The sequence below is a fragment of the Sphingomonas sp. CFBP 13706 genome, from assembly GCF_014842355.1.
GTDB classification, from domain to species: domain Bacteria; phylum Pseudomonadota; class Alphaproteobacteria; order Sphingomonadales; family Sphingomonadaceae; genus Sphingomonas; species Sphingomonas aerolata.
On record NZ_JACYVM010000006.1, the window covers coordinates 57,065 to 113,121 of the forward strand.

Annotated in this window: 54 protein-coding genes and 1 riboswitch (2 of these 55 running past the window's edge); of the genes, 41 read left to right on the top strand and 13 right to left on the bottom strand. The window is 67.6% G+C overall.

Annotated features, from left to right (window positions below; all coding sequences use genetic code 11):
- A protein-coding gene (locus tag IFS44_RS12740) for a carbon starvation CstA family protein (RefSeq protein ID WP_042466965.1) crosses the window boundary here: on the bottom strand, positions 1-892 show its 5' end (the start). 1,163 nt of this gene lie to the left of the window's left edge; only the first 892 of its 2,055 coding nucleotides appear in the window; the start codon lies at positions 890-892; the stop codon falls past the left edge of the window.
- A gap of 85 nt (positions 893-977) precedes the next feature.
- A complete protein-coding gene (gene pyk / locus IFS44_RS12745) occupies positions 978-2,441 on the bottom strand; it encodes a pyruvate kinase (RefSeq protein WP_056408891.1) in 1,464 nt (487 codons plus the stop codon).
- An 80-nt stretch (positions 2,442-2,521) separates the two neighbouring features.
- Between pyk and IFS44_RS12750 the strand changes: the two genes are divergently transcribed.
- The 3 genes from IFS44_RS12750 (at position 2,522) to IFS44_RS12760 (ending at position 3,607) form a co-directional block, all read left to right on the top strand.
- Positions 2,522-2,830 (top strand): DUF1244 domain-containing protein, encoded by a 309-nt coding sequence (locus IFS44_RS12750; protein ID WP_031395221.1) that lies wholly within the window; start codon positions 2,522-2,524, stop codon positions 2,828-2,830.
- Positions 2,831-2,990: 160 nt separating this feature from the next.
- On the top strand, positions 2,991-3,233 hold the full coding sequence (locus IFS44_RS12755; protein WP_197975315.1) for a DUF2312 domain-containing protein: 243 nt from the start codon (positions 2,991-2,993) through the stop codon (positions 3,231-3,233).
- A gap of 89 nt (positions 3,234-3,322) precedes the next feature.
- Positions 3,323-3,607 (top strand): DUF1294 domain-containing protein, encoded by a 285-nt coding sequence (locus IFS44_RS12760; RefSeq protein WP_192098708.1) that lies wholly within the window; start codon positions 3,323-3,325, stop codon positions 3,605-3,607.
- Here the strand turns inward: IFS44_RS12760 and IFS44_RS12765 are convergent, their stop codons facing one another.
- A complete protein-coding gene (locus IFS44_RS12765; protein ID WP_107045068.1) occupies positions 3,608-5,071 on the bottom strand; it encodes an ATP-binding protein in 1,464 nt (487 codons plus the stop codon).
- A 113-nt stretch (positions 5,072-5,184) separates the two neighbouring features.
- Here IFS44_RS12765 and IFS44_RS12770 point away from each other — a divergent pair, with 113 nt between their 5' ends.
- From IFS44_RS12770 to ruvA, 4 genes are all read left to right on the top strand, one after another.
- Positions 5,185-5,727, top strand: a complete 543-nt coding sequence (locus tag IFS44_RS12770; RefSeq protein ID WP_056679038.1) for a DUF1003 domain-containing protein — start codon at positions 5,185-5,187, stop codon at positions 5,725-5,727.
- A 28-nt stretch (positions 5,728-5,755) separates the two neighbouring features.
- Entirely contained in the window at positions 5,756-6,499 is a 744-nt protein-coding gene (locus tag IFS44_RS12775; protein ID WP_031395214.1) for a YebC/PmpR family DNA-binding transcriptional regulator, read from the top strand.
- A gap of 201 nt (positions 6,500-6,700) precedes the next feature.
- Entirely contained in the window at positions 6,701-7,207 is a 507-nt protein-coding gene (gene ruvC / locus IFS44_RS12780) for a crossover junction endodeoxyribonuclease RuvC (protein ID WP_031395213.1), read from the top strand.
- Positions 7,204-7,803, top strand: coding sequence for a Holliday junction branch migration protein RuvA (ruvA, locus tag IFS44_RS12785; RefSeq protein WP_031440320.1), 600 nt, complete (start codon positions 7,204-7,206; stop codon positions 7,801-7,803). The genes ruvC and ruvA overlap by 4 nt, the downstream gene beginning before the upstream one ends.
- A gap of 2 nt (positions 7,804-7,805) precedes the next feature.
- Here the strand turns inward: ruvA and IFS44_RS12790 are convergent, their stop codons facing one another.
- Entirely contained in the window at positions 7,806-8,225 is a 420-nt protein-coding gene (locus tag IFS44_RS12790; protein WP_192098709.1) for a winged helix-turn-helix transcriptional regulator, read from the bottom strand.
- A 117-nt stretch (positions 8,226-8,342) separates the two neighbouring features.
- Here IFS44_RS12790 and IFS44_RS12795 point away from each other — a divergent pair, with 117 nt between their 5' ends.
- From IFS44_RS12795 to IFS44_RS12830, 8 genes are all read left to right on the top strand, one after another.
- Positions 8,343-9,404: an SDR family oxidoreductase gene (locus IFS44_RS12795; RefSeq protein WP_192098710.1), complete on the top strand. Its 1,062-nt coding sequence runs from the start codon at positions 8,343-8,345 to the stop codon at positions 9,402-9,404.
- 76 nt (positions 9,405-9,480) lie between these two features.
- Positions 9,481-10,506, top strand: a complete 1,026-nt coding sequence (gene ruvB / locus IFS44_RS12800) for a Holliday junction branch migration DNA helicase RuvB (protein WP_031440317.1) — start codon at positions 9,481-9,483, stop codon at positions 10,504-10,506.
- Between the two features lie 94 nt (positions 10,507-10,600).
- Positions 10,601-12,874, top strand: a complete 2,274-nt coding sequence (gene ptsP / locus IFS44_RS12805) for a phosphoenolpyruvate--protein phosphotransferase (RefSeq protein WP_031396191.1) — start codon at positions 10,601-10,603, stop codon at positions 12,872-12,874.
- 102 nt (positions 12,875-12,976) lie between these two features.
- Positions 12,977-13,846, top strand: a complete 870-nt coding sequence (locus IFS44_RS12810) for a helix-turn-helix domain-containing protein (RefSeq protein ID WP_192098711.1) — start codon at positions 12,977-12,979, stop codon at positions 13,844-13,846.
- 68 nt (positions 13,847-13,914) lie between these two features.
- Positions 13,915-14,832, top strand: coding sequence for a YbgF trimerization domain-containing protein (locus tag IFS44_RS12815; protein WP_192098712.1), 918 nt, complete (start codon positions 13,915-13,917; stop codon positions 14,830-14,832).
- A 31-nt stretch (positions 14,833-14,863) separates the two neighbouring features.
- Positions 14,864-15,883 carry a tRNA lysidine(34) synthetase TilS gene (gene tilS, locus IFS44_RS12820; protein WP_192098713.1) on the top strand — a complete coding sequence of 340 codons (1,020 nt, stop codon included), beginning with the start codon at positions 14,864-14,866 and terminating at the stop codon, positions 15,881-15,883.
- Positions 15,884-15,987: 104 nt separating this feature from the next.
- Positions 15,988-17,967: an ATP-dependent zinc metalloprotease FtsH gene (gene ftsH, locus IFS44_RS12825; protein WP_031396187.1), complete on the top strand. Its 1,980-nt coding sequence runs from the start codon at positions 15,988-15,990 to the stop codon at positions 17,965-17,967.
- A 64-nt stretch (positions 17,968-18,031) separates the two neighbouring features.
- Entirely contained in the window at positions 18,032-18,409 is a 378-nt protein-coding gene (locus IFS44_RS12830) for a hypothetical protein (RefSeq protein WP_236559115.1), read from the top strand.
- Between the two features lie 73 nt (positions 18,410-18,482).
- Here IFS44_RS12830 and IFS44_RS12835 read toward each other — a convergent pair whose 3' ends face one another.
- On the bottom strand, positions 18,483-19,568 hold the full coding sequence (locus tag IFS44_RS12835; RefSeq protein WP_192098714.1) for a DUF3667 domain-containing protein: 1,086 nt from the start codon (positions 19,566-19,568) through the stop codon (positions 18,483-18,485).
- A gap of 62 nt (positions 19,569-19,630) precedes the next feature.
- On the opposite strand from IFS44_RS12835, the gene IFS44_RS12840 reads away from it, so the two are divergent.
- The 10 genes from IFS44_RS12840 (at position 19,631) to IFS44_RS12885 (ending at position 27,563) form a co-directional block, all read left to right on the top strand.
- Positions 19,631-20,905: a glutamate-5-semialdehyde dehydrogenase gene (locus IFS44_RS12840; protein WP_192098715.1), complete on the top strand. Its 1,275-nt coding sequence runs from the start codon at positions 19,631-19,633 to the stop codon at positions 20,903-20,905.
- Positions 20,906-20,938: 33 nt separating this feature from the next.
- On the top strand, positions 20,939-21,541 hold the full coding sequence (locus IFS44_RS12845) for a nicotinate-nucleotide adenylyltransferase (RefSeq protein WP_192098716.1): 603 nt from the start codon (positions 20,939-20,941) through the stop codon (positions 21,539-21,541).
- 13 nt (positions 21,542-21,554) lie between these two features.
- Entirely contained in the window at positions 21,555-21,968 is a 414-nt protein-coding gene (rsfS, locus tag IFS44_RS12850) for a ribosome silencing factor (RefSeq protein WP_192098717.1), read from the top strand.
- A 16-nt stretch (positions 21,969-21,984) separates the two neighbouring features.
- Positions 21,985-22,407, top strand: coding sequence for a 23S rRNA (pseudouridine(1915)-N(3))-methyltransferase RlmH (locus tag IFS44_RS12855; RefSeq protein WP_192098835.1), 423 nt, complete (start codon positions 21,985-21,987; stop codon positions 22,405-22,407).
- Between the two features lie 2 nt (positions 22,408-22,409).
- Positions 22,410-23,597 carry a murein hydrolase activator EnvC family protein gene (locus IFS44_RS12860; protein ID WP_320481991.1) on the top strand — a complete coding sequence of 396 codons (1,188 nt, stop codon included), beginning with the start codon at positions 22,410-22,412 and terminating at the stop codon, positions 23,595-23,597.
- A 112-nt stretch (positions 23,598-23,709) separates the two neighbouring features.
- Positions 23,710-25,044, top strand: a complete 1,335-nt coding sequence (locus IFS44_RS12865) for a S41 family peptidase (RefSeq protein ID WP_031439957.1) — start codon at positions 23,710-23,712, stop codon at positions 25,042-25,044.
- Positions 25,045-25,064: 20 nt separating this feature from the next.
- Positions 25,065-25,547 (top strand): disulfide bond formation protein B, encoded by a 483-nt coding sequence (locus IFS44_RS12870; protein WP_031395676.1) that lies wholly within the window; start codon positions 25,065-25,067, stop codon positions 25,545-25,547.
- The gene (locus IFS44_RS12875; protein ID WP_051916568.1) at positions 25,544-26,116 is read left to right on the top strand and encodes a demethoxyubiquinone hydroxylase family protein; all 573 of its coding nucleotides are present in this window, start codon (positions 25,544-25,546) and stop codon (positions 26,114-26,116) included. Before IFS44_RS12870 ends, IFS44_RS12875 begins: the two co-directional genes overlap by 4 nt.
- 113 nt (positions 26,117-26,229) lie before the next feature.
- Positions 26,230-26,697, top strand: coding sequence for a hypothetical protein (locus tag IFS44_RS12880; RefSeq protein ID WP_192098718.1), 468 nt, complete (start codon positions 26,230-26,232; stop codon positions 26,695-26,697).
- A gap of 77 nt (positions 26,698-26,774) precedes the next feature.
- A riboswitch (ZMP/ZTP riboswitch) is annotated at positions 26,775-26,852 on the top strand.
- 18 nt (positions 26,853-26,870) lie between these two features.
- Positions 26,871-27,563: a DJ-1/PfpI family protein gene (locus IFS44_RS12885; RefSeq protein ID WP_192098719.1), complete on the top strand. Its 693-nt coding sequence runs from the start codon at positions 26,871-26,873 to the stop codon at positions 27,561-27,563.
- Here IFS44_RS12885 and IFS44_RS12890 read toward each other — a convergent pair.
- Both IFS44_RS12890 and IFS44_RS12895 read right to left on the bottom strand, forming a co-directional pair.
- On the bottom strand, positions 27,554-28,186 hold the full coding sequence (locus IFS44_RS12890) for a DedA family protein (RefSeq protein ID WP_192098720.1): 633 nt from the start codon (positions 28,184-28,186) through the stop codon (positions 27,554-27,556). The genes IFS44_RS12885 and IFS44_RS12890 overlap by 10 nt on opposite strands.
- Positions 28,187-28,239: 53 nt before the next feature.
- Positions 28,240-29,640, bottom strand: a complete 1,401-nt coding sequence (locus IFS44_RS12895; RefSeq protein ID WP_192098721.1) for a UdgX family uracil-DNA binding protein — start codon at positions 29,638-29,640, stop codon at positions 28,240-28,242.
- A gap of 83 nt (positions 29,641-29,723) precedes the next feature.
- Here IFS44_RS12895 and IFS44_RS12900 point away from each other — a divergent pair, with 83 nt between their 5' ends.
- The 6 genes from IFS44_RS12900 (at position 29,724) to IFS44_RS12925 (ending at position 38,202) form a co-directional block, all read left to right on the top strand.
- On the top strand, positions 29,724-30,572 hold the full coding sequence (locus IFS44_RS12900) for a shikimate 5-dehydrogenase (protein WP_192098722.1): 849 nt from the start codon (positions 29,724-29,726) through the stop codon (positions 30,570-30,572).
- 113 nt (positions 30,573-30,685) lie between these two features.
- On the top strand, positions 30,686-31,801 hold the full coding sequence (locus IFS44_RS12905) for an extracellular catalytic domain type 1 short-chain-length polyhydroxyalkanoate depolymerase (RefSeq protein ID WP_192098723.1): 1,116 nt from the start codon (positions 30,686-30,688) through the stop codon (positions 31,799-31,801).
- A 152-nt stretch (positions 31,802-31,953) separates the two neighbouring features.
- Complete coding sequence (locus tag IFS44_RS12910; protein ID WP_192098724.1) at positions 31,954-34,803, top strand: M16 family metallopeptidase; 2,850 nt, start codon at positions 31,954-31,956, stop codon at positions 34,801-34,803.
- Between the two features lie 17 nt (positions 34,804-34,820).
- On the top strand, positions 34,821-35,120 hold the full coding sequence (locus IFS44_RS12915; RefSeq protein ID WP_031439525.1) for a hypothetical protein: 300 nt from the start codon (positions 34,821-34,823) through the stop codon (positions 35,118-35,120).
- Positions 35,121-35,200: 80 nt separating this feature from the next.
- Positions 35,201-37,021, top strand: a complete 1,821-nt coding sequence (locus tag IFS44_RS12920) for a DUF885 domain-containing protein (RefSeq protein ID WP_244650281.1) — start codon at positions 35,201-35,203, stop codon at positions 37,019-37,021.
- A gap of 98 nt (positions 37,022-37,119) precedes the next feature.
- Positions 37,120-38,202, top strand: a complete 1,083-nt coding sequence (locus IFS44_RS12925) for a glycosyltransferase family 2 protein (protein WP_192098725.1) — start codon at positions 37,120-37,122, stop codon at positions 38,200-38,202.
- Here IFS44_RS12925 and IFS44_RS12930 read toward each other — a convergent pair.
- The 3 genes from IFS44_RS12930 to ykgO all read right to left on the bottom strand — a co-directional run bounded on the left by IFS44_RS12930 (position 38,199) and on the right by ykgO (position 39,947).
- Positions 38,199-38,894 (bottom strand): murein L,D-transpeptidase catalytic domain family protein, encoded by a 696-nt coding sequence (locus tag IFS44_RS12930; protein WP_031439528.1) that lies wholly within the window; start codon positions 38,892-38,894, stop codon positions 38,199-38,201. The two genes, IFS44_RS12925 and IFS44_RS12930, sit on opposite strands and share 4 nt — an antisense overlap.
- 287 nt (positions 38,895-39,181) lie before the next feature.
- On the bottom strand, positions 39,182-39,817 hold the full coding sequence (locus IFS44_RS12935; protein WP_192098838.1) for an HAD-IA family hydrolase: 636 nt from the start codon (positions 39,815-39,817) through the stop codon (positions 39,182-39,184).
- 4 nt (positions 39,818-39,821) lie between these two features.
- Entirely contained in the window at positions 39,822-39,947 is a 126-nt protein-coding gene (gene ykgO, locus IFS44_RS12940; RefSeq protein WP_003046794.1) for a type B 50S ribosomal protein L36, read from the bottom strand.
- A gap of 157 nt (positions 39,948-40,104) precedes the next feature.
- On the opposite strand from ykgO, the gene IFS44_RS12945 reads away from it, so the two are divergent.
- The 5 genes from IFS44_RS12945 to IFS44_RS12965 all read left to right on the top strand — a co-directional run bounded on the left by IFS44_RS12945 (position 40,105) and on the right by IFS44_RS12965 (position 44,458).
- Positions 40,105-40,719, top strand: a complete 615-nt coding sequence (locus tag IFS44_RS12945) for a hypothetical protein (RefSeq protein ID WP_031395071.1) — start codon at positions 40,105-40,107, stop codon at positions 40,717-40,719.
- Positions 40,716-41,867: a M14 family metallopeptidase gene (locus IFS44_RS12950; RefSeq protein WP_244650283.1), complete on the top strand. Its 1,152-nt coding sequence runs from the start codon at positions 40,716-40,718 to the stop codon at positions 41,865-41,867. Before IFS44_RS12945 ends, IFS44_RS12950 begins: the two co-directional genes overlap by 4 nt.
- 91 nt (positions 41,868-41,958) lie before the next feature.
- Complete coding sequence (gene gpmA, locus IFS44_RS12955; RefSeq protein ID WP_192098727.1) at positions 41,959-42,645, top strand: 2,3-diphosphoglycerate-dependent phosphoglycerate mutase; 687 nt, start codon at positions 41,959-41,961, stop codon at positions 42,643-42,645.
- A 278-nt stretch (positions 42,646-42,923) separates the two neighbouring features.
- A complete protein-coding gene (gene purE, locus IFS44_RS12960; protein WP_192098728.1) occupies positions 42,924-43,379 on the top strand; it encodes a 5-(carboxyamino)imidazole ribonucleotide mutase in 456 nt (151 codons plus the stop codon).
- Positions 43,380-43,390: 11 nt separating this feature from the next.
- The gene (locus tag IFS44_RS12965) at positions 43,391-44,458 is read left to right on the top strand and encodes a 5-(carboxyamino)imidazole ribonucleotide synthase (RefSeq protein WP_183936780.1); all 1,068 of its coding nucleotides are present in this window, start codon (positions 43,391-43,393) and stop codon (positions 44,456-44,458) included.
- A gap of 19 nt (positions 44,459-44,477) precedes the next feature.
- Here IFS44_RS12965 and IFS44_RS12970 read toward each other — a convergent pair whose 3' ends face one another.
- A complete protein-coding gene (locus tag IFS44_RS12970; protein WP_192098729.1) occupies positions 44,478-47,084 on the bottom strand; it encodes a glycoside hydrolase family 9 protein in 2,607 nt (868 codons plus the stop codon).
- A gap of 226 nt (positions 47,085-47,310) precedes the next feature.
- Here IFS44_RS12970 and IFS44_RS12975 point away from each other — a divergent pair, with 226 nt between their 5' ends.
- From IFS44_RS12975 to IFS44_RS12995, 5 genes are all read left to right on the top strand, one after another.
- The gene (locus tag IFS44_RS12975; RefSeq protein WP_244650285.1) at positions 47,311-48,090 is read left to right on the top strand and encodes an acetylxylan esterase; all 780 of its coding nucleotides are present in this window, start codon (positions 47,311-47,313) and stop codon (positions 48,088-48,090) included.
- Positions 48,080-49,573, top strand: coding sequence for a family 43 glycosylhydrolase (locus IFS44_RS12980; protein WP_244650287.1), 1,494 nt, complete (start codon positions 48,080-48,082; stop codon positions 49,571-49,573). The genes IFS44_RS12975 and IFS44_RS12980 overlap by 11 nt, the downstream gene beginning before the upstream one ends.
- A gap of 158 nt (positions 49,574-49,731) precedes the next feature.
- Positions 49,732-51,309, top strand: coding sequence for an alpha-N-arabinofuranosidase (locus IFS44_RS12985; protein ID WP_192098731.1), 1,578 nt, complete (start codon positions 49,732-49,734; stop codon positions 51,307-51,309).
- 51 nt (positions 51,310-51,360) lie between these two features.
- Positions 51,361-52,428 carry an alpha/beta hydrolase gene (locus IFS44_RS12990; protein ID WP_192098732.1) on the top strand — a complete coding sequence of 356 codons (1,068 nt, stop codon included), beginning with the start codon at positions 51,361-51,363 and terminating at the stop codon, positions 52,426-52,428.
- On the top strand, positions 52,425-53,990 hold the full coding sequence (locus IFS44_RS12995) for a family 43 glycosylhydrolase (RefSeq protein ID WP_192098733.1): 1,566 nt from the start codon (positions 52,425-52,427) through the stop codon (positions 53,988-53,990). Before IFS44_RS12990 ends, IFS44_RS12995 begins: the two co-directional genes overlap by 4 nt.
- An 18-nt stretch (positions 53,991-54,008) precedes the next feature.
- Here IFS44_RS12995 and IFS44_RS13000 read toward each other — a convergent pair whose 3' ends face one another.
- Together IFS44_RS13000 and IFS44_RS13005 are read right to left on the bottom strand one after the other, a co-directional pair.
- Entirely contained in the window at positions 54,009-55,913 is a 1,905-nt protein-coding gene (locus IFS44_RS13000; protein ID WP_192098734.1) for an NPCBM/NEW2 domain-containing protein, read from the bottom strand.
- Positions 55,910-56,057, bottom strand: partial view of a glycoside hydrolase family 3 C-terminal domain-containing protein gene (locus tag IFS44_RS13005; RefSeq protein ID WP_244650289.1) — the 3' portion only. 2,525 nt of this gene lie beyond the right edge of the window; 148 of the gene's 2,673 nt are visible here — the last part of the coding sequence; its start codon lies beyond the right edge, outside the window; the stop codon is at positions 55,910-55,912. Before IFS44_RS13005 ends, IFS44_RS13000 begins: the two co-directional genes overlap by 4 nt.

Sequence of the window (56,057 nt, forward strand, 5' to 3'; positions counted from 1 at the left end):
CAATGCCGATAGCCAGCGCGACGATCGCGCCGATCTTGAGGAAGGTCGACAGATAGTCGCGCGGCGCGAGCAGCAGCCAGACCGGCAGAACCGACGCGACCGCGCCATAGCCGACCATCAGGATGCACAGCTGAACCGGGGTCAGCGTGAAGACCGGGCCCCAGAAGGCGGACTCGGCGACCTGGCCGCCATAGACGATCGCGAGCAGCAGGCCGATGACGCCGAGGATCGAGACCTCGCCGATGCGGCCCGGGCGGATCCAGCGCGTGTAGATCCCCATCGCGAAGGCGAGCGGGATCGTCGCCGCGACGGTGAACAGCCCCCACGGGCTGCCCGCGAGCGCGCGGACGACGATCAGCGCGAGCACCGCGAGGATGATGACCATGATCGCAAAGGCGCCGATCAGCGCGATCGTGCCTGCCACCGCACCCATTTCCATGCGGATCAGCTCGCCGAGCGAGCGGCCGTCGCGGCGCATCGAGATGAACAGGATCATGAAGTCCTGCACCGCGCCCGCCAGCACGACGCCGGCGAGGATCCAGAGCGTGCCGGGGAGATAGCCCATCTGCGCCGCGAGCACCGGCCCGACCAGAGGTCCGGCGCCGGCGATCGCGGCGAAATGGTGGCCAAACAGGACGTTGCGGTCGGTCGCGACATAATCGAGCCCGTCGGCGCGGCGGATGGCCGGGGTCGGGCGCGTCGCATCGAGCTGCATGACGTTGCGCGCGATATAGCGGGCGTAGAAGCGATAGGCGATCAGGTTGACCGAGACCGACGCGGCGACGATCCACAGCGCGTTGACATGCTCGCCGCGCTGGAACGCGACCACCGCGAGCGCGCACGCCCCGAGCAGGCTCATCGCACCCCAGCCGATCTTTTCGCGTAACGTCATGCGGTTGCTCCCCCGTCCGGTCCTTGTACCAGCCATCGCGGATTTGGCCGAGGAGCGCTAGGGGGGAGCGCTAGGGGGAGCCGCCTCAGACCTGTGAGTGGTGGCCCTTCAGCTCGTCGCCGACGATCCGGACGACATGCAGCACGTTGGTCGAGCCCGGCGTACGGAACGGCACGCCCGCGAGCACGATCACGCGGTCGCCCGCCTTCGCCATGCCGTGGCGCAGCGCCATGCGCTTCGACTTGGCGACCATGTCCTCGAACGATTCGACGTCGCGGGTGTGGACCGCATGCGTGCCCCACAACAGGCCGAGGCGGCGCGCGGTGTCCTGGCTCGGCGTCAGCACCAGCAGCGGCACCGAGGGCCGCTCGCGCGCGATCCGCCGTGCGGTCGAGCCCGAGGTGGTGAAGCAGATGATCGCGACCGCGGATACCGTCGCGGCGATGTTCTTCGCCGCCTCGGCCAGCGCGTCGGCGGTCGTCGGATCGGGCTTCATCACGGTGAAGTGCATGCGGTCGCCATGCTCGGGATCGGCCTCGACCGACACGCCGATCGCGTCCATCATCGCGACCGATTCGACCGGCCATGCGCCCGCGGCGCTTTCCGCCGAGAGCATGATCGCATCGGCACCGTCATAGACCGCGGTCGCGACGTCCGAGACCTCGGCGCGCGTCGGCGAGGGTGAGGTGATCATCGATTCGAGCATCTGAGTCGCGACCACCACCGGGCGGCCCATGCGGCGCGACACCTCGACGATGCGCTTCTGCAGCGGCGGCACCGCCTGCGGGGGCATTTCAACACCGAGATCGCCGCGCGCGACCATCACGCCGTCGCACGCCTCGACGATCTCCTCGAGCCGCTCGATCGCGGCGGGCTTCTCGATCTTTGCGAGCAGCGCGGCCTTGCCGCCGATCAGCTTGCGCGCTTCCCACAGATCCTCGGGGCGCTGGACGAACGACAGCGCGATCCAGTCCACGCCCTGGTCGACCGCGAAGTCGAGATCGCTGCGATCCTTCTCGGTCAGCGCGGCCATCGGCAGCACGACGTCGGGGACGTTCAGCCCCTTGTTGTTCGACAGCGCACCGCCGACCTCGACGCGCGTCGTGATTTCGCGCGGGCTGTGCGAGACGACGCGCAGCACCAGCTTGCCGTCGTCGAGCAGCAGGCGCGCGCCCGGCTCGATCGCGGCGAAGATCTCGTCATGCGGCAGCTCGACGCGGGTCGCATCGCCCGGCGTCGTGTCGCGGTCGAGCACGAAGGTCGAGCCGGTTTCGAGCACGGTGCGGCCGCCGTCGAACTTGCCGACGCGCAGCTTGGGACCCTGAAGATCGGCGAGGATCGTCGAGGGACGACGATATTGCTTCTCCAGCGCACGAATCGCCTGGATCACCGCTATCTTCGACTGCTGGTCGCCGTGGCTCATGTTGATGCGGAACGCGTCGGCGCCGGTGCGGAACAGCGTCGCGATCATCTCGGGCGTGCTGCTGGCAGGGCCTAGCGTCGCGAGGATGCGGACTTTGCGCGAGCGGGGTGCGATGGCCATGGTCATGCGTTGCGTTTCCTGGGGGAGGTCTTTGCCGCCACGGGCCTTAAACCCTATCTCGGTGGGATCAACTACGGAGCATACGAATGAACCACGATAGCGACACGCTGGACACACTCGACGATGCCGTAGCGGCGCAGGCCTTTCGCCGGCTGATCCGCCACCTGCGCCACCGCGACGATGCGCAGAATATCGACCTGATGGGTCTGGCGGGATTCTGCCGCAACTGTCTGTCCGACTGGGTCGAGGAGGCTGGTGGTCTCGACAAGGATGCGGCGCGCGAGGCGGTGTACGGCATGCCCTATTCGCAGTGGAAGGCGCAGCATCAGGGCGACGCCACGCCGGAGCAGCTCGAACGGATGAAGCAGAGCGTCGCCAAGAATGCGGTCGTCTGACCCGGGGTCGCTTGAGCCGCGAACGGTTACCGCCTAGACGCGGCGCCGCACTTGCAGCGGCGCGATTCATCGGCGGTCCTTGGGACCCCGGTCGCCGCATGCGGGTCTGTGTTTCGAGCGAATGGGGACGAGTATCATGACGGACGAACGCCAACACGGAATGGGCGGCGGCGCGGTCGCAGCGGACGAACTGCGCCTGCTGATCGAGCGCGCCGAGCGTCTTGAAGAAGAGAAGAAGGGTATCGCGGACGACATCAAGGACGTGATGGCCGAGGCCAAGGGCCGTGGCTACGACCCCAAGGCGATCCGCAAGATCCTGTCGATCCGCAAGAAGAAGAAGGAAGAATATCAGGAGGAGGAGGCGATCCTCGAGGTGTATCTCCAGGCACTGGGGATGATCTGACGATCGGTCTCTGCGCGGTGTCTCCCTCGCGATGCGTCATCGACGCCGGGGTGGACGCCGCGTCAACGTCGACGCGGTAGCGGTGAGCCATGCTCGTATCGATCGCTGCGGCGTCATTTCTGTTTCTGGTGATCAACGCGGTCACGGTCGCCGCGTTCGCGCTGGACAAGCGCCGATCGCTGGGCGGCGCATGGCGCATCCCCGAATCCCGTTTGCTCTGGTTCGTCGCGCTCGGTGGCAGCCCCGGCGCCTTCTGGGCGCGCCGTCGTTTTCGCCACAAGACTCGCAAGCAGCCGTTCGTCGGCCGGCTGCAGATGATCGCGATCGTGCAGATCGGCGTGGTCGCCGGACTGGTCTTCGCTTTCGCGTTCTAATTAAGCCGCCTCTGCCGGCAGCGTCGTCCAGCCGAGTCCCGGGATCGTGATCGAGCGCTTGCCCGCCAGGTCTGTGCGGCAGACGATCAGGTTGCGGCTCTCGATATAGCCGATCAGGCGCTTCACCCGGCCAAGCGAGCTGGTGCCATAGGTCGCGGCGATGCGCGCGTCTGAGGGGCAGGGTTCGCCCTCGCGTGCGGCGCGTGCGACCAGCAGGAACGCGCCGAGCATGTCGTCGGGCAGCCCGCTGGCGACATCGAGCGCCGCGGTCCACGCCTCGTCGGTCATGTCGAAGATCCCGGCGCGTGCGCAGCTCAGCCGGCGGACGAAGCCCGGCAGATCGAGCGGGGGCTTGGCGAGGCCGCCCATCCGGCATCGCACCTGGAAGTCCTGGAACAGCACCGAGGGCGGGCGCAGCGTCGATTCGGGATCCTCGACGATTGCGCGGAACACGTCGGCATAAACCGCCTCGACCTCGTCATCGGTCTTCTCGGGCGGCGGGGGCGCGGCGGTGCGTGGCTCGGGCGGGCGGGCGATACCGTCGAGCAGTTCTTCCGCCGGAACACGCCGCGGCCGCGAATCGAAGAGCAGGCCAAGTTCGGGCGCGTCGACCACCGGCTCGGACAGCAGGTCCTGCAGGTCCATCGGCGCGGCACTCGGCAGCGGGGTGAGCTTGGGGCTGCCGCTGCGCGCCGAGGTGGCGACGTCGCCGATCTTCACGGTGATGGGGCGGCGCGAGACCGCGGGGCCGAGTGCCATGAACGTGCCGCGCTGGAGGTCGCGGATCGCCTCCGCCTGACGCCGCTCCATGCCGAGCAGATCGGCGGCGCGTGCCATGTCGATGTCGAGGAAGGTGCGGCCCATGAGGAAGTTCGACGCCTCCGCCGCGACGTTCTTCGCGAGCTTCGCCAGACGCTGAGTCGCGATCACGCCGGCAAGACCACGCTTGCGGCCGCGGCACATCAGGTTGGTCATCGCCGCGAGCGAGGCACGGCGGACCTCTTCGGACACCTCGCCGCCGGTGACGGGCGCGAACATCTGCGCCTCGTCGACGACCACCAGCACCGGATACCAATGCTCGCGCGGCGCATCGAACAGCGCAGAGAGGAACGACGCGGCACAGCGCATCTGCCCCTCGACTTCGAGTCCCTCGAGGCTGAGCACAGCGGACGTCCGGTGTTCGCGCAGTCGGGTGGCGATGCGCGCGATCTCGCGTTCGCTATAATCGCCCGCCTCGATCACGACATGGCCATGCGGGCCCGCGAGCGTCACGAAATCGCCCTCCGGGTCGATCACGATCTGCTGGACATGCCCCGCCGACCGTTCGAGCAGGCGGCGCAGCAGATGCGATTTTCCTGATCCCGAATTGCCCTGCACCAGCAGGCGCGTGGCGAGAAGTTCCTCCAGGTCGACGCCGACGGCCGTACCATTGCCGTCGGTGCCCATATTCACGCTAACCGTCATGCCGCGCGTTTGGCAGGTGCGGGCGCATCGGGGCAAGGAGTCTTTCGCGGGTCTCGTCGCAAGCGCGGTTTTGCGCGCTGGCTTAATCCGCAATCGCGGTTACGCCTTTCGCCATGGCTACATCCTCTCCGCTTGACGATCTCTCGCACCGCCTGCTCGGCAAGCCCCCCGGCGAGCTCAACGACGAGCAGCGCCGCGTGCTCGCGGGGATCGAGGCGGGGACCACGGTCAGTCGCGACGCCGCCGACGTGGCCGACGAACGCGCGACGTTCGGCGAGCGGCTCTCGGACCGGGTTGCGGCGGTCGGTGGGTCGTGGGGGTTCATCATCGCGTTCACTGCGGTGCTGCTCGGCTGGATGATCCTCAATTCGGACATCCTCACCCATTTCAACGCGGCGTTCGATCCCTATCCCTACATCTTCCTCAACCTGCTGCTGTCGACGGTCGCGGCGATCCAGGCGCCGATCATCATGATGAGCCAGAATCGGCAATCGGCGAAGGACAGGCTCGCCGCGAGCCTCGATTACGAGACCAATCTGCGCGCCGAGCTCGACATTTTGCGCGTGCATCACAAGATCGACCATCTGGTGCTCGCGCGGCTCGACGCGATTGAGGCGAAAATCGATGCTCTGGCGAAATCGGGTGCCGGAGCCTAAGAGCGGCGCATCAGCTATAGAGGCACAGATGGCAGGCCATTCCAAATATAAGAACATCATGCATCGCAAGGGTGCGCAGGATAAGAAGCGCTCGTCGGCGTTCAGCAAGCTCAGCCGGGAAATCACGGTTGCGGCCAAGATGGGCCTGCCCGATGTCGACATGAACCCGCGCCTGCGCGCGGCGGTGAATGCGGCCAAGGCGGCGTCGCTGCCCAAGGAGAACATCCAGCGCTCGATCGACAAGGCGAGCCGCGGCGATGCCGAAAATTACGAAGAGATCCGCTATGAGGGCTTCGGGCCGGGCGGCGTGTCGCTGATCATCGAGGCACTGACCGACAACCGCAACCGTACCGCAACCAACGTGCGCGTCGCGGTCGGCAAGAATGGTGGTAACCTAGGTGCCGGCGGGTCGGTCAGCCATGCGTTCGACCGCGTCGGGCTCATTTCCTATCCGGCGAGCGCGGGCGATGCCGACACGGTGTTCGAGGCTGCGCTTGAGGCGGGGGCCGAGGACGTGACGTCGAGCGAGGACGGGCACGAGGTCTGGACCGCGCAGGGCGATCTGCACGAAGTCGCCAAGGCGCTCGAGGCGAAGCTCGGCGAGGCCGAGGGCGCGAAGCTCGCTTGGCGGCCGCAGACGATGGTCGCGGTCGATGCGGACGATGCGGCGACGTTGTTCAAGCTGATCGACGCGCTCGACGATGACGACGACGTGCAGACGGTGTGGGGCAATTACGAGATCTCGGACGAGATCATGGAGACGCTGGGTTGAGCCAGTGAGAAGAAGGATTGGTTCGCGCGGAGACGCGGAGGCGCGGAGAGAGACGCTTCGCGCACGCGTCTTCCGCGCCAGCGGCGTTTCGGCGGTAGTCCAGCCCAGTGGAATGAAGGTCGCGCTAACGCCCGACGATGGTCAAGAGCGCACCCCCTCCGCGCCTCCGCGCCTCCGCGCGAACCAGTCTTCTTTCTTCTCATGATCATTCTAGGACTAGACCCCGGCCTCGGCACCACGGGATGGGGCGTCATCCGTGCGGACGGTAACCGGCTGAGCCATATCGCCAATGGCCAGATCCGGACCGATCCGTCGATGGCGCTGCCGCGGCGGTTGACGGCGTTGTATTCGGCGTTGCTCGACGTCATCCGTGCGGAGCGGCCGGATGGCGCTGCGGTCGAAGAAGTGCTCGGCAACACCAATGCGCAGTCGACGCTGAAGCTGGGGCAGGCGCGCGGCGTGGTGTTGCTCGCGGCGGCGGGGGCGGGGCTGCATATCGGCGAATATCACCCCTCGACCGTCAAGAAGGGCGTCGTCGGCACCGGCGGCGCGGACAAGAAACAGATTCAGGCGATGATGGCGGTGTTGCTGCCCGGCGCGAAACTCGCCGGCCCCGATGCCGCCGACGCGCTGGCGGTGGCGATCACGCATGCGCATCATGTCGCGAGCGCGGCGGCGCTGTCGCGACGCACGGGAGTAGGCGCATGATCGTCCATCTGAAGGGCCGGCTCGATTCGACCGGGATCGACCATGCGGTGATCGATGTCGGCGGGGTCGGCTATCTGGTCGGCGCGTCGGCACGCACGCTGTCGGCACTCGGGCCGATCGGCGAGGCCTGCACCGTCTTCACCGAACTGCTGGTCGGCGAGGATTTCCAGCGGCTCGTCGGATTTTCGAGCGCGGACGAGCGCGACTGGTTCCGGTTGCTGACCGCGGTGCAGGGCGTCGGCGCGCGGGTTGCGCTCGCGATCCTGTCCGCGCTTGAACCCGTCGACCTGTCACGGGCGATCGCCAGCGGCGACAAGGCGATGGTCGCGCGCGCGAACGGCGTCGGGCCGAAGCTCGCCCAGCGCATCGTCATGGAATTGAAGGACAAGGTCGGCGGGATCGCGCTCGGGCTCGGGCCCGCGGTGGTCAATGCGGCGCCAGGGGCGTCGGCGGATGCGGTGTCGGCGATGCTCAACCTGGGGTTCCGGCCTGCCGAGGCGAGCGTCGCGGTGGCGGCGGCGGACGAGGAACTGGGGCCGGGCGCGACGCTCGACGCGCTCGTCCGGCTGGCGCTGCGCAAGGCGTCGAAGCCCTAGTCTCAGTCGGTCTTCGGCCGTTTCGCGGACCGGCGGGGCGCGGGGCCGGGGCCGAACGCGTCGAGCGCATCGGCATTGGTGCGGCCCCAGTCGTAGAGCAGATTGACCGGCTCGACGAACCGCCTGCCGAGCGGCGTCAGGCGATATTCGACCGCGGGGGGCATCGTCGCGAGTACGTCGCGCAAGATCAGCCCGCTGGTCTCCATGTCGCGCAGCGTCTGCGTCAGCATCTTCTTCGAAATGCCGGGCAGGCTGCGGTGGAGGACGCCGGTGCGCGCGCCGCCCTCGTGCCGCGCGTCGAGCGTGTGGAGCACCATGCTCGTCCATTTGGTCGCGAACAGGTCGAGCACCCGGCGCGGTGCGCAATCCTCGCGCCAGTCGTCGGCCACGGGGGCGGGATCGTGACCGGGGGGCGTTGTCATGTTGGGTCCCTGAACGTCGCTGGGTCCCGAAAGGTGCCCGGGGCCCCGAATGGTGCCGTCTAGAACGCGTCGCTGGCGATGCCTAGCTACTGCGTTCAAGTGAAACGGAGAATGACGATGGCCCGGACGGCATTGGTGGTTGGGACGAGCGGTATTGTCGGCAGCGCGACGGCGGCGCTGCTGATCGAACAGGGATGGACGGTCCATGGCCTCGCGCGGCGTCCGTCCGACCAGCCCGGCGTACACCCGGTCGCCGCCGACCTGACCGACGCGGCAGGCACCGCCGCCGCGCTGAAGGATCTGGCGCCCGACGCGGTGTTCATCTCGACCTGGTCGCGCCAGGCGACCGAGGCGGAGAATATCCGCGTCAACGGCGCGATGGTCCGCAATCTGCTCGATGGCCTGCGTCCTGCAAAGTCGGTGCGGCATGTCGCGCTGGTGACGGGCCTCAAGCATTATCTCGGGCCGTTCGAGGCATATGGGAAGGGCGTGCTGCCGCAGACGCCGTTCCGTGAGGAGCAGGGCCGGCTCGAGGTCGAGAATTTCTATTACGCGCAGGAGGACGAGGTGTTCGCGGCGGCCGAGCGCGACGGCTTCAGCTGGAGCGTGCATCGTCCGCATACGGTGATCGGCAAGGCGGTCGGCAATGCGATGAACATGGGGACGACGCTGGCGGCCTATGCGACGCTGTGCCGCGAGACCGGGCGGCCGTTCCGCTTTCCGGGATCGGCGGCGCAGTGGAACGGGCTGACCGACATGACCGACGCGCGTCAGCTCGCGGCGCAGCTCGTCTGGGCGACGACGACGCCCGAGGCGGCGAACCAGGACTTCAACATCGTCAATGGCGACGTATTCCGCTGGAGCTGGATGTGGTCGCGGATCGCCGACTGGTTCGGGATCGAGGCGGCGCCGTTCGACGGCACGGTCGTGCCGCTCGAGGAGCAGATGGCCGATGACGCGGTGGTGTGGCAGCGGATTGCAGAGCGCGAGGGGCTGGTCGAGGCCGATCTCACGCGCCTCGCATCGCCGTGGCACACCGACGCCGATCTCGGCCGGCCGATCGAGGTCGTCACCGACATGGGCAAGAGCCGGCGGATGGGCTTTACGCGCTATCAGCCGACCGACGACGCGTTCTTCGACCTGTTCGCACAGCTGCGCGCGGACCGGCTGATCCCATGAATCTGGTAGGCCGGTCGGGCGGGACGCGCGCGACGGGGTGACAGGGGCGGGCGTGAACGGGTAGGGAACGGGCTTGATGACCGATGCCGAACGCCTGCTCACGCCAGCCCGCCGCCCCGAGGACGTGGATGCGGCGCTGCGCCCCAAGAATCTCGACGAATTCGTCGGGCAGAAGGCCGCGCGCGAGAATTTGCGGATCTTCATCCAGGCGGCCAAGGCGCGCGGCGATGCGCTCGACCATGTGCTTTTCTTCGGGCCGCCGGGGCTCGGCAAGACCACGCTCGCGCAGATCGTCGCGCGCGAGATGGGGGTGGGGTTCCGCGCCACCTCGGGGCCGGTGATCGCCAAGTCGGGCGACCTTGCCGCGCTGCTGACCAATCTCGAGGATGGCGACGTGCTGTTCATCGACGAGATCCATCGGTTGCAGCCCGCGGTCGAGGAGGTGCTGTACCCGGCAATGGAGGACCGCGCGCTCGACCTGATGATCGGCGAGGGGCCCTCGGCACGCAGCGTGCGGATCGACCTGCCACGCTTTACTTTGGTCGGCGCGACGACGCGGCAGGGGCTGCTGACGACGCCGCTGCGCGATCGCTTCGGCATTCCGGTGCGGCTGCAATTCTATACCGTCGATGAGCTCGAACGCGTGGTGACGCGTGCGGCTGGGTTGCTCGGGCTCGCGATTTCGAAGGACGGGGCGATGGAGGTGGCGCGGCGCGCACGCGGCACGCCGCGCATCGCCGGGCGGCTGCTCCGCCGGGTTCGCGATTTCGCCGACGTCGCGGGCGCCGAGATCGTCGATGCGCGCACCGCCGACGCCGCGCTCAACCGGCTCGAGGTCGATGCGCTGGGGCTCGACGCGATGGACCGGCGCTATCTGATGATGATCGCCGACATCTATCGCGGCGGTCCGGTCGGGGTCGAAACGCTGGCGGCAGGCCTCAGCGAACCGCGCGATACGATCGAGGAGGTGATCGAGCCCTATCTGATCCAGCTCGGCCTCGTCGCACGGACCGCGCGCGGGCGGTGCATGAACGCGGGCGGCTGGAAGCATCTGGGCCTCAATCCGCCGGTCGGGAGCCAGGACGGGTTGTTCGACGTTTGAGGCGGGGCATGCAGCAATGACGATAGACCGGGCTTGCGCAGAAGAATACTTTTGTTGCGTGGCACCCAAGCGCTTGATCTGGTAGCTCCTCCCCATGCCCGTTTCGGCCGCCGCCTCCGCCCGCGAGATCCTCACCAGCCTTCACGACGTGATGGCCGCGCGCACGACCGCGCAAGCCAAGCTCAATTCGGTCGTCGGCATCATCGCCGCGGCGATCGATAGCGAGGTCTGTTCGATCTACCTGCTGCGCGAAGGCGTGCTCGAGCTATTCGCGACGCGCGGCCTTGCGCAGGAGGCGGTGCACGTCACCAAGCTGGCGCTGGGCGAGGGGCTGGTCGGCACGATCGCGCAGCAGGTCGAGGTGCTCAATCTCGACGAGGCGGCGAGCCATCCCGATTTCGCCTACAAGCCCGAGACCGGCGAGGAGCGCTATCACAGCTTTGCCGGGGTTCCGATCATCCGGCGCGAACGCGCGGTCGGCGTTCTTGCGGTGCAGCATGCCGAAACGCGCAAATATCAGGACGTCGAGATCGAGGCGCTGCAGACCGTCGCGATGGTGCTGAGCGAGCTGATCGCCAATGCCGGGCTAATCGACACCGCGGGCGGCGGGTCGGATCGCCCGCAATCGACCGCGGCGATGCGGATCCCGGGGCAGAAGCTGGTCGACGGGATGGGCGCGGGCTTTGCCGTGTTTCACCAGCCGCGCATCCATATCGAGCATACCGTCGCCGAGGATACCGATGCCGAGCGGCACCGCGTCTATGCCGCGTTCGACAAGATGCGCGAAGGCATCGAGCGGATGACGCGCGAGGCCGAGTTCGGCGTCGGCGGCGAGCATGAGGAGGTTCTCGAAACCTACAAGATGTTCGCCTATGACGAGGGCTGGGCGCGGCGGATCAACGAGGCGATCGATTCCGGCCTGACTGCGGAGGCGGCGATCGAGCGCGTCCAGCAGCGCACCCGCCAGCGGATGCGGCAGATCGACGATCCGCTGCTCGCCGACAGGATGCACGATCTAGAGGATCTGGCGAACCGTCTGCTGCGGATCGTGTCGGGCCAGATGGGTACCGCCGCGCAGATGGGGCTGCGACAGGACACGATCCTGATCGCGCGTAATCTGGGGCCGGCCGAACTGCTCGAATATGACAAGCGCCGGTTGAAGGGCGTGATCCTCGAGGAAGGATCGCTCACCGCGCACGTGACGATCGTCGCGCGGGCGATGGGCGTGCCGGTGCTCGGCCGTGTCCGCGACGTCCGGCGGTTGATCGCCGAGGGCGACCTGCTGCTGCTCGACAGCGCCGACGCCAATGTGTTCGCGCGGCCCTCCGCGGCGATGGAGGAGGCGTTCGAGGCGCGGCTTGCGCTGCGACAGAAGCGCAGGGCCGCATTCGCTGCGCTGCGCGACGTGCCGCCGATCACGAAGGATGGCCACCGGCTGACGCTGATGGTCAATGCCGGGTTGCGCGACGATGCGGCCGCGCTCGACATCACCGGTGCGGACGGGATCGGCCTGTTCAGGACCGAATTCCAGTTTCTCGTATCCGCGACGCTGCCGCAGCGCGAGCGCCAGCAGCGGCTGTACCGCGAGGTGCTGGAGGTGGCGGGCGATCGGCCGGTGATCTTCCGGACCGTCGATATCGGCGGCGACAAGGCGCTGCCCTATCTCAACAAGGCCGCCGCGGATGAGGAAAATCCGGCAATGGGCTGGCGCGCGCTACGGCTGGGGCTCGAGCGCGACGGGCTGATGAAGGTGCAGGCGCGCGCGCTGCTGGAAGCGGCCGCCGGTCGGACGCTCAACGTCATGTTCCCGATGGTCAGCGAGCCCTGGGAGTTCGACGAGGCCAAGGCGCTGTTCGAGGCGCAGCGGAGCTGGCTGGCGGGGCGCGGGCGCAAGCTGCCGACGACGATCCGCTACGGCGCGATGCTCGAGGTGCCAGCACTTGCCGAGATGCTCGACATCCTGCTGCCCAAGATCCAGTTCCTCTCGGTCGGCACCAACGACCTGACGCAGTTCCTGTTTGCCGCCGACCGCGCCAATCCCAAGCTCGCCGAGCGCTATGACTGGCTGAGCCCGTCGATCCTCCGGTTCCTCGCCCGGCTCGTCGAGCCTGCGCGCGCCGCCGGTGTCGATCTCGGCGTGTGCGGCGAGATGGGCGGGCGGCCGCTCGAGGCGATGGCGCTGGCGGGGATCGGGATCGACCGGCTGTCGATCACCCCGGCGGCGGTCGGGCCGATCAAGGCGATGGCGCGCTCGCTCGATCTGGCGGCGATTACCGCGAAGATGACGGCCTTGCTCGCCGATCCACCGCGCGACATGCGCGCCGTGCTGACCGACTGGGCAACGGAAAACGGTGTCGAGCTGGCCTGACGCGCGGGTTTCGCTAGGGCCTTCGCGTTGACATGGGTTATTGGCTCTGGAACATGACCCGCCTTGATGGGCGCGCGCTACAGCCCATAATCGGAGACAAGAATGGACGACGTCGCAACCGGGCAGATCCCTCCGCCCGCCTCGCCCGAACGGGCCGGCGATATCCTGCGTGCAACGCGCGAGGCACAGGGGCTGACGATCGCCGATGTCGGGAGCCGGACGCGCGTGCCGCTGCGGCATCTCGAGGCGATCGAGGCGTCTGATTACGCGACTTTGCCGTCGTCGACCTATGCGGTCGGGTTCGCCAAGGCCTATGCGCGCGCGGTTGGCGCGGATGAGGTGCGGGTGGCCAATCTCGTGCGCGCCGAGCTTGGCAAGATCGTGCGCCGCACGCCCGAATACGAACCCTATGAAATGTCCGATCCGTCGCGCGTACCCTCGCGCGGCGTGGCGGTGATCGCGCTCGGCATCGCGCTGGCCGTGCTGATCCTCGTCGGCATCTGGTACGGGACCGACCTGTTCCGTGGCGGCGCGACCACGTCCGGGTCTGCGGCGGGATCGGTGGCGACGGTCGCCGAAGTGCCCAGCCCGACGCCGGCCTCCCCCGCAGCGGCGCCCGCGGCGCCGGCGCTGGAGACCGGGCAGGTCACGCTTGCCGCGACCGACGAAGTGTGGATGCGCGTCTATGATGCCGACAACAAGACGCTGTATCTGGGGACGATGAAGGCCGGCGATCGGTTCGACGTGCCGCGTGACGCGAAGGATCCGATGATCAACGTCGGTCGCCCGGACAAGCTGACGGTTACGCTCAACGGCTCGAACGTGCCGCCGCTGGGAACCGGCGAACGCGCGATCAAGGACGTCCGCGTCGGCGCCCCGGCGATCGCCGCACGGCTCAACGGCGCGCCTGCCGCGAGCGGTGGCGATGCCGCTGCCGAGGGGGCACCGGGCAATGCATCGGGAACGCCTTAAGGCTGGCGACAGGAATGATGTTGCAGCTATATCGCTCGTCTTATCCAGTGCCCCGGGGGGTATAGCCCATGCATAAGTCCATCATCGTCGGCATCCTGCTTGCCGGTGCATCGCTGCCCGTTGCTGCATCCGCACAGTCGAACGTCGAAGGTCGTGTCGGCAAGCTCGAGAGCGAGATGCGCGCGGTCCAGCGCAAGGTGTTTCCGGGCGGGGCCGGGCAGTTGTTGCAGCCCGAGGTGACGGGGCCGCAGACGACCGCGGGCCCCGGTCCCGGCACGCCCGCCACCAGCGCGGTCGCCGATCTCGCGCAGCGCGTGACCTCGCTCGAACAGCAGATCGCGTCGATGACCGGGCAGGTCGAGCAGACTGAGTACAAGATCCGCCAGCTGCAGGAGCAGTTCGACGCGTATCGGCGCGCGACCGACGACCGGATGAAGCTGATCGAGACGGCCCGGACGAACAGCGCGCCCGGTGCAGCCGGATCGGCCGTCGAGGGTACGGGTGGTCCGGACGAGGACGCCGGGCCGCCGGCGCGGCCCTTGGGGGCCACCGCCGCCGCGCGGCCAGCAAACGCGGTCGAGAAGCCGTCGACCGGCAATCCGGCCGAGGACGAGTATCTCTACGGCTATCGGCTGTGGGCGGCCAAGAGCTATGCCGAGGCGCAGACGCAGCTGAAGAAGGTGGTCGCGACCTATCCGAAGGATCGGCGCGCGAGCTATGCACAGAATCTGCTTGGCCGCGCCTATCTGGACGAAGGCAAGCCGAGCCTCGCGTCGATGGCCTTCTACGACAATTACAAGAAGATGCCCGATGGTGAACGGGCGTCCGAAAGTCTTTATTATCTCGGCCAGTCGCTGACCAAGCTGAACAAGTCCGCCGATGCGTGCAAGGTGTATGACGAGCTCAACGACGTCTATGGGGCCAAGCTCTCACGCGACATGACCGCCAAGGTCGCTGCCGGACGAGCCACCGCCAAGTGCAAGTGAGCGCAGATTGCGGCGTGTGGTGGCCGGCAGGATGAGCGATCCTGTCCTCACCGAGGAGGCCCAGCGTTTTGCAGCGGAGGTCGCGAGGCTTGGCGCGGGGCTGACATCGCCCGTGCTGGCGGTGTCGGGCGGACCCGACAGCATGGCGATGCTGACGCTCGCGCAGGAATCGCTCGGGACCGGTTTCACCGTGGCCAGCGTCGATCATCGTCTGCGCCCCGAAGCCGCGGGCGAATCGGCGATGGTGGCGGCACATTGCGCGACGTTCGGAATCCGCCACGCGACGCTGGCGCCGACCGAGCCGATCACCGGGGCCAGCATCCAGGCGCAGGCGCGCGGCGTCCGCTATGCGCTGCTCGCGGACCATGCGCGCGCGATCGGTGCGGGATGCGTGCTCACCGCGCACCACGCCGACGACCAGGCCGAGACGTTCCTGATGCGCGCCGCGCGCGGGTCGGGACTGGCGGGGCTGGCAGGCGTGCGCGCCCGGACCGAGGTCGCGGGCATCCCCGTCATCCGGCCGTTGCTCGACTGGCGCCGGGCGGAGCTTCGCGCGATCGTCCGCCGCGCCGAGGTGCCGTTTTTCGACGATCCATCCAACCACGACGATCGGCATGACCGCACGCGGTTTCGTCGGCTGCTCGTCGCGAACGAATGGCTCGGCACGCCCAATCTGGCGCGCGCGGCTGCGGCACTGGCGGAGGCGGATGCCGATGTCCGCGCTGCGGTCGAATGGCTCTGGGACGACCGTGCGAAAGTCGCGGCGGGCGAGGTCCGGCTGACCGTCGGCGACGTGCCGCGCGAGTTGTTGCGCCGGATGGTCCGGCGCGCGATCGGCGTGGTGCGTGATGCGGTGACGGAGGCCGCACGCAACGATGCCGGGCAGGACACGGACGCCACGATCGAGGGCGACTGGAGCGCGGCGGTCAATATCGAACGGCTGCTCGATGCGCTGATCGCGGGCAAACGCGCGACTCAGGCGGGGGTGATCGCATCGCCCCGCGCGGGTGTCTGGCGCTTCCGTCCCGCGCCACCGCGTCGCTCGGTGTAGATTCGTCCCGCGCGGACACATTGATTGCTGCCAAGTCGCGGCTTGTTCCATTGCCATTAACCTGCGCGCGCTTATCTTGTAGGTTCGAAAGGTATCCGGCACCCATGAACGACAATGACAATCGAGGGGACAACCGCGGCAACAAGCCACAGGGCCCCGAAAATGGCAGCCCGTGGATGAAGAGCCTGCTCATATGGGTCGGCATTCTCGTCGCACTGGCGCTGTTCGTGACCATGTTCGACGGCCGCACCGCGACCTCGAGCGGCAACACGATCGCCTATTCGGCGTTCCTCGACAAGGTCGACGAGGGCACCGTCAAGGACGTGAACATCTCGCGCGACATCATTTCGGGTACGTTGTCGAGCGGCGAGAAGTTCAAGGCCTATCCGATCCAGGACGCGACGCTGGTTCCCAAGTTGCGCGAAAAGGGCGTGGCGATCAGCGCGAAGCCTGAGGAAGGGCCGTCGATGCTGGCGCTACTCCTCTATCAGTCGCTGCCGTTCCTGCTGTTCCTCGGCATCGCCTTCTTTGTCCTGAAGCAGATGCAGAAGAATTCCGGGTCTGGCGCGATGGGCTTCGGCAAGAGCCGCGCGAAGATGCTGACGCAGAAGGAAGGCAAGGTCACCTTTGCCGACGTCGCGGGCATCGACGAGGCGCGTGAGGAACTGGAGGAGATTGTCGAGTTCCTGAAGGACCCGACCAAGTTCGCCCGTCTCGGCGGCAAGATTCCCAAGGGCGCGTTGCTGGTCGGCTCGCCCGGTACCGGCAAGACGCTGCTCGCCCGCGCGATCGCCGGCGAGGCTGGTGTGCCGTTCTTCACGATCTCGGGTTCCGATTTCGTCGAGATGTTCGTCGGCGTCGGCGCGAGCCGCGTGCGCGACATGTTCGAGCAGGCCAAGAAGTCCGCGCCGTGCATCGTCTTTATCGACGAAATCGATGCGGTCGGTCGTCATCGTGGCGCCGGTCTCGGCAACGGCAATGACGAGCGCGAGCAGACGCTGAACCAGTTGCTGGTCGAGATGGACGGCTTCGAGGCGAACGAAGGCATCATCATCATCGCCGCGACCAACCGTCCTGACGTGCTCGATCCTGCGCTGCTGCGTCCTGGTCGCTTCGATCGCCAGGTCGTCGTGCCGCGGCCGGATATCGAGGGCCGGATCAAGATCCTCGAAGTGCACATGAAGAAGGTGCCGCTGGCACCCGACGTCGATGCCCGCGTCATCGCACGCGGTACGCCGGGCTTTTCGGGCGCGGATCTCGCCAACCTCGTCAACGAGGCGGCGCTGCACGCGGCGCGCAAGGGCAAGCGTCTGGTGGCGATGGCTGAATTCGAAGAGGCTAAGGACAAGGTCATGATGGGCGCCGAGCGTCGCTCCATGGTCATGACCGATGACGAGAAGCGGATGACCGCGTATCACGAGGCCGGCCATGCCGTTGTTGCGATGCACGAGGCTGCCTCGGATCCGATCCACAAGGCGACGATCATCCCGCGCGGTCGTGCGCTGGGCATGGTCATGCGTCTGCCCGAGCGTGACAGCTACAGCTATCACCGCGACAAGATGTACGCGAACCTCGCGGTGTCGATGGGTGGTCGTGTCGCCGAGGAGGTCATCTTCGGCTACGACAAGGTCTCGTCGGGCGCGAGCGGCGACATCCAGTACGCCACGGGTCTGGCACGCGACATGGTCACGCGCTGGGGCATGTCGGACAAGGTCGGGCCGCTAGAATATGGCGAGCCCGAGGGTGAATCGTTCCTCGGTTACTCGTCGAGCCGTCCGTCGCGCATGTCGAATCAGACGGCGCAGCTGATCGACGACGAGATCAAGCGGATCGTCGAAGGCGGTCTCGACCGCGCCAAGCAGGTGCTGAGCGATCATGTCGACCAGCTCCATACGGTCGCGGGCGCGCTGCTCGAATATGAGACGCTGACGGGTGATGAGATCAAGCAGCTGATCGCTGGCGAAGATCTCGACCGGCCAGATCCGGGTGCGAAGGCGAGCCTCGTACCAAAGGCGGGGACGTCGATCCCCAAGACCCGGCGACCCAATGGGCCGTTCGGAACGCCGACCCCGCTAGGCGCCTGATCCGGTTCAGCGGCTAGTCAGCTAAATGCCTCCATGGGCGGTCTTTTCTTCGGAAAGGCCGCCCATGTCGTATGTGCTTCCCAAGGCCGTGATTGCCGCGATGCTCGTGGGCGGGATGGCGATGCCCGCGTCCGCGGCGATGACCGTGGGGACGTTTCTCGCCCGCGCCAATGCATTGCGGGATCAGGGGCCGATGGCGCTGATGTCGCCCGACTTCCCGGCATTGAAGGCGGAGGCGAAGGCCGCGACGACGCAGCTGAAGGCCGAGCGTGCGGCACGCGCCGCGGCCGGCAAGCCGCCGATCGCCTGCGTCCCCGAGGGGGAGTCGGTGGGGATCATGGACATGCTCGACGGCCTGTCGGACTTGCCGGCGAGTTATCAGAAGCGGCCGTTGAAGGACGGCTATGCGCGCGTTCTGGCGAATTTATACCCGTGTCGGTGAGCGGGTGAGCAAGTGAGCCGGACGCGGGGAGGGGCTCGTCGAGGCGAAGCCGAGCAACCGCTGGCGGCTAGGTCTACTCCGTCAGGCCGTGCAGCAGGATCAGCACGACGAACGCGATCAGCACAGTGAACGCGAAGGTGAGCAGCGCGACGGTGCGCCAGCCGGCCGAAACCTTGCCGAGCGTATAGGCACCACGGAGCTGCGCGAACATGTGGACCGGCGGGACGAGCAACGCCGCCATCACGATCCACCCGCTCGCCAGCCCCGCCATGCCTCCGAGCATCAGCGCGATCACCAGCAGCATCATGAACGCCAGCGAATAGGTCACGAAGATCGCGTGGTCGTAGAGATGGTGCTTGCGGCGCCACAGGAACAGCAGCGCCATGAACGGCACCGACAGCGGGATCAGCCCCCAGCTATATTTATACGCGCTCGACTGGAGCTTGTAGATCATCAGCCCGGGATTCGCGTTCGCCTTGGCGATGCCGCGGTCGAGCAGTGGCCAGCCGGTCTTCTTCACGTCGGTGAAGGTGAAGTCGTCCGTGTCGCGTCTGGCCGTGCCGCTTGCGCTCGTCAGCGCGCGGATGCTGCCGCGCAGGACGAGTGCCTGCGTATCGAGATCGGCGGTCGACTGACCTGTGCGCACCGCGATCGCGCGGTCCCGCTCGATGCGGGCAAGGTCGCCACGGGCCTCGTCCAGCCCGCGTGCGAGTTCGGCGCGGTCGCGCGTCGTGGGGGCGGCGATCTGCTCGGTTATCTCGCCACCGACCACACCGATCGTCGCGAACATCAGGAAGACGGTGAACAGGAACAGCGCGAGCGGCGAGACGAACCGCGCGCGCTCGCCGTTGACGTAGCGCCGGGTGAGTGTGCCGGGATGCAGGACGAGCAGCGGCAGCGTGCGCCAGATCTTGCCCTCGAAATGGAACACGCCATGCGCAATCTCATGCCCGATCGCGCCGAGCGACCGGTGGACATGCGCGGCCTGACCACAGGCATGGCAGTGCGCGCCGATCAGCGCGGTGCCGCAATTGAGACAGAGCGCGCCCGTTGCATGCGTCCTGCCGATTGCGGTCGATTCGCCAGCACATGGTTCGAACGCGCGTCCGACCAATGCCCCCGTGGCGATGTCCGCCGTTGCCCCCATGTCCCCGTTCATAACGCAAGCGTAACGCAGCCCGGGCGTTGGCGCGAGTCGGTTTGGCGTGATAGTCGGATGGCATGACCGACCTTCCCGACGCCGAGACGCACCCTGAAACCCTGATCGCCGACATGGGCGCGCGCGCGCGTGTCGCATCAGGCGTTCTCGCGGCGCTGCCGACTCCGCGCAAGGCCGCAGGCCTGGTGTCTGCGGCGGCGGCGCTGCGCAACGCGGCGGCGACGATCGAGGCGGCGAACCGCGAGGATATGGTGCGCGCGACCGCCTCGGGGCTGTCGGGGGCGCTACTCGATCGGTTGCGGCTCGATCCCGGGCGGATCGCGGCGATGGCGGACGGCGTCGCCGCGGTTGCCGCGCTCGCCGATCCGGTCGGCCAGATCATGGATTCGCGCGCACGTCCCAATGGCCTCGTCCTCAGCCGGGTCCGCGTACCGATCGGCGTGATCGGGATCATCTATGAAAGCCGGCCCAACGTGACCGCCGACGCTGCCGCGTTGTGCGTGATGGCAGGCAATGCCGCGATCCTGCGCGGCGGATCGGAAGCCGTGGCGAGCAATCGCGCGATTCACGCCGCGTTGATCGAGGGCTTGGCCGCGGGCGGGGTCCCCGCGGACGCGGTGCAGCTGGTCCCGACCACCGACCGCGCGGCGGTCGGCGCGATGCTCAAGGCGGACGGCGCGACCGACCTGATCATCCCGCGCGGCGGCAAGAGCCTGGTCGCGCGCGTCCAGGCCGAGGCGCGCGTGCCGGTGCTCGCGCATCTCGACGGGATCAATCATGTCTATGTCGATGCATCCGCCGATCCCGCGATGGCGGCGGCGGTGGTGGTCGATGCGAAGATGCGCCGGACCGGCATTTGCGGCGCGATGGAAACGCTGCTGATCGACCGCGACTATGGTGGCGCGGCGTCGCTGATCCGCCATCTGGCTGGTACAGGTTGTATCGTGCGGGGCGATGCGGCTGCGATCGCGCTCGTGCCTGAAATCGCGGCGGCGGACGCGGCGGACTGGGATACCGAATATCTCGACGCGATCGCCTCGGTGGCGATCGTCGATGGGCTGGACGGCGCGGTCGCGCATATCGCGCGGCACGGGTCGCACCATACCGATGCGATCGTCGCGGCGGATATGGACGTCGCCGAGCGGTTTCTCGCGCAGGTCGACAGCGCGATCGTGCTGTGGAACGCCTCGACCCAGTTTGCCGATGGCGGCGAATTCGGGCTGGGCGCGGAGATCGGCATCGCCACCGGGCGGCTCCACGCGCGCGGGCCCGTCGCACTGGAGGGGCTGACGACCTACAAGTGGATCGGACGCGGTACGGGGCAGGTGCGCGGGTGAGGTGTCGGGCCGATCGGCGTCGCGCGTGACGCCATGACCCGGGTCGGTATTCTCGGCGGATCATTCAACCCGGCACACCGGGGGCACCGCGCGATCACGCTTTCGGCGATCGAGGCGCTGGCGCTCGACGAGGCGTGGTGGCTCGTGTCGCCGGGCAATCCGCTGAAAGAGGCGGCGCGCGACATGGCGCCGCTGGCGGCGCGGCTCGCCTCTGCCCGGCGAATGGCGCGGCGCGCCCCGATCCGCGCCACCGATATCGAGACCCGGCTGCACACCCGCTATACGCTCGACACGATCCGCAAGCTCAGGCGACGCCATCCGAAGATCCGCTTCATCTGGCTGATGGGCGCGGACAATCTCGCCGACTTCCACCGGTGGAAGAACTGGCGCGCGATCGCCCGCGAGGTTCCGATTGCGGTAATCGCTCGGCCGGGATATGACGGGCGCGCCCTCGCGGCCCCCGCGATGGGTTGGCTGCGGCGCTTCCAACGGCGCACAGACCATGCGAAGAGCTGGACGACGTGGAGATTGCCGGCCCTTGTGCTGTTGCGCTTCCGACCCGACCCGACCTCCGCAACCGGCCTGCGCGCCGAAAATCCCGACTGGTTCCAGCATGTTGCCGGGCCGGTAACCTGACCCAGGAGCTGACTTGGCCACTTTCCCTACTGCCCCTCGCGCGACCGACCCCGAAGAGGTTGAGGCGCTGCATCGCCTGATCCTCGCGTCGCTCGACGACGACCAGGCGGTCGAGACCATCTCGATCCCGCTCGCGGGCAAGACGAGCATCGCCGATTACATGGTGATCGCCAGCGGCCGTTCGACCCGCCAGGTCGCCTCGATGGCACAGAAGCTGGCCGAGCGCATCAAGGCCGAGTTTAAGCGCCCGGTGAAGATCGAGGGGCTGCCGACCGCGGACTGGGTCCTGATCGACGCCACCGACATCATCGTCCACCTGTTCCGCCCCGAAGTCCGCAGCTTCTACAATCTCGAGCGGATGTGGGCGTTCGGCGATGCGCCGACGCCGCCGACTGCTCCGTTCGCCGACCTGTCCGACCAAGACTGACCCGGGTGCGCGGGCGATGCTGCTGCATATCGTCGCCCGCGGCCGGATCGGGCGATCGCCCGAAGCCGAACTCGTTGATCGCTATCTGAAGCGGATCGCCTGGCCGACCAAGGTGTCCGAGCTGCCCGACACGGGGGGGCGGATTCCCCCGGTTGGCGACCAGACTAGGTGGATCCTGCTCGACGAGAAGGGCGACGTGCTGTCGTCCATGGCGTTCGCCCGCGTGCTCGAGCGGTGGCGCGACGACGGCGTGCGCGAGGCCCGGTTCATGATCGGTGCGGCCGACGGGTTCGACGATGCCGCGCGCGACGAGGCCGACCTGCTGGTCTCCTTCGGCCGCGCGACCTGGCCGCATCTGCTCGCGCGGGCGATGCTCGCCGAACAGCTCTTCCGTGCGACGAGCATCCTGGCCAACCACCCGTATCACCGCGAAGGCTGATCGTGCGGATCACCGCGTCATCGCGCCTGTCATCGGCGGCGCTGTTGCTGTTCGCAGCGCTCGCCCTTGGTCTTGCAGCCACCCCGCGCGCGAGTGCGGCGGCGACACCGCAGCAGCGACTGATCGAGGCAAGGCGCGGCGCGCGGATCGCGGCGATACGCGCCGAGCGTCTGGCCGCCGCCGCGTCGCAGGAGCGCGACGCTGCCGAGCGCGCCAAGGCTGAGGCGCGCGCAATGGCGGCAAGGATCGACGCGACCCGCGCCGATATCGCCGCCGCGCGGATCCGCCTCGCGATCCTCGAACAGCTGCTCACCGAACAGCGCGCGGCCCTGGGCGTCGTCCAGTCACCGATTGCGCGGTTGCTGGCGGCGCTGCAATCACTGGCGCGGCGGCCGACGATCGTTGCGGTCGCACAGCCCGGATCGGTCGATGATCTGGTTCATGTCCGCGCGGTTCTGGGCACCGCCCTGCCTGCGGTCCGGCTGCGGGCCGACGCGGTGCGCACCGCGCTCCGACGGACCCGGCGCCTGCAGACGGGCGCAGCGCAGGCGGCACGCGCGCTGCGTGACGGACGGATCCGGCTCGAGGCACAACGCGTCGCGCTCGCCAAACTCGAAGCGACGCATCGCCGTCGCAGCCAGGCCCTGGGGCGCGGCGCGATCGGCGAATCCGATCGCGCCATCGCGCTGGGCGAACGCGCGCGCGACCTGGTCGACAGCCTCGCCGAGTCGGGCAGTGCGGAGGCGACCGCGATCGACCTGGCGGCGCTGGCGGGGCCGGTGCCGCGCCCGCTTGCCCCCGGCAGCATCCCCGCCGCCCGTGTCCGCGGCGCCTATCGCCTGCCCGTACGCGGTCGGCTCGTCACCGGCTTCGACGCGGTGTCCGATGTGGGCGTGCGATCGCGCGGGCTGACCTTCGCGGTCGCGCCGGACGCGCGCGTGGTGGCGCCGGCGGCGGGCATCGTCCGTTACGCCCGGGCGTTTCGCGGTTATGGCCGGATCGTGATCCTCGATCACGGTGATGGCTGGACGACGCTGTTGACCGGGCTTGCCGACACCGGGGTGAAACCGGGCGTCCACGTCGCCGCCGGATCGCGGATCGGGACCGCGCCGGGGGGCGAGGATCCGCTGATCACCGTCGAGCTTCGGCGGCGCGGGCGACCCGTCGACGCGGCCGCATTGATCGGCTAATCAACCGAGAACCGGTCCGGCGTCCATTCGCCGGACCGCGAAGACCGTCGCGGCTTTGCTCCGCGCGCACTATACCGCTACGCTGTGCCTTCCCCCGGTTTCAGGACCTTAGATGCCACGTCCGATCCTTACCGCTACCGCCATCCTCGGCGCGCTGACCCTCGTGCCGCTGGCCACCTCGGCGATGGCGGCGGTCGACACCGACACGTATCGCGAGTTCGACCAGTTTCTCGACGTCTTCAACCGCGTGAAGGCGGAATATGTCGACAAGGTCGATGACAAGACGCTGATCAAGGGCGCGATCCAGGGGATGCTCGCAAGCCTCGACCCGCATTCGAGCTATGTCGATGCGCTGGATTACGAGAATTTGCGGATCATGACCGAGGGCAATTATGGCGGCCTCGGCCTGACGGTGCAGATGGAGGACGGCGCGATCAAGGTCGTGACCCCGCAGGAAGACTCGCCCGCCGCGCGCGCGGGCGTCAAGTCGGGCGATTACATCACGCATATCAATGGCAAGCTGATCTACGGCGATTCGCTCGACGAGGCGGTCGCACAGATGCGCGGCAAGCCCGGCAGCAAGATCACGCTGGGGCTCGTCCGGCCGGGTCGCGACAAGCCGCTCGACGTGTCGATGCTGCGCGAGATCATCGTCCAGAAGCCGGTGAAATGGGAGGTGCGAGGCGATGTCGGTTATATCAACATCAACACCTTCAGCGAGAATACCGGCGCGGACACGCGCGCGGCGATCATGGCGATCGACAAGTCGCTGGGGCATCGTCCGCTCGGCTATGTCGTCGACCTACGCCAGAATGGCGGCGGGCTGCTGACCCAGGCGATCGCGGTCAGCGACGCGTTCCTCGATCACGGTGAGATCGTGTCGCAGCGTGGCCGCGAGAAGACGGATATCGAGCGCTATTATGCCAAGCCCGGCGACGACGCGCATGGCCTGCCGGTCGTCGTGCTGACCGATCCGGGGACCGCATCGGCCTCCGAGATCGTCGCCGGCGCGCTGCAGGACCACCACCGCGCGCTGATCATGGGCGAACGCACGTTCGGCAAGGGATCGGTCCAGACCGTGCTCCAGCTCGGCCCCGAGACCGCGTTGCGCCTGACGACCGCGCGCTACTTCACGCCGTCAGGCCGGTCGGTGCAGGAGGGCGGGATCGAACCCGATATCCGCGTGCCGCAGATCAGCGACCCCGATCACAAGGCGCGCCCGGTGTTCCGCGAGGCCGACCTGCGTCGTCACCTGATCAACGAGGTGAAGGCCGACAATGCGGTGCTCGAGGAAGATACCAAGGACGATCCGCGCTTTTCGGCGACGCCCGAGGCGCTGAAGAAGCAGGGGGTCGAGGACTTCCAGCTTTATTATGCGCTGAAGACGGTCGCCCGGCTTGGCGGCGCCGCGCAGGTCGCCGCCGCGACCAAGGCACCCGTCAAGTGAGCGTACGCCGCGGGCTGGGGATGACGAAGAACGAGGAGATCGCCCGGTCGATCGCGCTTGTGCTGCCGCTGCTGCTGCTGCTGGGGGCGCTCGGGTCGCAATATCTTGGCGGGCTCTATCCATGCGAGATGTGCCATTGGCAGCGCTGGCCGCATTATTCGGCGGTGTTGCTCGCGGCGGCGACGTTCGTGGTGCCGCAGCGCTCGCTGCGCGCCTCGCTGGTGCTCGTCGCGGCGTTGCTGATCGGGATCAGCGGCGCGATCGGGCTGTTCCATGCCGGGGTCGAATATCACTGGTGGAACGGCATCACCGCCTGCACCACGACGGTGTCGATGGCGGGCACGACGCCGGCCGAACGGCTCGCCGCGATCATGAACGCGCCGATGGTGCGCTGTGATTCGGCGCAGTGGTCGCTGGCGGGGATTTCGCTCGCCGGGTTCAACGCGATCTTTTCCCTGGGCGGCGCGATCACCATCTTCGTGCTGATGAGGAAGACACGATGACCACAGCGACCCCGATCCCGACCGTCCCGCGCGGCACCGGCTGGAAGCCGGGCGATCGCAAGCATCCGAGCGAGGCGATGGTCCGCGTCGACCAGGCCGGCGAATATGGCGCGATCCGCATCTATGCAGGGCAGCTGGCGGTGCTGGGCGACCGGCATCCGTCGTCGCGCCTGATCCATCACATGGCGCAGCAGGAGGAACGCCACCGCGCGTTCTTCGACCGGATGATCGTCGAGCGGCGTGTGCGGCCGACCGTGCTGCAGCCGATCTGGAAGGTCGCGGGCTTCGCGCTTGGCGCGGTCACGGCCGCGATCAGCCCGCGTGCCGCGATGGCCTGCACCGCGGCGGTCGAGACCGAGATCGACAAGCATTATGCCGAGCAACTCGCCGCGCTGGGCGACAGCGATCCCGAACTGAGCGCCGCGATCCTCGATTTCCAGGCCGAGGAGCTGGAGCACAAGGCGACCGCGATCGCTGCCGGCGCGGAGGAAACCCCCGGCTATCCGGTGATGAGCGCGCTGATCCGGCTGGGGTGCAAGGTCGCGATCGCGACCGCAAAGCGGATCTGACCGCGGCGCCGGCCGTTGGGACTGAAACGCGTGGCGTTGCGGCGTTCAGCCTAGGGCCACCGACGATCGCCGATCCTGTCGGCCAACAGATACGGATTATGGGAGTGGTGCGTATGAGGATGATAATGGCGGCGGCCTTGCTGGTCTCCAGCCCGGTGGCGGCGCAGACGGTAACGTCGGGTGCGGCGATCCCGGCCAAGCCCGGTGCCCCCGCAGCCAAGCCCGCCTCTGCGCCGGGCGAGGTGTCGCGCAGCGCGCCGGTCAATGGCGTGCTCACGCTGTTCGGCAACGAGCGCTGCCCGACCAATGCACAGGGCGAGGAAATCGTCATCTGCGTGCGTCGCAGCGCGCAGGAGCAATATCGCGTCCCCAAGGAGTTGCGCGAGTTCGCCGTGACGCCCGAAAATGAGAGCTGGGCGGCCAAGGCGCAGGGCACGCTCGGCACCGGTGTCGGTGCGAACAGCATCGGCAGCTGCTCGACCGTCGGCCCTGGCGGCGCAACCGGATGTTTCGGGCAGCGCGTTCGCGAAGCGCGCCGCGAAAACAAGGAGCGCGCAGCCGAGGTGCCCATTCTCCCATAGGCTGCCGCGACCGGTTTGCGTTCAGCGCGCGAACCCGTCGATGCTGTTGCGTCGTCAAAGACAACCGCATAGCGTTGGCGCGTCCGCGTGACTGGCGCCGAGTGGATCACCACGGGGAAGCGCGGACGGTTCCGCCGCGCGCCTGGGCAGCCCCTCTGGACGGAGCTTGTGCCATGCGCGACCCTTTTCGTATCGCCTTCCTGCTGTTTCCCAACGTCACCCAGCTCGACCTTACCGGTCCTGCCCAGATCCTGTCGCGGCTTGGCGAGGCGCAGGTCGATCTTGTCTGGAAGACGCGCGATCCGGTGCCAACCGACGCCGGGTTTTCGATCCTTCCGACCGCGATCTTTGCCGAGGTGCCGTACGCGGACATCCTTTGCGTCCCGGGAGGCTTCGGACTCAACGACGTCATCGCCGACGACGAAGCGATGGCATGGGTGGGGGCCGTCGGGGCGGGCGCGACATGGGTCACCAGTGTCTGCACCGGCTCGTTGATCCTGGGTGCCGCGGGATTGCTCGACGGGTACCGCGCGGGGTGCCACTGGGCTCAGCGTGACATGTTGCCGCTCTTCGGTGCGATCCCCGTCGACGCGCGCACCGTGGTCGATCGGAACCGAGTCACCGGCGGCGGTGTGACGGCAGGCATCGACTTTGCGCTGACGCTGATCGCGCTGATCCGCGGCGAGGCGCATGCACGCATGGTGCAATTGGCACTCGAATATGATCCCCAGCCACCGTTTGACAGCGGTTCACCCGCACAGGCCGGGCCGGAGATCGTCGCCGCGTACCAGCGCCGCGTGCAGATGCTGGCACCAACGCGTGACGAAGACCTGCGCGCGCTTGCCCGGCGTCGTGGTTACGGGTGACGCTTCAGCCCGCGGACGCGGTGCCAGATATAGAAGCCGACCAGCGCGATCAGGACGATGCCGATCAGCAGGTCCGCGCTGTGGAAAGCGGCCTTCACGCGCGGGTCGCTGTCCCATTTGTTGCCGAGCTTCATCCCGACCCAGGCAAGCCCGAAGCACCACGGCCACGAGCCGATGAAGGTGTAGAGGTGGAAGGGCACGAGCTTCATCCGCGCGACACCCGCCGGAAAGGCGATGAACGAGCGGATGACGGGAAGCAGACGCCCGATCAGCACCGCCATGCTGCCCCAGCGCGCGAAGAACCGGTCCGCCGTATCGAGCTCGCCCGGGCCGATCAGGACATAGCGACCCCAGCGCTCGGCCATCGGTCGACCGCCACGCTTGCCGACCTCATAGGCGACGATCGAGCCGAGATTGCACCCGATCGCGCCCGCGGTGGCGGCGAGATACAGGTCGAACCGGCCGGTCGACACCAGATAGCCGGCGAACGGCATGATGATCTCGGATGGAAGCGGTATACACGCGCTTTCGATCGCCATGAGGATCGCGATGCCGACATAGCCGCCGGACGAGATCACCCAGATCGTGAAGGTGGCCAGCACGGCCAGAATCTTTTCGAACATGGCGCGGGGATTTGCGCGATGCGGCGCGCGAAGGGAAGGGCCAATCGGTTCGCCTAGCCCACCCGCGCGCCGGCCATACGCAGATCCTCGACGAATCGCGCATATTCCTCGTCGGCCTGAACCTTGTCGGGCAGGCGCAGCAGGTAGCTGGGATGGACGGTGATCCATGCCTCGCCGCCGCCGGGAAGCTGCAGCGCGCGGCTGCGTTCCTTGCCGATCGTCATCACCTTGCCGAACAGTGAGCGGGCCGCGGTGGCGCCGAGCGCGATCGTCACCTTGGGCGCGACGAGCATCTGCTCCTGCTCGATCCACCACCGGCAGGCCTCGATCTCGCCGGCGCCGGGCTTGGCGTGGATGCGCCGCTTGCCGCGCTGTTCGAACTTGAAGTGCTTGACCGCGTTGGTGACATAGGCGCGGCTGCGGTCGAGTCCCGCCTCCGCCATCGCGCGGTCGAACATCTGACCGGCGGGGCCGACGAACGGCCGCCCGGCAAGATCCTCTTGGTCGCCCGGCTGTTCGCCGACGAACATCAGCGGTGCGTCGATCGGTCCCTCGCCGAAGACGGTCTGGGTCGCGGGCTTGTAGAGCGGGCAGCGGGTACAGCCCGCGGCCTCGTCACGCAGCGCCTCCCAGGCGATCATGCTGTTGCCGCCGACGACGTCGCGAGCGCGCTCGATCATCCCGCTCTCGCGTGCCTGTGCGGTGGCAATCATGCCGGGGACGAGATCGGTTTCGGGCATGTTCTTCCAATATTTGCGGGGCATCTCCTTCAACATCGCGCCGATCTTGACGCGTGCGGGGTTGAAGGTGCTGGCGTAATAGGTCTTCCAGACCTCTTCGGTCGGATCGCCCTCGGGTGCGTCGGTCTTCTTGGCACCCGGTCCTTCGCTGAGCATCGTCCCGTCCCAGTGGATCGAGACGTCGGGGGTCAGGATCGACCAGCGCATGCTTGCGAAGCGATTGACGAAGAAGGCGGCGTTGGCGCGGACGATGTGATGATCGGGTTCGAACCAGGCGACGAACCGGGTTTCGCCCTCCTCCTCGACCTCGCGGAAGCGCAGGAACGCGCGCATCTTGTGGATGTCGCGGCGGACATCCTTCGCAATCCGGTCAAGCCGTCGCACGAGCGGATCGGCCCGATCCTCGATCAGCTTGGGTTCCCGGCGCAGGCGGTGGAGCAGCGTGTAGAGCAACGCGAACCGCTCCGGATCGCTGCCGAGGATGACGCTGCGGGCAAGATCGAGGAACGCGCGCGGGACCGAGACGGTCGCGGAGGCCGTCCGCGGCGCGGATGCTGCAGGAGGATCCGGTGGCACCGTCCCGAACAGGTCGGCGGGGGCGCTACCGACCTGCCACACGACATCGTCGGGGGGCACGTCATCGGCCATCAGGCCGCGCGCTGCATCGCGCCAGCCATCGAAATCGTCCGGTTCGGCAAGGGTCACGACGCGCATCGCCGGTTCTACGCCGGGTAGCGGCGCTTGTTCCGCCGCGCTTGTATCTCGACCCCGGCGGATCGTCGTCCTATTTTATGGTGATGACCCAACAGACCTCAGCCCCGGAACCCGCTCGTCCGCTGATCGGGCGCGATACACGCCTGTGCATGTCCTTGTCCGCGCGACCGGGCAATTTCGGGACCCGGTTCCATAATCGGCTCTATGCGCTGACCGGGCTCGACTATGTCTACAAGGCGTTCTCGACCCGCGACCTGGAGGGCGCGGTACGCGGTATCCGGGCGCTCGACATCCGCGGCTGCGCGATCTCGATGCCGTTCAAGGAGGCGGTGATCGCGCTGCTCGATGGACTCGCGCCCTCGGCCGCGGCGATCGACAGCGTCAACACGATCGTGAACGACGATGGCGTGCTGACCGGGCACAACACGGATTATGCCGCGGTCGCCGCGCTGATCGCCGATATCGACCCGGCAACGCGGTTCGTGCTGCGCGGGTCGGGCGGGATGGCGAAGGCGGTCGCCGCGGCATTGCGCGACACGGGCTTTCGCAACGGCGTGATCGTCGCGCGCAACGAACCCGCCGGGCGTGCGCTCGCCAATCTCTATGGCTTCGCATGGTGCGCCGACCTGCGCACGGACGAGCAGGCGGACCTGCTCATCAACGTCACGCCGATGGGAATGACGGGAGCCGATGCGGACGCGCTCGCCTTTCCGCCGGCGATGATCGCGGCGAGCGCCATTGCGTTCGACGTCGTGCAATATCCCCCGGAAACGCCGTTCCTGCGCGCCGCAGCAGCGGCGGGGAAACGCTGCATCACCGGCACCGAGGTCGCGATCCTTCAGGCGCTCGAGCAGTTCGTGCTCTACACCGGCGTCCGCCCGACCGACGCGCAGGTCGCCGCCGCCGCCGCCTTCGCGCGGTCGCACGGCTGAGCTCCGGCAGCGATTTACCCTTGTGATCGGGCACGGGCGGCACAAGATATGCTGCACTGCACCATTCACGGGGCCGGGCGTCAAGGCGTCGGGCGCGCATGACGGGACGATCGATGGCCAGGCTTTCGGAAACACTCGCTCAACTGGCGCAGGCGCAACGCGCCGCGGCGGCGCGCTTCGCCGAGCAGCCGGAGAACGAGGACTCACGCCTGCGCCCGCTCGAATCATTCGGCGCGAATCCCGGCGCGTTGCGCGCGTTGACCTATGTCCCCGACGCGACGTCCGACCGGCGGATGCCGCTGGTCGTCGTTCTCCATGGCTGTACGCAGACCGCCACGGGGTACGACCGGGGGGCGGGCTGGTCCGATCTCGCCGACCGGCACGGGTTCGCCGTGCTCTATCCCGAGCAGCAGCGCGCGAATAACGGCAATCTGTGCTTCAACTGGTTCGACGCCGAGGACATTCGCCGCGGTGGCGGTGAGGCGCAGTCGATCCGGTCGATGATCGCCACGATGGTTCGTGACGTCGCGATCGATCCCGACCGCATCTATGTGACGGGATTGTCGGCCGGCGGCGCGATGGCTGGCGTGATGCTCGCCACCTATCCCGAGCTGTTCGCTGCCGGGGCAATCATTGCGGGGCTTCCCTATGGCACCGCGACCTCGATGTCGCAGGCGCTCGACCGGATGCGCGGGCGGGGCCTGCCCGCCGATCCCGCGCTGGCCGCGCTGGTCGACGGCGCGGCGCCGGCCGGCGGGCGCGTGCCGCGCGTCTCGGTCTGGCACGGTGATGCCGATGCGACCGTGGTGCCCGCCAATGCCGATGCGATCGTCGCACAGTGGCGCGGCGTGCACGGGCTCGCCTACGCGCCCGACGAGGTCGAACAGGTCGAAGGCCATGCCCATCGCCTCTGGCGCGACGCGCAGGGCCGTGCCGCGGTCGAGGAGTATCGGATCCGCGGGCTGGGCCATGGCACACCGCTGGCCACGACGGGCGCCGACGGCCTCGGCCAGCCGGGTCCGCACATGCTGGAGGCGGGGATCTCGTCGACGTTGCACAGCGCCGCGTTCTTCGGGCTGATCGAGCGCCCATCGGCGCGCGCGGCGGCGACCCGCGCGAAGCCGAAGCCCGCATCGCCCCGTCCGCATCCATGGAGTCACAGTCCGGGCCGATCGCAGGTCGGCGACATGATCAACGGTGCGCTCCGCGCTGCGGGGCTGCTGCGCTAGGCGCGGACCCGGCGACGGTGCGGGCGGCCGGCGCAGGTCGTGGCGCCGAGGATTGATCGAGATCCGCGCCAACCGCGAAGGCGGCAGCTTGCGGGGCGGCGATCCACTGTTATACCTTGGTATAACAGTCGTCGTATTCCGGGGAAAAATCCATGTCGTTGAAGCTCTTGGCCCTAGCTGGCGTCGCCACCGCCGCGCTTGTCGCGCCGGTTGGCGCGCAGGTCGCAAAGCCTGCACCGGTCGCCACGCTCGTCACCTCGGTCGATATTCCCTATCAGCAGTTCACGCTGAAGAACGGGTTGCGCGTGATCGTGCACACCGACCGCAAGGCGCCGGTCGTCGCGGTGTCGGTGTGGTATGACGTCGGGTCGAAGCACGAGCCGCAGGGCCGCACGGGCTTTGCGCATCTGTTCGAGCATCTGATGTTCAACGGCAGCGAGAATGCGCCGGGCGATTTCTTCGCGCCGCTGAAGGAGGTCGGGGCGACCGACTTCAACGGCACGACATCGTTCGACCGGACCAATTATTTCGAGACGGTCCCCGCCGCCGCGCTCGAGCGCGCGCTGTTCCTCGAGAGCGACCGGATGGGGCATCTGACCGGCGCGATTACGCAGGGCGTGCTCGACGAGCAGCGCGGCGTCGTCCAGAACGAGAAGCGCCAGGGCGACAACCAGCCTTACGGCCTTGTCCAGTACAAGCTGTTCGGCGGGCTATTCCCCGCGGACACGCCGTACGGCCACACCCCGATCGGGTCGATGGCGGATCTCGATCGCGCCAGCCTTGCCGATGTGAAGGACTGGTTCCGCTCGCATTATGGCCCCAACAATGCAGTGCTGGTGCTCGCGGGCGACGTCGATGCCGCGACCGCGCGGCCGCTGGTCGAGAAATATTTCGGCGATATCAAGACGGGCCCCAAGTCGGTCCTGCCGACCGTCACGGTGCCGACGCTCGCCGCGCCGGTGAACGAGGTGATGAAGGACCGTGTCGCAGCGGTGATGATCACCAAGAACTGGGCGGTGCCGGGGATGCTCGATCCCGATGCCGCGGCGCTCGACGTCGGCGGTACGGTCTTGGGCGGGCTCGCCTCGTCGCGGCTCGACAATGCGCTGGTCCGCAAGGAGAAACTCGCGGTCAACGTGTCCGCCGGCTATAGCGACATGGCGCAGATCGGCATGTTCACGATCCGCGCGATCGTGCGGCCGGGCGTCGACCCCGCAGTCGTGTCGAAGCGGCTCGACGAGATCCTTGCCGACTTCCTGAAGACCGGACCGACCGCGGACGAGATTCAGCGCGTCCAGACGCAGGCGGTTGCAGGCCGGATCCGCGGCTATGAATCGGTCGGCGGGTTCGGCGGCAAGGCGGTCGCGCTGGCGGGCGGCGCGCTCTATGCCAACGACCCGGGCCACTACAAGAAGGAGCTGGCGGCGATCGCGGCGCAGACGCCGGCGAGCGTCAAGTCCGCCGCGACGCGCTGGCTGACGCGCCCCGCCTACACGCTGACCGTGGTCGACGGCGAGCGCGACAAATATGAGGAGGCGGTCGTACCGCCTGCGGTCGCGGTGAAGCCCGCGGCCGAGACGCCGGTCAAGGGCACGCGCGCCGGCGGTATCCCCGCGGTCGGCACGCTGACCGGGCTTGCCTTCCCTGCGGTAGAGCGTGCGCGGCTGTCGAACGGGATCGAGCTCGTCTATGCGCGGCGCGATGCGGTGCCGATCACGCAGGCGGTGCTGAGCTTCGACGCGGGCTATGCCGCAGATGTCGCGGACAAGCTGGGCACGCAGCAGCTGACGCTGAGTGTGATGGACGAGGGGACGCGGACGCTCGACGGGATCGCACTGGCCGAGGCGCGCGAGCGGCTGGGCGCATCGATCGGGACGGGCACCTCGCTCGACCGGACGACGCTGTCGATGAGCGTGCCGAGCGCGAACCTGACGCCCGCGGTCGCGCTGTTCGCGGATATCGCACGCAATCCGGCCTTCGCGGACGAGGAGGTCGGACGGGTCCGCAACCAGCAGCTGGCCGGCATCCAGCAGGAACTGACCAGTCCGCAGGGCCTGGGCAACCGCGTGATCGGCAAGCTGATCAACGGAGACACCCCTTACGGCAAGGCGATGGGCGGTGGTGATCCGAAGGCGGTCGCCGCGCTGACGCGCGCCGACCTGATCGCGTTCCAGCAGGCGTGGCTGCGCCCCGACAAGGCGAAGATCTTCGTCGTCAGCGACCGCCCGCTCGCCGAGGTCAGGGCGGTGCTCGACCGCGGGTTCGGCGACTGGACGGCGCAGGGGCCGGCGGGCGTCAAGAGCTTCCCGACGACGCGCACCCCGCTGACGCCGAAGATCGTGCTGGTCGACCGGCCGAACAGCCCGCAATCGCTGATCCTCGCGGGCCAGCGGACCGGGTTGAAGGGCAGCGACGACATGCTGGTGTTCAACACCGCGAACGATGCGCTGGGCGGTAGCTTCCTCAGCCGGATCAACATGGACCTGCGCGAGGAGAAGCACTGGTCCTATGGCGCGGGCGGGCGGTTCCAGACGGCCGCGTTCGATGCGCCCTATGGCATTTCGGCCGGGGTGCAGGCGGACAAGACCGGCCCGTCGATCACCGCGCTGCAACAGGACGTGACGCAGTTCGTGACGACCAAGCCGATGACCCAGACCGAATTCGGGCTGGCGATCGACGGCGGGATCCGCGCGTTGCCCGGCAGCTTCGAGACGTCGGGCGCGGTGCTCGGCGCGATGCAGCAGAATGATTTGTTGAAGCGCCCCGACGATTATTACGCGACGATCACGCGACGCTACGGCGCGCTGACCCTGCCGCAGCTGAACACCGCGATCGCGGGGGTGATCGACGTGAAGAAATTCACCTGGGTGGTCGTCGGCGATGCCAAGACGGTCAAGCCGCAGCTTGACAGCCTGGGGTTGCCGGTCGAGGTCGTGAGCGCGGCTTCGGTCGCGGGGCTGCCGGTGGTTCCGGTGACGCCGCTTGCGGCCAAGGCCAAGTAATCGAAGGAGAGAATAGCATGGCAAATGTCGATGGCAGCTGGGATTGCGTCGTGAAGTCGCCGCTGGGCGATCAGAAGATGACGCTGACCGTGAACAGCGCGGACACCAGCTTTTCGGGCGCGGTGTCGGGTGCGATGGGCGGCATGGATGTGACCGGCGAGGTCGATGGCGACACGCTGAGCTGGAAGCAGGCGATGACCGTGCCGATGCCGATGACGCTCGACTGCAAGGCGACCGTCGATGGCGACACGATGACCGGTACCGTCGGTGCAGGCGCCTTCGGCAGCTTCCCGCTGTCGGGAACGCGCACCGCTTGATCGCCTCTGGCATCATGACGTGACGAAGAACGGCCCGTCTTCCCGGTGGAAGGCGGGCCGTTTGCATTTCGGAGAGTGGGATGAGTTTGAAGATCCATCGCCGTGCGGTGCTCGCCGGCACGATGCTGGGCGGCGCGGCGTCGCTGGTACCGGCGCTCGCGCAGGCGGCCGAGGCGCCCGCGACGCCGCTGTCGCGACTGTTCGACCAGCTCGTCCAGGCGCAGTTGCGGCGCAGTCCCGAGAGTGCGACCTCGCTCGGGCTCGACACCGGCGCCAATGCCGATCTGCGCGCGAAGCTGTCGGATCCGTCGGCGGCGGGGATCGCCGCGGCGAAGGCCCAGACCAGGGCCGAGCTGGCGCAGCTTGCAGCGATCGACCGCGCCGGGCTGTCGCCGGCGGAGCGGATCGACCTCGACTGCGTGATCTATACGCGGCGGTCGGCGGCGGCGGTGCAGGCGTTTGATTTCGGCGGCACGTCCTATGGCCCCAGCCCCTATGTCGTGTCGCAGCTGTCGGGTGCGTATCAGTCGGTGCCCGATTTCCTCGACACCAAGCACCGGATCGAGACGAAGGGCGACGCCGACGCCTATCTGCAACGGCTCCAGGCGTTTGCCGGACAGATCGACGCGAACACCGCGCGCATGCGGCATGACGCGGGCGTCGGCGTCGTCGCCCCCGACTTCATCCTCGACCTCGCGCTCGACCAGATGACCAAGACGCGCCAGCCCGCGACCGAGGCGCTGGTCGTGCAGAGTCTCGTCCGGCGCGCGGCGGCCAAGGGGCTGGGCGAAAGCTATGGCCGCGATGCCGCGCGGATCTATGACGCGGCGGTGCTGCCCGCGCTCGACCGGCAGATCGCGGCGACCCGCGACCTCCGCCGGACGGCCACGCATGATGCCGGCGTGTGGAAGCTGAAGGAGGGCGCCGCCTTCTATCCCGCCGCGTTGCACGCAACGACGACGACCAATTTGTCACCCGACGAGGTGCACAGGTTCGGGCTCGACCAGGCGAAGATGCTGTCGGCGCAGCTCGATACGCTGTTGCGCAAACAGGGGTACAGCAAGGGGAGCATCGGCGCGCGGATGGCCGCGCTCTACAAGAATCCCGACCAGCTCTATCCCAACACCGATGCGGGCAAGCGCGAGGCGATCGCCTATTGCAACGACCGGCTCGCGGCGATCCGCGCGAAGCTGCCCAGCGTGTTCGAGCGGATGCCACCTTATGGCTTCGAAGTGCGGCGCGTGCCTGCGCAGACCGAGGCCGGTGCCGCCGCGGCGTTCGCGCAGCCACCGGCGATCGATGGCTCGCGCCCGGGGTTGGTCTATTTCAATCTGAAGGACAGCGCCGACTGGCCCAAATTCTGCCTCGCGACGACGGTCTATCATGAGGGACTGCCGGGGCATCAGATGGAGAGCGGGCTCGCGCTGTCGAACACCCGGCTGCCGCTGATCCGCAAGATGACGAGCTTTTCGGGCTATGGCGAGGGATGGGCGCTCTATGCCGAACAGCTCGCGGACGAGATCGGTATGTATGACGACGATCCGCTCGGGCGGCTCGGCTATCTGAAGTTCCAGCTGTTCCGCGCGAACCGCTGTGTCGTCGATACGGGCATCCATCACCTGCGCTGGACCCGCGAACAGGCGATCCGCCATTTCATCGACGCGGAAGGCGAGGCGGAGGGCTTCGCGACTCGCGAGGTCGAGCGCTATTGCGTCAATCCGGGCCAGGCGGCGAGCTACAAGCTTGGCCATTCGGTGTTCGTCGATATCCGCGAGCGCGCCAAGGCGAAGATGGGCACGGCGTTCGACCTCAAGGCCTATCATGCGGCGGTGCTCGCTTATGGGCGCGTACCGCTCGATATGCTGCGCGAGATCGGCGATGCCTGGATCGCGAAAGGCTGAACGAGGGGCGCGCTGAGCGGCCGGCCGCGTAACTCTACGTAATCGCCCGTTAAAGCCTGACCGTGCAAGGGGAGGGGGATGCCGAGTGCTCCCCCTCGATGACGCGTGCCGTCCGCCCAAGGCCCGATCCGGTCATCAGCGTCGTCATGCCGGTGTATAATGGCGCAGCCTTGTTGCCCGCCACGCTCGATAGCCTCGCCGCGCAGTCTTTCACCGATTTCGAGGTGATCGTCGTCGACGACTGCTCGACCGACGCGACCCGCGCCTGCGTCGCGGGCTGGTCCGATCCGCGCGTCAGGCTGGTGGCGATGCCGGTCAATGGCGGCCCGGTGCTGGCGCGCAACGCCGGGGTCGCTGCAGCGCGGGGCCGCTATATCGCCGCACTCGATGCCGATGATCTGTGTCGCCCCGACCGCTTCGCCCGCCAGGTCGCGTATCTGGAGGCGAACCCGGCGACCGTGCTGCTCGGCACGGCGGCGGACCTGCTCGTCGACGGCGTCATCAGGCCGTCCGACCATGCCGCGATCACCACGCCCATGCTCATCGATTGGCTGACGGGAATCGAGAACCCGCTGATCTGGTCATCGGTCATGATTCGCGGCGACGCGGCGCGGCGGCTCGATCCGTTCATGCGGCCCGAGCGGCTCTATGCGGAGGATTTCGACCTGTATCAGCGGATCCGCCGGTTCGGCGCGATCGCACGCCTCGACGAGCCGCTGATGGTGTACCGCGTGCACGCGGGCGGGGTGTCGAAGCGGTTCACCGAGCGGATGGAGACCGTGACCGCTGCGATTCTGGCCGAGCGGCATGCCGATCTGTTCCGCGAACAGGTGGACCGGATCGCGGCGCTGATCGTGGCGCACATCCTGGCACGGCGCCCGGTGCGCGATCGCGCTGCGTTGATGGCGCTGGGCAGCGCACTGGGGGCGATCCAGACCGAGTTTCTCGCACGGCATCGCTGTTCGGCGGAAGATCGCCGGCTGATCCGATGGGAAACCGCGCGGCGCTGGCGCGGTATCGGGCGGGCCGGCCTGCGTGCGGGGACGCTCGGGGTCGCCGACCTGCTCGCCGCGCGGCCGGCGCATCTCGGGCTTGGCTATGCCGGGCTGCCCGCGCTGTTATGGTCCGGGGCGATCGGCGGCGTGCGCCGCGCGATGCGCCAACCGGCGCGCGTGCCTTAGACCTTGGCGGCGAAGATCATCCGACCCTGACCCAGGCGTGCAAACACCTGGTCGAGATCCTTCTCGCCGACGGCAAAGCAGCCCTGGCTGCGGCCGAGCATGCCGTGCGACGCGATCATGTCCTTGTTCGCATACCAGGCCGAATGGACGACGATCGCCCGACCGAGTGCGTTGTTGTTGGTGCGATCGAGCCCGATCAGCCGCTGCGACCGACCATGTTTGCCGACGTAATAATCGTCGGTCACGAAGGCGCCTTCCGACGACGCATTCGAGCCGAACGCGTTCGAGAAGCGCTCGAGATAGCCGGTATGCGCCGGGTCCGAGCCGCTGCCGTGCGACACGAGCAGCGACGTGCTGCGGCCGCTGGCGAGGTCGACGAAGTGGAACCGCGGCTGCGACGACGAGGCGGTGAAATCGGCGATCGCGATCCGGTCGTGATGCGGGATCCGGCTGCCGTTGCGACCCAGCGCGGCCATCGCCTGGCGCAGCAATTCGGGGCGCACGACGCGCGACGACGAAATCGGCATCGCCGGCGAACGCGGCAATGGTGGCTGAGTCATCGGCTTCAAATCGCGTGCCGTAAGACGTTGTGTTGCAGATACCGCACTCGGAACTGCAAGTGCACCGGCCAATACAAGGCCGTTCTTTAGAATGGCACGACGATCTCGCCGTGCGCCCTGTTCATCGTACATCGAAATTCCCGAAAAACCCCAATCCCGTGACCCTCTCTATAGCGTAGAAATGATGAACATTCCTCAACCATTTCCACCAGTTGTCGTGATGTTCCTTCTGTCCGCCCCGGTAAGGAGGCGGTTCGTCGTAGGCCGGCGCGCAGCGGAGTGACTCTTCGATCGGCCAGGGGCGTCGGCGCGGGGTGCCATAACGGGCGACACGATTGGTCCTGACGCGGCACATCCGATGCGCGGTCTTCGGGCGTTTCTATGGGAAGTACGGGCACGCATCGTCGTGCGCGCACGGTTCAGCGCGGGGGCGTCTCGCCCGTAGCGGCAATCGGCAGGCCCAGTTCAACGAGTCGCGACCGGAAGCTGGCGGCATCGGTGAACAGCACCGATTCGATCCCTAGCGCGCGTGCGGCGGCGATATTGGCCGCATTGTCGTCGACGAACACCGTCTCGTTCGCACGCACGCCGAATCGATCGAGCGCGAGCCGATAGATGGCGGGGTCGGGCTTCATAATCTTCTCGTCGCCCGACACGACGATGTCGCGGAAGCGGTCGAACATCGCCGATTCGCGGGTGCGAAACGGCGGCCAGAATTCGTGGCTGAAATTGGTGATCGCGAACAGCGGCACATCCGCCGCGTCGAGATCGCGGACGAGTTCGTGCATCCCCGCAATCGCCGGGCCGATACTCTCGTTGAAGCGCGGGCCCCAGACGGCGATCAGGTCGGCATGCTGCGGATGCAACGCGGCCAGCTCCGCCGAGGTGTCGGCGAAGTCGCGACCAGCATCATGCTGGAAATGCCAGTCGATCGTGACGACATCGCGCAGGAACGCGTCGAGCGCCCGATCGTCATCGATCAGGCGCTCGTACAGGATCCGGGGATCCCAATCGTACAGGACACGACCGACGTCAAAAATGACGCTGGTCTTCAGGGGTTTAGCCCTGGCGTGCCTTGAAGCGACGGTTGGTCTTGTTGATGACGTAGGTACGGCCACGACGACGGATCACGCGGTTATCGCGGTGACGATCCTTGAGCGACTTCAGGGAATTGCGGATCTTCATGATCGATTCGCTTCTTTTCAAATCTAGGTGTGCGGAAAGACGGGATCGCCTAATGGCGGGGTGTGTCCAAGTCAAGCAACAGACGCACTCGTTCCGGCCGGGAACCCTCCCGGCTGGTCCAAGCGTTACTGTAGCGCAACATTCTAAGGAAGTCCCGATGGCGGTTCGTTCGATCATGGTTCTCGCGCTGGCGGGCGCATCCCTCACGGCCTGCGCGACCGGTCCGTCGCTGCCGCCGACCGAGGTCTTGCGCTATCACCTCGGCGAGCCACTCGACCGCGGCACGATCGCGGTACAGCCGCTGACCGCGGGCGCGCCGGCGAGCCTCGAGTTCAAGAGCTATGCCGCCGCCGTGCAGGGGCAGCTGATCAAGGTCGGGTACAACCCGCCCGCGCCGGGTGCCAAGCCGATGCTGATCGCGACCGTCGCCTTTACGCGTACCACGCAGGCGGGGCCGCCCAAGCGGTCGCCGTTCAGCGTCGGGATCGGCGGCGGTGGCTTCAGCGGCGGCCGGGGCGGCGGCGGTGTGGGGCTTGGCGGCGGGGTCGGCTTCCCGATCGGCGGGGGCGGCCGCGACGCGATTCTGGTCACCGAGATGGCGGTGACGATCAAGCGGTCGCTCGACCAGTCGCCGGTCTGGGAGGGGCGCGCGCAGACCTTCGCCGACGCAAGGAAGCCCGATGCGACGAGCCAGATCCAGGCCGAAAAGCTCGCCAGCGCGCTGTTCGCGGGGTTCCCCGGCGAGTCCGGTCGCACTATCCAGGTGAAATGAACGATCGCCCGATGACCGCCGCCGCCACCACGCCTCTCGCCATCAACGCCGCCTTCGATGGCGGCAATATCCGTCTCGTGCGGGTCGATGGCGACCGGATCGACCTGGAAATCGTCAAGGACCGTGACTCCGACTATTTTCAGTGGTTCTACTTCCGCGTGGCGGGGGCGGCGGGCCGGACGCTGAGCTACCGGATCCTCAATGCCGGTAGTTCGGCCTATCCGTTCGGCTGGCCCGGTTACAAGGCGCGGGCGAGCACCGATCGGCAGGCGTGGCGGATGATCGAAACGCGCTACGCCGATGGCGTGTTGGAATTCGATTTCACCGCCGAGACCGACCTCGCCTGGTTCGCTTATTTCGCGCCGTACACGATGGAGATGCATGCGGCGCTGGTCGCGCGAACCGCCCTGCTGCCGGGCGTCACGCACCGCGAGCTTGGCCAGTCGCTCGACGGGCAGGCGATCGATGCCTTCACGATCGGCACCGGGCTCAAGCAGGTGTGGATCTATGGCCGCCAGCATCCCGGCGAATCGATGACCGAATGGTGGATGGAGGGCGCGCTGGAGCGGCTGACCGATTCGGCCGACCCGGTGACCGCGACGCTGCTGGAAAAGGCGACGTTCCACGTCGTGCCGAACATGAACCCCGATGGCACGTACCGCGGGCATCTGCGCACCAATGCGGTCGGGGTGAACCTCAACCGCGAATGGGCGACGCCGAGCGCGGAAAAGAGCCCCGAAGTCTTGTGCGTCCGCAACGCGATGGACGTGACCGGCGTCGACGTCGCGATGGACATTCATGGCGACGAGGCGATCCCGGCGAACTTCATCGCGGGCTATGAGGGCATCCCGTCCTGGACCGATGCACACGGCGAGAAATTCTACGATTATGGCCGCCGTCTCGCGGCGCATACGCCCGATTTCCAGACCGAGAAGGGCTATCCCAAATCCGCGCCCGGCACCGCCAACCTGTCGATGTCGACCAACCAGCTTGCCGAGCGCTTCGGCGCGGTGTCGATGACGCTCGAGATGCCGTTCAAGGATCATGACGCGAATCCCGATGCCGAATTTGGCTGGTCGCCGGAACGGTCGAAGCAGCTTGCGCATGCCATGCTCGAGACGCTCGCGGATGTAATCGACGCGATCTGATCCCTAACCGTCAGCCTGACTTTCGTCAGGATGACGGTTAGGGGGCAATCGCCGCATTTCCATTTCGTCCCTCGCCATTGCAGGAGCCCGCATGCCCAAACTCGTCCTGATCCGCCACGGCCAGTCCAGCTGGAACCTCGAAAACCGTTTCACCGGCTGGTGGGACGTCGAAATGACCGCCAAGGGCGAGGCCGAGGCCAAGGCCGCCGGCGAGCTGATGGCGGCCAAGGGGCTCGATTTCGACCAGACCTTCGTCAGCCTGCAGACGCGCGCGATCAAGACGCTGAACATCGCGCTCGAGGCGATGGGGCGGCTCTGGCTGCCAGTCGAGAAGGACTGGCGGCTGAACGAGCGGCATTATGGCGGGCTCACCGGGCTCGACAAGGCCGAGACCGCGGCCAAGCACGGCGACGCGCAGGTCCATATCTGGCGCCGCAGCTTCGACGTGCCGCCGCCCCCGCTCGAGGATGGCAGCGAGTTCGACCTGTCGAAGGACCGGCGGTATGACGGCATCACCATTCCGAAGGCCGAAAGCCTGAAGGACACGATCGATCGCGTGCTGCCCTATTGGGACGCGCGGATCGCGCCGGCGCTGAAGGACGGACAGCGCGTGCTGATCTCGGCACACGGCAATTCGCTGCGTGCGCTGGTCAAGCACCTGTCGAACATCCCGGACGACGAGATCACGAGCCTCGAGATTCCGACGGGTCAGCCGATCGTGTACGATCTGGACGCGAACCTAAACGCGACCGATCGTTACTATCTGAGCGAGCGGTAAGCCTTTCTTCTCGAATGACCCACGCCGGCGAGATGCGCCACCCCGGCGAAGGCCGGGGCCCAGTTGGAAAGGTAGCAGTAACGGGGCGCCGTGCTTCGTTGACGGCATCCCCCAACTGGACCCCGGCCTCCGCCGGGGAGTGCGGTCGGAAATGGCGGCAATCGCGTTTGCCGGTCGATCCGTACGATGCCACCAACAGCGTTGCCCTCGTCCCCCCGCGTCGCTAGGCACGGCGCTTCCTGAAGCGGGGGGCGAAATTGGCTCTAATCGGCATCATCATGGGCAGCACCTCCGATTGGGAGACGATGCGCCACACCGCCGAGACGCTCGATGCGCTCGGTGTCGCGTACGAGACCAGGGTCGTCTCCGCGCATCGTACCCCGCAGCGGCTTTACGACTATGCGACCACCGCCGCCGATCGGGGCCTGAAGGTCGTGATCGCGGGCGCGGGCGGCGCGGCGCATCTGCCCGGCATGGCGGCCGCGATGACCCACCTGCCCGTGCTCGGCGTGCCGGTCGAATCCAAGGCGCTGAAGGGCATGGATAGCCTGCTGTCGATCGTCCAGATGCCCGGCGGCATCCCGGTGGGCACGCTGGCGATTGGCAAGCCCGGCGCGATCAACGCGGGGCTGCTCGCCGCGGCGATCGTCGCGACCGCCGACGATGCGCTGGCCGAGCGGCTGAAAGCCTGGCGCGCCGCGCAGACCGATTCCGTCGCCACCGACCCAGCCTGAAAGACGCCGACATGACGCCGCTTCCCCCCGGATCGACCATCGGCATTCTCGGTGGCGGACAGCTCGGCCGGATGCTTGCCACCGCCGCGGCGCAGCTCGGCTATCACACGCATGTGCTCGCCCCCGACCAGGAGAGCGTCGCCGCGCAGTCCGCCTCGACGATGACGCGCGCCGATTATCACAACCGGATCGTGCTCGCTGACTTTGCCGACGCCTGCGACGTGGTGACCTATGAATTCGAGAATATCGCGGTCGAGCCGGTCGAATGGCTCGCCGACCGTGTGCCCGTGCATCCAAGCCCGCGCGCCTTGCGGGTCGCACAGGAGCGGATCGGCGAGAAGCGCTTCGTCGAGAGCGTCGGTGGCCGGCCCGCGAAATGGGCGGCGGTCGACAGCCTTGCGAGCCTGCGCGAGGGACTGGCGCGCGTCGGGACGCCCGCGGTGCTCAAGACCGCGCGGTTCGGCTATGACGGCAAGGGGCAGGTGAAGATCGATGCGCCCGAGGGTGCACAGGACGCCTGGGATGCGATCGGCGGCCCCGCAGTGCTCGAGGCGTTCGTGCCGTTCGAGCATGAATTCTCGATCCTGATCGCGCGCGGGCTGGATGGCAGCATCGTCCGCTACGCGCCGCCGCTCAACCTCCACCGCGATGCGATCCTGCGGCACTCTACCGTGCCCGCGCCCGCCGCGGTGCTGGCGCAGGCGGACGAGGCGGCGGCGCTCGCCGAGCGGATCGCGACCGAGCTCGACTATGTCGGCGTGCTGGCCTGCGAATTCTTCGTCGGCGCGGACGGGCCGGTGTTCAACGAGATGGCGCCGCGGGTGCATAATTCGGGGCACTGGACGATCGAGGGCGCCGAATGCTCGCAGTTCGAGAACCATATTCGCGCGATCTGCGGCCTGCCGCTCGGCGCACCGACGCTGACCGGGCGCGAGGCGACGATGGAGAATCTGATCGGCAGCGACGTGGATCGCTGGCAGGATCTGCTCGCCGAACCGGGCGCGCATCTCCACCTCTACGGCAAGGGGACGGCGCGGCCCGGCCGCAAGATGGGTCACGTCACGCGGGTGCGGCGCTAGGCGCGGCACCCGCTGCGCGTCACTTCGCCGGGGGCTTGCCCGCAAGATCCTGCATTGCGTGCGCCAGTTCGATCCACATCGCGCCTTCGGGGATGACATATTCATTCTCGCCCCAGAAGAACGGCCAGTCCTCGTGATTTTCAGGGAAATCGGGTTTCACGATCAGGACGCCCGGCACCACGCCGCCGGCGATGAACGAGAAGTCGGCGCGGTTGTTGCCGTATGCGACCTCCTTGGATCGTGTCCCGACACCCGACACGAACGAGATGTCCGAACCGGGGTGATGCCCCAGCAGGAACTCCGCACCGCGGAACACCGGATCGGCGGGCATGATGTCCGGAAACGCCTTGTGCAGCGCATAGGCGTTCAGCGCACCGGCGATCACCGTGCCGCTACCAGCCCAGCCCCCCGTCGTGATCGGCACGCCGAACGGGTTTGCCGCCGCCGCCTTGACCGTCGCCGCCGCATAGGCGCGGACCGCGGGGATCATGCCCTCGCGATAGCTTTGCGGCATAAGCGGGATCGCGGCGACGGCGTCGCGCAGGTTGAACGCGAAGCGCCGCTCCATCGCCGGCCATAGCGTCTGGACCGCGGTGGCGAAGCGCGGGTCGCGCGTCGTGCGCAGCAACTCGACAGCGGCGGCGAACCGCTCCGAGTCGAGCGGGCCACCGGTGGTGTTGCCGTGCTGGTACAGGTCGGGGGCATGAGTCTGCTCCTCCGCCCAGATGCGCGTCGCGATTCCCAGCGCCGTCTTGGCCAATGCCGGATCGGCTTCGGCAAGCGAGCGCGATGCGGCGGCAAGCGCGGCGATCGAACCATAATTGAGTGCCGAGGCCTTGGTCGTGAAGGCCCAGCGATCGTCGGGCGTCCCGCTGCGGCCACCGCGTTCCTCGCCGAGCTTCAGCGCCGGATCATGGATCAGCCCGTCGGTCTTGGTCGATGCGTCGCCGAGATGCGTATATTGCGCGACGTCGGGCTCGACGATGCCGTGGATCGCATGGCCGACCGCATCGAACTGGGCAACCAGCTGGAGCGTGCCATGGCGGATCTGCTCGAGCAGATCGGGCGTGCCGTCGGGGACGTGGATCTCGGTCCGGCGGCGGGTCCAGTCGACCGCGGTCGTGTCGCGCGTCGGGCGCCACCGTTCCCAGGTGTCGACCAGCGACCGGACGACCTGATATTGCGACTGGGTACGGATGTCGAAATCGCCCGCGTCGAACCAGCCGCCGACCGCGAGACCGGGGATATGCTCCCCCGGCTTGTACTTTGTATCGGTGGTCGGACCCTGCGCGTAGAGATCGATATGTTCGTGGTTCAGCGGCGCCTGGCGCGCATCGTCGCGGTGCGCGTCGCCATGCCACACGCGATAGCCCTCGTTCACGTACATGTGATCCATTGCGACGGGGAAGTAGACGTCGAGCGTCGGATGCCATGCGCCCGCATAGACGTCGTCGGCGATGCGGAACGGCGCGGTGCGCGTTGCGCCATATTCGAGCATGTAGAGCCCGGGCTGGCGGACGTCGCTGAAGTCGAGCTGCCGGTAATTGTAGCGCAGATAATCGCCCCAGCGGGTCGCCGGTGCGGTCTTGACCGCGGTCGTGCTGCCATCGGTGCCGACCCGGAGCAACCGCGCCGGTGCCGTCGTGCGATCGTTGCGATCGAGCTCGATCGTCGCGACCTTGCGTGCGCCGGGGGCATAGCCGAGCTGCGAATGCGCGATCACGGGCGCGCGCAGCCAGCCCGGGACGCTGTTCGGCTGAACCTCCCATTCGAGCACGGTCCCGATCCGCCCGGCAGGCAGGAGCGAGCGGAGCACGAACCAGCCATTCTGCGCCTGATTACGACCGTCGAACAGCTGCACCGGCGCGCTCGAGCGGATCGTCACGCGGCGGGCGGGATCCTCGGGCGCGAGGACGAAGCGGGTGCCCTGCGCAATGGCGTTCGGCTCTGCGCCAAGCCCCTCGGCGCGACCGCTCGCCGCATTGCGCTGTGGCGTCGCGGTCATCGTGTCGGCGGGGTGCAGCGGGAAGACGCCGCTGCCATCGTCGGCGATATAGCCGTGGTGGAAATAGGCGGCGGGGAGGAATTCGAGGTTGAATCCCGCCTTGCCCGCAAGCGCCGCGGGAACCGGCGCGTCGAGGATCACCGCCAGCGCGACGGCCGCGCCCTTGGTCGAGGAGCGGATCCGGTATCGCCAGTTATAGTCGGGATATTCGAGCGTGACGGTGACGGTGCCGGCCGCGCGATCGACCTGCCGGTCGACGAATCGCGCGGTCGCATCCCATTGCCCCGGCGTGGCGGACAGGCGCACATCGCCATTGGTCGCGATCCGTTCGCCCTGCTGGATGATCTCGACGCCGCTGATCTTCGAATCGGCGAACAGCCCGTCATACCAGTTCGAGAAGACCAGCACGTTGACGGCCGGCGCCTCGTAATAGCCCGCCTCGCCAAGCGTCGGTGCAACCGCGTCCGGGCGTGGAGCCCGACCTGTGCGGGCAGGGGTGATACGTGGTCGTGCGGTGGCATCCTGCGGGGCTGCGGCGTCGCGTGCTAGTGCACGCGCCACGCCGGGCGTCGCGGTCGAAACCAGTGTCCCCAGCAGGCAAAACCAAGCCGTTCCCGTCATATACCCTCTCCCAAGTCCCGGTATCGCCGATTGCTGATCGGTCAATCTTACTCAGACTATAGCGCTAACTTCTGGCGGCGCTACCATGTCATTAGGACCTGGAAAGCCAGCCGATACGCGGCTGGACATGATAGCGGTATCGACTTACGTTCGCACCTTACGAGCAGGGCAGGCATCGGGCGAAGGCGCCGGTGGATCGACCCGATGCCGTGGCGGAGGGAGAGAGATGACGGGGCTCATCACCGATCGAAGTCGCGCACCGCGGGGATCGCTTGTGCACTGGGCATGCGTGCCGTTGCTGGCAGGCCTGTCGCCCGGCACGGCGGCGGAGCCCTTGGCGAGGCCAGGTCCGGACTCAATCGCCGCCGTGGCGGATCCCCAGACTGCGGCCAGACCGATACCACCCGCGCTGGCGCCCTATTTCACGGCGGTGTCGGAGGCGACGACGACGCCCGACCGCGACGGCTTTCTGCGCCGCTGGTTGTTGCTCGAACCGATCGCCAAACCCAATCGCACGAACACCGGCTTTACCGCCACCTATGTCCGGCAGGCCCTGACCGCATCCCAGCCGGGGTCGCCGACCGCAATCCCGAGGGACGGGCAGGTCGAGACGGCCGCCGGGCCATTGCGCTGGCATGCGCTTGATTCGAGGGCGTTCGACGTCAAACTGTTTGACTTCGCCAAGGCACTGGGGGCGCCGGCCTATGGCGTGATATTCTGGGCGGTAACGATCGTCGACAGCCCCCGCGAGCAGCGCGACGTCCGCCTGGCGGTCGGTTCGAATGCGGCATCGATCTGGTGGTTGAACGGCACCGAGGCGGTCGGGCTGTTCAACGACCGTCGCATGGTGATGGACGACGTGCTGTCGGATCGCCTGACGCTCCGCAAGAGACGCAACGTCATCCGCGGCGCGGTGATCAACGGCCCCGGGCTGAGCAGCTTCTGCGTCCGCTTCGTCGACGAAGCCGGCCGCCCGATCACCGATCTGACGACCCATGTTCGATAGCGCCCGTCGCGATACCGCGGATCGGCAACAGCGAGGTACCCGGATGCGGTGCGGACTGATCGCGGTGTGCCTCGGGTTTGCGGGCGCAGCGCCCGCCGCCGCGCAATTGGCGGGCGAACCCTTCATTCACGATCCCTCGACCGTCACGCTGTCGGACGGGAAATACTACACGTTCGGCACCCGCGGCGGCGGGCTGGTGTCCGAAGACGGCTGGACCTGGCATGGCGGCCCCGAGCGGCCGGGCGGCGGCGTGGCGCCCGACGTCATCAGGATCGGCGACCGCTATTACGTCGCCTATGCGGTCGGCGGCGGGGGCATGGGGGGCGGCCATGCCAGCCAGGTCAAGATGATGTGGACGCTGTCGCTCGATCCGGCATCGCCGCGTTTCAAGTTCCACGACATCGGCGTCGTCGCGTCGAGCGACGGTGTCGAGACGGCGGATGCGATCGATCCTGCGTTTCTCTACGCCGAGGGGCGGTTGTGGCTGACCTACGGCACCTATTTCGGCCCGATCCGGATGATCGAACTCGACCCGAAGACGGGACTGCGCATGGCGGGCAACGCCCCCGTCGACGTGGCGATCGACATGGAGGCCACCGCGATGCTGTATCGCGACGGCTATTATTATCTGCTGGGGACGCACGGCACGTGCTGCGACGGGCCCAATTCGACCTATCACATTCGTGCCGGCCGGGCGCGCAGCCCGCTTGGCCCCTATCTCGACCATATGGGGATCCCGCTGCTGCGGGGCGGCGGCAAGATGGTCGTCAACGCGCGCGGCCGCCGCATCGGACCGGGGCATTTCGGACGGATCGCGCTCGCCGGCGGGATCGAGAAGCTGTCGCTGCATTATGAAGCCGACATGGATCGCAGCGGTCGGAGCGTCCTTGCGATCGAACCCCTGCGGTGGACCGACGGCTGGCCGGTCGTGGGCGAGACGGTGGCGCCGGGCACCTATGAGATCGCCTCCGAGCGCAGCGGCTATGCCTTGAGTCTGGCGACCGATATCGTCCGCATTCCGTTCGACGTCCGCCGCAGTTTCATGGCGGCCGCGACCGATCCGGTCGGGCCGATCCCCGACCAGACGCTGGCTCAGGATTCTGCCGACTGGCCACGCGGGCGGATCCGGGTGGATCTGGCGGACTATCTGGTGCGGCCGCATCAGTTGTGGACGATCACGCCGGTGCCCGCGGCGGGGGGATATTTCGGCGCCCCCTATTACCGGATCGCGATCGCAGGCACGTCGCGCATGCTTGCCGCCACCCCGAACGGGGAGGTCGAGACGATCACCGCCGCCACCGCAGGCGCCGAGCCCCTATGGCAGATCGATCAGCTCACCGACGGCAGTTACCGGATCAAACCGAAGGTCGTGCCCGGGGACGGGCGGGATCTCGCGCTGGTCGCGATCGGTGCGAGCACGCCGACCCTTGCGGCATTCGATCCGGCAAGCCCGGCGGGACGGTGGACGTTCAAGCGACCCTGACACGGCCGTCGGTCGCCAAGCGCAGTTGACGGATGCGTAGAGTCGACTACTCCTACTATTAACTTCAAAAGACGGGGCCTCGCCAAGGGGCCGAAAGGGAGAGCATGAACCGGATCAGTCCTCGCCTCGCACGGTCGTGCGCCATCCGCCCTCGTAGCATGGGACGCATTACCGCAGCGTCGTTGCTCGCGCCGCTGATCCTTGCGGGGACGGCGCTGTCCGGCGCCGCCGCAGCGCAGACCCTGTCGGCGGAGACGGCCAGTGCGACCTTGCAGGCCGACAAGCCCGGCCCGCAGATCCACCGCGACGTGTTCGGGCAGTTTGCCGAGCATCTCGGTCATGGCATCTATGGCGGCATCTGGGTTGGCAAGAACTCGCGGATCCCCAATGACGGCGGCTATCGGCGCGACGTGCTCGCGGCGATGAAGGCGATCAACGTGCCGATGGTGCGCTGGCCCGGTGGCTGTTTTGCGGACGAATATCACTGGCGTGACGGGATCGGCGCGACCAAGGCGCGGCCGACCAAGGTCAATACCAACTGGGGCGGCGTCAACGAGGATAACAGTTTCGGCACGCACGAATATTTCGGGTTGATGGACCGGCTGGGCGGCAGCACCTATGTCTCGGCCAATGTCGGCAGCGCACCGCCTGCCGAGACCGCGCAATGGGTCGAATACATGACCGCGCCGCAGGGTAGCACGGTGCTGGCCAAGGAGCGCGAGCGCAACGGCCACGCCGCGCCGTGGAAGATCCAGTATCTCGGCATCGGCAACGAACTATGGGGCTGTGGCGGCAACATGCGTGCGGAATATGCCGCCGATCTGACCAACCGCTATGCCCAGTTCGCCAAGTCCGCCAACGGCCCGATGCTCAAGATCGCGAGCGGCCCGAGCGATTCCAACTATGAATGGACCGAGGCGATGATGCGCATCGCCGGCAAGAATATCGACGGACTCGCGCTGCATTACTACACGCGTCCGCGCGACAAGAACTGGGCCGACAAGGGGCCGGCGCTGGGCTTTGCCGAGCGCGAATGGGCAAGCACCATGGCGCACACGCTGCAGATGGAGGAGTTCATCACCAAGCATTCGGCGATCATGGACAAATATGATCCCGCCAAGCGCGTGATGCTCGCGGTCGACGAATGGGGGACATGGTATGACCCGACGCCGGGCAGCAATCCGGGCTTTCTCGAGCAGCAGAATTCGGTGCGCGATGCGGTCGTCGCGGGGCTCAACATCAACATCTTCGCGCGCCATGCCGACCGGGTGAAGATGGCGGCGATCGCGCAGATGGTGAACGTGCTGCAGGCGATGCTGCTGACCGACGGCGCCAGGATGGTGAAGACGCCGACCTATTGGGTGTTCGACCTGTACAAGCCGTGGCAGGGCGCGACGTCGTTGCCGATCACGCTGACTTCGCCTTGGTACCACAAGGACGAGGTGGCGGTGCCCGCGGTCAGCGCGTCGGCGGTGCGTGACGCGGCGGGGCAGGTGCATGTCGCGCTGGTCAACCTCGACCCCAATCGGGCGATGCCGGTCTCGGTCGCGCTGACGGGGTTGCAGGCGACCCAGGCGAGCGGCCGGATCGTCACCGGTCCGACGATGGACGCGCATAACAGCTTCGATTCGCCGGATGCGGTGACCCCGCAGCCCTTTGCCGATGCCCGGATCGCGGGTGGAACGCTCAGCGTGACCGTCCCGGCAAAGTCGGTGCTGGTGCTCGATCTGCGCTGACCGGCCGGCCGGGCATAACGTGTTCGGCGGCGATGATGGATGGGGGATGCGATGCGGAGTCGTGGTGGAACGTGGCTGCTGGGTGCGGCGCTGGGGCTGGCATCGATCGGGAGTGCGGGCGCGCAGGTGAAGACCCCGGCGCCTGCGGTCGTGGCAGGCGCGAAGGCCGTCACGGTGGATCGCATCACCGTCCATTCACCCGCTATCACCGGCAATCTGGAGGGGAATAGTCCCGACCGCGCGGTCATCGTCATCCTCCCGCCCGGCTACCGGACCAGTCCGGGCAAACGCTATCCCGTGGTCTATGCGCTGCACGGCTATTCGATCGGCGTCGAGCAATGGATCGGCGAGATCCATGTGCCGCAGACCATCGAGGGGGCGTTCGCCAAGGGCGTCCGCGAGATGATCGTTGTGCTGCCCGACAGCAAGACGGTGCATAACGGATCCTTTTATTCGCGATCGGTGACGGTGGGCGATTTCGAGCTCTTCGTCGCGCACGACTTGGTGGCCTATGTCGACGCGCATTACCGGACGATCGCGGATCGGCGCAGTCGCGGCCTCGCGGGGCATTCGATGGGCGGCTATGGCACCGCACGGATCGGGATGAAGCATGCCGATATTTTCGGCGCGCTTTACATGATGAGCCCCTGCTGCCTGTCGACGCGCGCGCTGGACACCCCCGATGCTGCGGTCGAGGCCATGATCCGGGCGCTGAAGTCGCCCAACGACGGCGCGACACTGCCCTGGGGCGTGCGGGCGCAACTCGCGACCGCCGCCGCCTGGTCGCCCAATCCCAAGGCCCCGCCGCTCTATCTCGACCTGCCGGTCAAGGACGGCCAGCCCCAGCCCGACGTGACCGCGCGCTGGGCCGCCAACGCCCCGCTCGCCATGCTCGACCAATATGCCGGTGACCTGCGCCGCTATGCCGCGATCGGGATTGACGTGGGCGACCGCGACGGCCTGAAGGACGACGCGGTCAAGTTTCACGAGGCGCTAGACCGCTACGGTATCGCCAACGGCTTCGTGATCTATCCGGGCGATCATACCAGTGGCGTCGCGGGACGTGTGCAGGACCAGATGATGCCGTTCTTCGCGCGCGCGCTGGCGTTCGGCAAGTGAAGGCGGGATCGGCGATCGCCGCGGCCCTGCTCCTCGCGACCGCGGCCTCGGCGCAGGTCTGGCGGTCGGATCAGGGCGATGGCAGCTACCGCAACCCGGTGCTCTATGCGGACTATCCGGATCCCGACATCATCCGCGTCGGCCGCGACTATTATTTCGCGTCGACGACCTTTGCGAACACGCCGGGGATCACGATCCTGCACAGTCGCGACCTGGTGAACTGGACGATCACGTCGCATCTGGTGCCGCGTCTTGAGGGTCGGCCGCAATATGACCTGGTCGGCGGCAACGCCTATCGCAAGGGGCTCTACGCCTCGAGCCTGCGCTATCACGCGGGCACCTATTATCTGGCCAACACGCCGGTCGGGCAGAATACGCGGATCTGGTATGCCAGGGATGTGCGCGGCCCGTGGCGCTACCACGAGCTCGATCGCCAGGCGTTCGATCCCGGCCTGTTCATCGAGCCCGACGGCCGCGCCTATCTCGCCACCGCGAGCACCGCCGACGGGACGATCACGCTGTTGACGCTCGATCGTGCGCTCGCGCACGTCACGGCATCACGCAAGATCCATTATATCAAGGGGGCGGAAGGGTCGAAGCTGCTGCGGCGTGGCGACTATTATTATCTGTTCAACGCGCTGCCGCCGCGGCTCGCACTCTCCGTATCGCGGTCGCGCAGCCTGTTCGGGCCGTGGGAAACCCGCGACCAGATCGACGACACGACCGGCGGGCATCAGGGCGCGCTGGTCGATCTGCCGGGCGGGCGCTGGTTCGGGTTCGTGATGGAGGATAGCGGCGCGATCGGGCGGATGACCAATATCAGCCCGGTCTTCTGGCGCGACGACTGGCCGGTTTGGGGTACGCCCGCCGCCCCGGGCCGCGTGCCGCGTCAGGCAGCCAAGCCGATCGCGGGCCATCGCTTTGCCGAGCCCGCGACGTCGGACGACTTCGGGCGGCGGCGGCTCGGGCTGCAATGGCAGTGGAACCATAATCCCGACCCGGAGCGCTGGTCGCTTGCCGCACGCCCCGGCTGGCTGCGATTGCGCCCGACCGTGGCGGAACGCTTCTGGTCCGCGCGCAACACGCTGACGCAAAAGGGGCAGGGGCCCGCGAGCCGCGGCGAGGTGAAGCTGGATATCGGCCATCTGGCGCCCGGCGATCGCTGCGGTTTCGGCACGCTGGGACAGATCAGCGCGAACCTGACCGTGACGCGCGACGCGAACCGCCGGGCACGGGTCGCGATGGAAGTGACGACCGACCGGGTCGAGGGGGCGCAGACCGAAACGCGTGCCACCACCGACCTGCCGCAGGGTAATACACTGGGGCTGCGCACCGACATGGACTTCACGACGAGCCGGGGCCGGGTCGCCTATAGCGCGGACGGTGTTCGCTGGACGGGGCTCGGCGGTGACTTCCCGCTTGCCTTCGCATGGCAGACCGGCACGTTCCAGGGCGAGCAGTTCGCGCTGTTCTGCTACGCGCCCGCCCGCAGCACCGGCTGGATCGACATCGACAGCTTCCGCCTCTCGCGACTGGCACCGGCGGGCGGCGCGGCCCGATAGGCGAAGGCGGGTCGCCGCCTATCGCAGCAGCGCCGCGTCCGCCCAGGCGACGGGCTGCGCCGCGGTCGCGGTGCTGCCGCGGGCGACGAGTTCGACGATCCGCACCCCCTTGATGTCCGCGCGCAGCGGCGCGGGCGCCATGCCGAACGCCATCGCCGGGGAGGTCGCGAGCAGGCGCCCGTCGCCCCAGACCTCGAACGTGACCGTGCCTGCCTTGGGGGTGCCGGAATCGTTGACGCCGACCTTCGTCGCGAAGCGCGTGAACCCGGCGTTGCGCACCTCGAGACGCGACTGGCCGAGCACGCCGAGCCCCGTGTCGAAGTCCGTCCCGGCGATCCGCAGCAGCTTGCCATAGGGTGCCCGGTCCGCCTCGGCCCCGCCCCAGCCGCCATATTGCGCATGCTCGCTCGGGCCGTGCGTGCCGATCCAGGGGGTGATCGAATGGTGGATGGTCGGATCGGCCTGGGGCGACGCCACCCCGTCGACCGCTGGATTGACGCGTCCGGTCTGTTCGGAAAGATAGAGCCCTTCGGAAAGGCGCCGGGTGCCCGCGGCGCGGAACACGCGCGTCTCGTGCGGGGCCAGCGACAGGGCCATATCCTTGCGGAAGCTGCTGTCCGCCTTGCTCCACAGGTCGCGCAACCGGACATCGGTATCGGGGCGCAGCTTGAGATGCTCGGCGGTCAGCGTTGCCTTGGCGGGCTGCGCGGTCCGGTTGACGACGGCGACGCCCTTGCTGCCGTCGGCCAGCGTCTTGACAAGGATCTGCACCTCGTCCGAGTCATAGGCGAGCACCGCCTGGTTGCCGGCCGGGTCCTGGTTCAGCGCGACGATGTCGGCATTGCCGAAGATCGCGAGCAGATCGGGCGTCAGCTTGCGCAGGTCATAGCCGATGATCAGCGGCGAGTTCAACATCGCCCAGAGCGTGAAATGCGCGCGCGCCTCGACGAGATGGCTGCGATCGAAATCGCCCGACCCGACGAACAGCATGTCGGCGTCGTTCCACGACCCGGGATGCGCATAGAGCGCACGGTGCGTCACGGTGTCCATATTGGTCAGCATGCGCGGCCAGAGCGGCTGGATGTCGTCGCTGGTGCGCGAGGTGTTGCCGACGTCCTTGCCCCAGGCGCGCACGTCGCCCGCGCCCCAGAGGCACAGCGAGTAGACATAGGGACGTCCCGCCGCCTCGGCGCGGATCGCCGCCCCGACATCTTCGTAGAGGCGGCGGATACCCGCGACGTCGGACCGACCGAGCGACTGCATGTCGACCAGCGGTGACAGCGCGCGATACAGGCCCGATCGCACGCGCGGCGCATCCGCGGGCAGCCCCCGGATACCGCAGGCATCGACCTTGATGAAATCGAAATTCCAGTCGCGGAAATAGGTCTTCATGTCCTGATCGACATGGCCGTAGAGCCCGACTTCGCGTTCGGCGACGCTGCCTTCGGGCTGGTTCTTGAAATCGGGGGTGTAGATCTGGCCGCAGCTGTTGCGGCCGATGTCCGAATAGATCCCGGCCTTCAGCCCCATCGCATGGAGCCGGTCGGTGAGCGGGCGGAAGCTGGTGTCGGCGCCGGTCGCCGCAGACGGGAAATGGCTGGTGCGGATGATCATCCGCCCGTCGGGCTGGCGGCGCTTCAGCCACCAGCCATCGTCGATATTGACGTAGCGATAGCCGAGCGTCGCCAGCTTCGTGTCGACCAGCGCCTGCGCGGAGGCGAGCACCTTCTCCTCGTCGACATCGCTGTTGAACGCGTTCCACGAATTCCAGCCCATCGGCGGGACGGGGGCGTGGCCATCGGCATTCGCGCTCCACCGGCCGGTCGCCGCAAGCGGATCGCGCGGGGCGGCGTGGGCGGGTGAAGCGGCGGCGCCGGCGAATGCGAGCGCGGTGCCGAGCAGCAGGGCCGAGCGGGCGATCATAGTGGCAGTGCCGCGGAGGCGCGCGTGGTGAAGCTTGTCGTCGCGCCCGGAACGCCGGTGCCGGGTTGGCCCGACCCCAGCGTCACGCGGTACGTGCCGGCAGCGACTGATCGCGTGCCGTCGAGCGCGACCGAACTCAGGTCG

What these genes read in the sequence shown, in the direction of transcription:
- pyk (WP_056408891.1), bottom strand. Translation starts at nt 2,441, where the DNA reads ATGACCATGGCCATCGCACCCCGCTCGCGCAAAGTCCGCATCCTCGCG.
- IFS44_RS12750 (WP_031395221.1), top strand. Translation starts at nt 2,522, where the DNA reads ATGAACCACGATAGCGACACGCTGGACACACTCGACGATGCCGTAGCG.
- IFS44_RS12755 (WP_197975315.1), top strand. Translation starts at nt 2,991, where the DNA reads ATGGGCGGCGGCGCGGTCGCAGCGGACGAACTGCGCCTGCTGATCGAG.
- IFS44_RS12760 (WP_192098708.1), top strand. Translation starts at nt 3,323, where the DNA reads ATGCTCGTATCGATCGCTGCGGCGTCATTTCTGTTTCTGGTGATCAAC.
- IFS44_RS12765 (WP_107045068.1), bottom strand. Translation starts at nt 5,071, where the DNA reads ATGACGGTTAGCGTGAATATGGGCACCGACGGCAATGGTACGGCCGTC.
- IFS44_RS12770 (WP_056679038.1), top strand. Translation starts at nt 5,185, where the DNA reads ATGGCTACATCCTCTCCGCTTGACGATCTCTCGCACCGCCTGCTCGGC.
- IFS44_RS12775 (WP_031395214.1), top strand. Translation starts at nt 5,756, where the DNA reads ATGGCAGGCCATTCCAAATATAAGAACATCATGCATCGCAAGGGTGCG.
- ruvC (WP_031395213.1), top strand. Translation starts at nt 6,701, where the DNA reads ATGATCATTCTAGGACTAGACCCCGGCCTCGGCACCACGGGATGGGGC.
- ruvA (WP_031440320.1), top strand. Translation starts at nt 7,204, where the DNA reads ATGATCGTCCATCTGAAGGGCCGGCTCGATTCGACCGGGATCGACCAT.
- IFS44_RS12790 (WP_192098709.1), bottom strand. Translation starts at nt 8,225, where the DNA reads ATGACAACGCCCCCCGGTCACGATCCCGCCCCCGTGGCCGACGACTGG.
- IFS44_RS12795 (WP_192098710.1), top strand. Translation starts at nt 8,343, where the DNA reads ATGGCCCGGACGGCATTGGTGGTTGGGACGAGCGGTATTGTCGGCAGC.
- ruvB (WP_031440317.1), top strand. Translation starts at nt 9,481, where the DNA reads ATGACCGATGCCGAACGCCTGCTCACGCCAGCCCGCCGCCCCGAGGAC.
- ptsP (WP_031396191.1), top strand. Translation starts at nt 10,601, where the DNA reads ATGCCCGTTTCGGCCGCCGCCTCCGCCCGCGAGATCCTCACCAGCCTT.
- IFS44_RS12810 (WP_192098711.1), top strand. Translation starts at nt 12,977, where the DNA reads ATGGACGACGTCGCAACCGGGCAGATCCCTCCGCCCGCCTCGCCCGAA.
- IFS44_RS12815 (WP_192098712.1), top strand. Translation starts at nt 13,915, where the DNA reads ATGCATAAGTCCATCATCGTCGGCATCCTGCTTGCCGGTGCATCGCTG.
- tilS (WP_192098713.1), top strand. Translation starts at nt 14,864, where the DNA reads ATGAGCGATCCTGTCCTCACCGAGGAGGCCCAGCGTTTTGCAGCGGAG.
- ftsH (WP_031396187.1), top strand. Translation starts at nt 15,988, where the DNA reads ATGAACGACAATGACAATCGAGGGGACAACCGCGGCAACAAGCCACAG.
- IFS44_RS12830 (WP_236559115.1), top strand. Translation starts at nt 18,032, where the DNA reads ATGTCGTATGTGCTTCCCAAGGCCGTGATTGCCGCGATGCTCGTGGGC.
- IFS44_RS12835 (WP_192098714.1), bottom strand. Translation starts at nt 19,568, where the DNA reads ATGAACGGGGACATGGGGGCAACGGCGGACATCGCCACGGGGGCATTG.
- IFS44_RS12840 (WP_192098715.1), top strand. Translation starts at nt 19,631, where the DNA reads ATGACCGACCTTCCCGACGCCGAGACGCACCCTGAAACCCTGATCGCC.
- IFS44_RS12845 (WP_192098716.1), top strand. Translation starts at nt 20,939, where the DNA reads ATGACCCGGGTCGGTATTCTCGGCGGATCATTCAACCCGGCACACCGG.
- IFS44_RS12855 (WP_192098835.1), top strand. Translation starts at nt 21,985, where the DNA reads ATGCTGCTGCATATCGTCGCCCGCGGCCGGATCGGGCGATCGCCCGAA.
- IFS44_RS12865 (WP_031439957.1), top strand. Translation starts at nt 23,710, where the DNA reads ATGCCACGTCCGATCCTTACCGCTACCGCCATCCTCGGCGCGCTGACC.
- IFS44_RS12870 (WP_031395676.1), top strand. Translation starts at nt 25,065, where the DNA reads ATGACGAAGAACGAGGAGATCGCCCGGTCGATCGCGCTTGTGCTGCCG.
- IFS44_RS12875 (WP_051916568.1), top strand. Translation starts at nt 25,544, where the DNA reads ATGACCACAGCGACCCCGATCCCGACCGTCCCGCGCGGCACCGGCTGG.
- IFS44_RS12880 (WP_192098718.1), top strand. Translation starts at nt 26,230, where the DNA reads ATGAGGATGATAATGGCGGCGGCCTTGCTGGTCTCCAGCCCGGTGGCG.
- IFS44_RS12885 (WP_192098719.1), top strand. Translation starts at nt 26,871, where the DNA reads ATGCGCGACCCTTTTCGTATCGCCTTCCTGCTGTTTCCCAACGTCACC.
- IFS44_RS12890 (WP_192098720.1), bottom strand. Translation starts at nt 28,186, where the DNA reads ATGTTCGAAAAGATTCTGGCCGTGCTGGCCACCTTCACGATCTGGGTG.
- IFS44_RS12895 (WP_192098721.1), bottom strand. Translation starts at nt 29,640, where the DNA reads ATGCGCGTCGTGACCCTTGCCGAACCGGACGATTTCGATGGCTGGCGC.
- IFS44_RS12900 (WP_192098722.1), top strand. Translation starts at nt 29,724, where the DNA reads ATGACCCAACAGACCTCAGCCCCGGAACCCGCTCGTCCGCTGATCGGG.
- IFS44_RS12905 (WP_192098723.1), top strand. Translation starts at nt 30,686, where the DNA reads ATGGCCAGGCTTTCGGAAACACTCGCTCAACTGGCGCAGGCGCAACGC.
- IFS44_RS12910 (WP_192098724.1), top strand. Translation starts at nt 31,954, where the DNA reads ATGTCGTTGAAGCTCTTGGCCCTAGCTGGCGTCGCCACCGCCGCGCTT.
- IFS44_RS12915 (WP_031439525.1), top strand. Translation starts at nt 34,821, where the DNA reads ATGGCAAATGTCGATGGCAGCTGGGATTGCGTCGTGAAGTCGCCGCTG.
- IFS44_RS12920 (WP_244650281.1), top strand. Translation starts at nt 35,201, where the DNA reads ATGAGTTTGAAGATCCATCGCCGTGCGGTGCTCGCCGGCACGATGCTG.
- IFS44_RS12925 (WP_192098725.1), top strand. Translation starts at nt 37,120, where the DNA reads ATGACGCGTGCCGTCCGCCCAAGGCCCGATCCGGTCATCAGCGTCGTC.
- IFS44_RS12930 (WP_031439528.1), bottom strand. Translation starts at nt 38,894, where the DNA reads ATGTACGATGAACAGGGCGCACGGCGAGATCGTCGTGCCATTCTAAAG.
- ykgO (WP_003046794.1), bottom strand. Translation starts at nt 39,947, where the DNA reads ATGAAGATCCGCAATTCCCTGAAGTCGCTCAAGGATCGTCACCGCGAT.
- IFS44_RS12945 (WP_031395071.1), top strand. Translation starts at nt 40,105, where the DNA reads ATGGCGGTTCGTTCGATCATGGTTCTCGCGCTGGCGGGCGCATCCCTC.
- IFS44_RS12950 (WP_244650283.1), top strand. Translation starts at nt 40,716, where the DNA reads ATGAACGATCGCCCGATGACCGCCGCCGCCACCACGCCTCTCGCCATC.
- gpmA (WP_192098727.1), top strand. Translation starts at nt 41,959, where the DNA reads ATGCCCAAACTCGTCCTGATCCGCCACGGCCAGTCCAGCTGGAACCTC.
- purE (WP_192098728.1), top strand. Translation starts at nt 42,924, where the DNA reads ATGGGCAGCACCTCCGATTGGGAGACGATGCGCCACACCGCCGAGACG.
- IFS44_RS12965 (WP_183936780.1), top strand. Translation starts at nt 43,391, where the DNA reads ATGACGCCGCTTCCCCCCGGATCGACCATCGGCATTCTCGGTGGCGGA.
- IFS44_RS12970 (WP_192098729.1), bottom strand. Translation starts at nt 47,084, where the DNA reads ATGACGGGAACGGCTTGGTTTTGCCTGCTGGGGACACTGGTTTCGACC.
- IFS44_RS12975 (WP_244650285.1), top strand. Translation starts at nt 47,311, where the DNA reads ATGACGGGGCTCATCACCGATCGAAGTCGCGCACCGCGGGGATCGCTT.
- IFS44_RS12980 (WP_244650287.1), top strand. Translation starts at nt 48,080, where the DNA reads ATGTTCGATAGCGCCCGTCGCGATACCGCGGATCGGCAACAGCGAGGT.
- IFS44_RS12985 (WP_192098731.1), top strand. Translation starts at nt 49,732, where the DNA reads ATGGGACGCATTACCGCAGCGTCGTTGCTCGCGCCGCTGATCCTTGCG.
- IFS44_RS12990 (WP_192098732.1), top strand. Translation starts at nt 51,361, where the DNA reads ATGCGGAGTCGTGGTGGAACGTGGCTGCTGGGTGCGGCGCTGGGGCTG.
- IFS44_RS13000 (WP_192098734.1), bottom strand. Translation starts at nt 55,913, where the DNA reads ATGATCGCCCGCTCGGCCCTGCTGCTCGGCACCGCGCTCGCATTCGCC.